Here is a 57,671-nt window from a genome sequence, read left to right on the forward strand (position 1 = left end):
AACCATATACTTAAAAAGTTTCCCGTTTCCAATTACTTCTTCCTTTACAGGTTTTAATCCTTCAAAGAATTTCTGATCTCTTCTGCTTGAGAATACTCCAACCTGCAAATAATAAATATATCCTTTGATGATATCAGCTGAGTTTTCAGGAAGCTCTTCTGATGTCATTACTAATTTTTCCTTTTTATCGGATTGTCCTACAACATTCGTTTCAATTGTTCCAACAATTTGTTTTCTCAAGTAATTTGATTCTAAATTTCTGGCCTGAATCATTTTTTGATCAGCCTGTTTCCCAAAATCGTACGACTTCTGCTCTAAAAGTGCAATTCGTTCACTCAAATTTGCTTTTGTAACACCACTTGCATCTTCCAGCTTACTCCTTATGTCTTCGGTCACAGCATACAAACTATCGGAATTGAACTTATCATTTTTCGATTCCACAAAAAAACTCTTTGCCTCATTTGATTTGAATTCGCTTAAATAATGGTAAGTGAGTTGATCATTTACAGCAAAGTTGAAATAGGGTAAGTCGGTACCAGTAAACTTAGATGTATATTTAATTTCAGAAGCTACTACATGAAAAGTTGTTTTATCGGACATACTGTTTGATCCTTTTTTAAGAACAGCTAATTCGGGTAATGCTTCCATATTCATTACCACTTTTTGTTCCGGATATTCCGCTATTTTAATTTTATAAATTGTAAAATCATCCTTGCCATTCTCTCTACTCGAAGCAAAGCATGCAAATTCATCATTTAAATCAGTAGCAAAAAAAAGGTCGTTTGAAGTTGAGTTAATTGGGAATCCTAAATTCACAGGCTCAGTCCAAGTATTGGTAATTTCATTATAAACTGATTTGAATATATCAAAACCACCCATACTCGCATGACCTTGAGAACAGAAATATAATGTTCTCCCATCACCAGACATGTAAGGGAATACCTCATCAAATTGCGTATTCAACTCTGTTAAAGCTTCCCAATCACTCCAACCACCATTTTTTAAACGTTTTGCACGATACAGATCTCTACCATTCTTCTTGTTCTTTCCGTAACTCGAGAAGTAGATATACTGCCCATTGTTCGATAAAATAGCAACCTCACGATCTCCATCATCATCAAATCGAGACTTAATGCTTTTTGTCTTTTTCGACAACCTATCATAGAATCCCTCGATATTGTAGTAACGGAAAAATTCGTATTTTTCAACTACTTTTTTATCATGAACATCTACAACATAGTATGAATTAACCAAGGGAAGTCCATTCTGACACATCACGATCAGCTGGTCGATTCCTGTAGACTTTTTCTTGTAATATTCTCTAAATTTTCTGTAGTATCGAATTGCGGAGTTAAACTGATAGTTCATATGGAAAGCACGACCTAAGTAATAAGGAACAGATGCATTTACATTTTTAGTTGAAGCAATTTTGAGATGCTTGATTGCATCAGCAATATTTTCATTCAATTCAACCTGGCAAACTCCCAGGTAATAGTTGTATTCAGGATCTTGCGGATAAACATTTATCAACTCTTGATACAATGGCAGAGCACTCTTATAGTTTTCTGCATCAAAAAATGTAAAGGCTTCTTCTTCAATTTGCTGTTCGGTTTTACCTCCGCTAAAGCTTTGGCTAAATGATATTTGTGCAATAAACAGAGCGATTAAAAGCAATGTGCTAGGTAATCTCATACTTTTATTCATAGAATTAATTTCTTGCTTAAGGTAATCTTAGCTATTAATCATTTTATTAAAATCTTCTTGGTATCTATACTTCTTAGAGTCCCTCAATTAAGGGCTTGTAATAATAAAATCTTAATATAGTAAATATTTATAACAAAGATAATATTTAAAGTGTAAGTACGAAATTACTCGAAGAGCACTTAATTAACAAAACATAAGAGAGGTGTACAAAAAAAGATGTCGATTTAAAACCGATGAGCACACATTTTTTTTTAACTTCATGGGTTGATAACTTTAATCGAATTAATTCGTTCTGCTGAGCGGATTAAAATATATTTGTAAATCAAATTTCTAAAGAATGACACATTTAAAAGAAGGAGATAAAGCACCCGATTTTAAGGGTTTAAATCAAGACGAAAAAGAATTAAAATTAGCTGATTTCAAAGGGAAAAAGTTGATTCTTTACTTCTATCCAAAAGATAACACACCAGGTTGTACTGCTGAATCGTGTAACCTGAATGAAAATTACGATGCTTTAACCAAGCTGGAGTTCGAGGTTGTTGGAGTAAGTCCCGACAAAATTTCTTCACATCAAAAATTTATTACCAAGTACAATTTGGCATTCAATTTAATTGCCGATACCGAAAAAGAAATTCTAGAAGCTTATGGTGTCTGGGGAATGAAAAAGATGTATGGTCGAGAATACATGGGTGTAATCAGAACCACTTTCGTGATTGCTGAAGATGGCACTATTGAAAAGATTTTTGATAAAGTAAAAACAAAAGATCATACCAATCAGATTTTAACTGAAATGGAATTGAAATAACAATCAGCTAATAGTATTCTGCTACAATGAAGTGGATTGCATTAATTCATGATTTCTGGCTATGAGCGGAAAGCAGAGTGCTGTAAACTTGAAAGAAAAATATTAAAAACACATATTATGAATAAAGACGTTGCAGAAATCAACAAAGAAAAGCTGAAAGCCCTTCAGCTGACAATGGAAAAGATTGATAAAACCTACGGGAAAGGTACCATCATGAAAATGGGCGATGAAGCCATTGAAGATATACCTGCAATTTCATCCGGTTCATTGTCATTGAACATGGCTTTGGGAGTTGGAGGATATCCAAAAGGTAGAATTATTGAAATATACGGACCAGAATCTTCAGGTAAAACTACTTTGGCAATACATGCAGTCGCAGAAGCCCAAAAGGCTGGAGGAATTTGTGCCATTATTGATGCAGAACATGCTTTCGATCGTTTCTATGCAGAAAAATTAGGTGTGGATACCGAAAACTTGCTGATCTCTCAGCCTGACAATGGTGAGCAAGCATTGGAAATTGCTGACCAATTAATTCGCTCTTCTGCGATTGAATTGGTGGTAATTGACTCGGTTGCTGCATTGACTCCAAAAGCTGAAATTGAAGGGGAAATGGGAGATTCGAAAATGGGTCTTCAGGCACGTTTGATGTCGCAGGCTTTACGTAAGCTTACTGCAAATATAAACAAAACGAATACTACTTGTATTTTCATTAACCAATTGCGTGAAAAGATTGGTGTAATGTTTGGTAATCCTGAAACCACAACTGGTGGTAACGCTTTGAAATTCTATGCTTCGGTTCGTTTGGATATCCGTAGAATTGGTCAGATTAAAGATGGTGATGAAGTAAACGGAAACCACACTCGCGTGAAAATTGTAAAGAACAAGGTTGCTCCTCCATTCCGTAAAGCTGAATTTGATATCATGTACGGAGAAGGGATTTCGAAAACTGGTGAAATTATTGACTTGGGCGTTGACTACAAGATCATCAAGAAATCGGGTTCGTGGTTCTCGTATGGTGAAACCAAATTAGGTCAAGGTCGAGAGGCTGTAAAGAATCTAATCAACGACAACCCTGAATTGGCAGAAGAGTTGGAAAACAAGATTATTGATGCCATAAACAATCCGGTAGAATAAATTCTGACAAATCGTTATCATAAGGAAAGACAAGACTCTTGCGTTGCGAGCGTCTTTTTTTTTATGCAGGAATGTTTTAGGGGTGAATTCTAAACCAAAATAATTGTTAGAACCTTAGGGATCTTATTCGAAATAAGACTCTCAATACTTAAGCATTGCCATAGCTGGTTGAAAGAATGAAAGGAATTTTGGCTGAGTGTTTTTTTTAATACCGAATATGAAACTCAGCTGAATGAGGACGACTATGCCACTCTGTGTTAGGGATTGAAGTGGATACCCCACAGCCAGGTACGAGCGAGGAGTAGGAACGGAAAGCCCGAATGACGTAGGAGGGAACGACCGAAAAAAAAGTAATCAGCTTGAGTAAAATTGAATAAGACAATGGATGTTTTTTGGGTTGAATTGTGCTTGTTTAATTCGTAATTATTCATTCGATATTCATTATTGATAATTGTTCATTCTTCCTTACATTTACGGTGCTGAAAATATCTAACAACACAAAATATCTACAATCATGACAAACAAGTACTTTTTGTTGGGATTGGCTTTTGTAGCGGGATTAACATCTTGCCAGCAAGAAGCTGAAGAATCGAAAAAGGGTTCGTCCTACAAACCCACTGAAAACAAGTTAACCTCGGATGTAATGACACCAGAAGTATTATGGTCGTTCGGACGATTGGGCGGTGAGAGCATTTCGCCTGATGAAAAAACAGTTCTTTACGGAGTAACCTACTTCAATAAAGAAGAAAATAAATCGTACCGCGATCTGTATACAGTTCCTGTGGCTGGTGGCAAAGCAGTTCAGATTACAAACACTGCTGCCAAGGAGTGGGGCGAGCGCTGGACCAAGGATGGCAAAATTGCTTTTCTTTCGGCCGAAAGCGGATCGGTTCAGGCATGGGAAATGAATGCCGACGGAACGAATCGCCAGCAGCTGACCGATGTTGAAGGTGGAATTAATGATTTTAAATTTTCGCCAGATGAGTCGAAAATGGTTTTCTCGAAAGAGGTAAAACTTAGAGAGGATGTGCACGACAAGCATCCTGATTTGAAGAAATCGGATGGTAGAGTGATTACCGACGAGTTTTATCGCCATTGGGATCATTGGGTTGAGACTTACACTCATCTTTTTGTTGCTGATTTTAATCGCGCAAGCATATTAAAAGTCGGCAAGGATATTATGGAAGGTGAAAAATGGGAAGCTCCGGTGCGCCCTTGGGGTGGAATGGAACAAGTTGACTGGACTGTTGATGGCAAAAACATTGCATACTCTTCGCGCAAGAAGTATGGCATTGAGTATGCACTTTCGACCAATACGGATATCTATTTTTATAATGTGGAGTCGAGCAAAACCAAGAACATGACCAAAGGAATGATGGGTTATGACAACAACCTTACTTTCTCGCCTGATGGCAAATATATGGCTTGGGAAAGCATGGAGCGTGATGGTTACGAGGCTGATAAATACCGCTTATACTTAATGAATTTGGCTACCGGGGAGAAAAAATATATGACCAAGGATTTCGATCAAAACGTGCATCATTTAACATGGACAAAGGATGGCAAATCGGTTTATTTTATTTCGAATTGGCATGCTACAGACGAAATTTATCGCATGGACATTGCTGATGGCAAAATTCACAAGATTACCGAAGGGGTTCACAACTACCAATCGGTTCATCCGCTTGGCAACAAGTTGATTGCAAAGCGAGTTTCGATGAGTAAGCCTGCCGAACTATACAATGTTGATGCAAAAACCGGCAAGGCTAAAGAAATTTCCTTTGTGAACAAGCAAATTCTTGATCAGCTTACTCTTGCTACTGTTGAAAAACGTTGGGTAAAAACCAGCGACAATAAGCAAATGTTGGTCTGGGTTATTAAGCCTCCACACTTCGACGAAAGCAAGAAATATCCCGCTCTTCTTTACTGCCAAGGTGGCCCGCAGGGAACGGTTTCACAGTTCTGGAGCTACCGTTGGAATTTTCAGATGATGGCAGCAAATGGTTATGTGGTGGTTGCACCAAACCGTAGAGGTTTACCAGGTTTTGGACAGGAATGGAACGAGCAAATTTCCGGCGATTACGGCGGACAGAACATGAAAGATTATCTTTCGGCAATCGACAATGTAAAGGGTGAAAAGTATGTTGACGAGGATCGTTTGGGGTGCGTAGGAGCATCGTACGGTGGATTCTCGACATTCTGGTTGGCAGGTCATCACAGCAAACGATTCAAAGCATTTATTGCTCATGATGGTATGTTCAATCTTGAAGCTCAATACCTGGAAACTGAAGAGATGTGGTTTGTAAACTGGGATCTTGGTGGTGCCTTCTGGGACAAAAAGAACAAGATTGCTCAACGTTCTTATGCCCATTCTCCACATCGATTTGTTGACAAGTGGGATACGCCAATTATGGTAATTCATGGCGAGAAAGATTACCGTATTGTGGCTTCGCAAGGCATGCAGGCATTTAATGCTGCTCGTTTAAGAGGCATTCCTGCCAAATATCTGTATTTTCCAGAAGAAAACCACTGGGTGCTTGGCGTTCAGAATGGAATTCTTTGGCAGCGCGAATTTGCCAACTGGCTTGACCAGTGGTTGAAAGAATAGTTAAAAGCTGCAAGGCGAAAGCCAAAACCAATAAATACAGAATCCTACCTGATGGTAGGAATTTTTTTGATACTGCTTGAAGGACAAACAAAGCTTGCTAGTCTTGATTTGCAATCAAGACTATATCAACAAATGTATTATTTCTATTGATAATACATTGCATACTTTATGTTTTCTTGGTGATATCTTTATTCTTATGGTGTATTATTGATATTTCCTTGTCGATTTTTTATGTATTACATTTGATTTAAGCACTTTAAATTATAAAAGCACACTTCTTCTTCTGAATCAGTTAAAAATCCCTAAGTTTGCAGAAAATTTTTAGCGAGCATGAAGAAATTCTTCCTATCGACAACTGTATTGGCAATATTTGCCTGCCTTTTATGGGCTACCCCTTTTACTGCCATTAAAATTGGATTGAAATACACCACTCCACTGCAATTTGCCGGAGTCCGGTTTTTCTTGTCGGGTTTACTGATATTGCCTTTCATTAAGGATTTAAAGCTTAAGATCCTGAAGTCGAAGCAAAGGTGGAAGTTTGTATTGTGGGTAGCGCTTTTACAAACCACTTTTCTTTACGGATTGTTCTACATTGGAATTAGCTTCCTTCCGGGATCATTGGGTGCCATGCTAATTGGGGCACAGCCACTTTTTGCCGCTATTATGGCTCATATCATGCTTAGCAACGATAAAATGAGCTGGAAAAAGATTATAGCCATTCTGTTGGGAATGACAGGGGTTTGCATCATCAGTCTGGGACGATCGGACTTTGTTTTGTCTACCACGATTCCACTTGGCGTGGGGATTTTAATTCTAAACAATATAGTTGGTAGTACGGGAAATGTAATTGTATCGCGAGATGCGAAAGACATGCCACCCCGTGTACTTGCCTCATTCTCGATGATCATTGGTGGGATAGGCTTGATGCTGGCATCCGTTCCTATCGAAAATCCATCGTGGCATTTCAATTTTCCTACCGAGTATTGGATTTCGCTTTGCTGGTTGGCCATGGTTTCAGCTTTTGCCATTACCATTTGGTTTGGGTTGCTGCAACGCCCAAACGTAAAAGTGTCGAACCTAAACACATGGAAATTTATCATCCCTATTTTTGGTGCATTCCTGAGTTGGATGATTTTGCCTGATGAACATCCTGACAGCATTTCGATTATTGGTATGATGGTGATTGCGTGCAGCTTGTTGGCGGTAAATTATTTGAATCGGATATCAATATAAACGTAGCGCAAGGTTGAGACTTAGCACTGCTACGTCTCTGCATGATTTAATATCCATTATCCGGTGTTTAATTCCTTTTCCGTTTCTTCTCTCTTCGCACCAGCCTGATGCTTTCGAAATAGTTCATCATTTTGCGCAACACATCGGCCCAAAGCGCAACGAACAATATCAGTGTGCCTAACCAAACCACAGCCAGATTAAACCAATAAGTATCGATATAAAAATTGCCAATTCGTTTTACATGTGAGTAGAAATGAGAACGTCCAAATTTAGAGTTGGGCGACATAAACACAGGATCTTTCTTTTGAATCAAGCGGTAATCTACCTCAATCATCTTGCTCACTTCGTTTCTGTTTAAAACCAAATCGGCTAAAGCCTGATTGTAATATTTCTGCTTGAACTCGTATACGCCATCACGCCCTAAGGAATCCACCAAGCCCGAGTATTCAAAGTCTTTTTTGTATCTCGATTCACTGCTCATTCCGAGGTAATGCAATTCAACCTGATCTAAAAAACTCTTGGTTCGCTCAACTACATTCAAATTAAAATTGGTCAGGTTTAGCTGATTTACTTCGGGAAAGACAGCCAACCCTGCCCCATCAGCCAGTCGTTTAATTTCGTTGCGTAACATTTTAAACTTGGCTTTTGTTTCAATTTTATCCTTTTCGAATTCTACACTTCTTTCACAATCTAAAAGAATCGATTCCAGTTTAGGAATTAGGAAGGAATTATTGAACGAAGCATCGCTAATGCCTTTCTCATAATTAAAAAAGTGCTTCTCAAATTCGTTATCCTTAAACTGGCTTACGGCAAGCGCCTCGTAGGTCCAACGGGTGGTCATCAAATTCCCAACCAAAGGAACATACACTTTATCGGTAACACCATAATGAAGATCATCAAACTTTATCATTGCACCTCCCAGCAAAAGCTGAGGAACCAATATCAAAGGAATTAAAATATAAATGGTAATTACGGAATTTAATCCTGCCGAGATATTTAATCCCACCATGTTCGAAAAACAGGCCGTGGTAAACAGCACAAACCAATAAGAAAATGTCATACCCTCAATTTCGAGAATGTAATTTCCGAGTAATACAAAGGAGATGGACTGAATGGCTGACAAAACAAACAAAAACATGATTTTTGATGCGAGATAACTACTTCGACACAGATTCAAAAATTTCTCACGTTGCAAAATTTTCTTGTCTCTGATAATTTCCTCGGCACTAACTGTAAGTCCTAGAAACATGGAAACCACAACAGCCATAAACAGAAATACAGGAAAGTTTTTATTCTCTCCAAACACATAAGCTCCGCTAGTTGTATACTTCGTAAAGTAGCTAAGAATTACCGCCAGCAAAGGAGCTTCAAACAAAGTAATAATCAGGTATTGCTTGTTGGTTAGTTTCGACAATACATTCCTGATCCAAAAAATAAAAAACTGCTTTACCCTTCCGGGGATTTTAAAATCGCTTTGCGGTAATTTTTTTTCGGTCTTTAGTGTTAGATGATTCGACTCGATATGATCCTTATATTTTTGATACCACTGCTTTGGCTTCACTCTTCTCTCTCGAGTTGGTTTTCCCTGATCATCAATCAATTTGGTTTCTACAATCTGCAATATTTGCTCAGCATTTACATTTCCACAGGTTACACATTCACTTTCCGATGCATTCACCTGCGAATTCTGAGTCTTAAAATATACAATGGCATCAATCGGATTTCCATTGTAAATGGGATATCCTCCCTTATCGAGGATCCAAAGCTTATTAAACATTTTAAAAATATCTGAGGATGGCTGGTGAATGTTCGCAATTACTAGCTTACCTTTTAATGTTTGCTGTTTTAGCAACTTCATCACCATCTCCGAATCGGTAGACGACAAGCCCGATGTTGGTTCATCAATAAGAAGAATAGCAGGTTCGCGCATTAACTCCAAGCCAATATTCAGTCGTTTGCGTTGACCTCCACTAATAAATTTATTTAAGGGATTCCCCACCTTTAAATCTCTGGCTTCATACAAATCCAAATCCTGTAGCATTTTCAGAACGGTTTTTAGAATCTGGATTTCAGTAAAATCCTTAAAGCACAATTTTGCATTGTAATACAGATTCTGAAACACCGTAAGTTCTTCCATCAAAAGGTCGTCCTGGGGTACAAAACCAATTAGCCCTTGTATGGCAAGCTTGTTTTTATGGATATCAAAATCATTAATTCTGATTTCGCCATTACTTAGGCTAAGGTTACCATTTAAAACATTGAGCAAGGTAGATTTTCCAACCCCACTACCTCCCATGATTCCAATTAACTGTCCGCTTTCTTCAGAGATATTAAACTTCTGAATTCCATTATTGGAATTTCGAAATTTAAACTCAATATCTTTTGCGGTAAATATAATTTTCTCTTGCGATTCTTCTTCTAAAAACTTGGTAGCAATATCGGAGTGGTAAATCGAATTGATATTGGGACCCTTAATGATTGAGCCATTTCGCAATTGGTATATTTTATTAGAAATAATCTTATTTCCTTCGAGATATAGGTTTAGTTCGCCTTCGTACTTAAAAACAAGAAGATTAACACTCTCGATATACATCACGATAATTCTGCCATACAAATTCTCGCAATACATGTGCTTTGTCTGGTCTTCGTTGCTCTTCGATTCCTTTTTCATGAACCAAGTCAAATTGTCCGACCATTCAGTAATCTTATTATCTATAATCAGGAACTTGGATTTGTCGAAATCATCAACAGTATCCCCCCAAACAAAAGCTAGGCAGTTGATAAACTCAGCTCGTGAAAACTTAAAGTTTTCGGCAACAATGCTGATAAACTCAAATTCTCCTTCGCTTACCATATTATCTTCGTAAACGAACTCCATCAAAGGAAGAAGAACAAGCAATCTTTCTTCCTGAATCAATTCTGCCTTTACCTTTTTACAAACTTTCGAAGCCTCAGTTAATGAGAGAATATCTGCTTGGCGTGCATGGGTAATAGACTGATACTCCATCTCTCTTCGGTAGAATTCGGAATAATTCTCGAATAAGCTCAAATATTCTTGCTGAATATCTGAATTTACATAGCGACTTAAAAACCTTTCAACAATTATTTTCCCTTTGCCGGAAACACCTTCTTCTTTGGTATTGGCAACAATAGCAAACAGATGCATTAGAGCATTTAGTATCGATTCCCCCATATACAATTACGAATTATGGTTATGATACCAGCATTAGCATGAAATCAGTCTCATTCTTTTGTCTTATATGTGTTGATATCTTCCTTAAAAAATATCGCTTTAGCAATAAGACTAATTTCATAATAAAACCGGTGTTAACAGAACTGCACTGCTGCTAAAATTACAATTATTTTCTATACAAAAGATTGATATTATCGCATAATTGACACAAAAAAACTGCCTCCCGAATCCGGAAGACAGTTTAAATATCTTGTAAGAATTCATTTACTCTACAACACTGTTTCTAAGTTTTGCAACGCTAGCAATAATTTCATTCAATTGCACCTTAGTCATCTTACCTTCACTAAGCTTATCGTAGCTTGCTTTTAAATCTTTAAATTCTTCAATCAACCATGCCATATTAGGATCTTTCTTTTCTGGATCAAGCACTTTCAAAAGCTTGTCTAGCGAAGCCTTCTGATCGAAAATAACTTTTACGATTTCCGGATTAGCATAAGTATTTTCCGAAATGTGAGTTGCAATATACAAACCTTCGATAAAACTGCCACTAACCACCAAAAGAGATAGGTTAGCTTTTCCATTTTTGTTTAAGTATTCGTAAGTATCATAGAAAGAGTTTGTAATTACTTTCACCAACTGATCCTTGTCATCCAAATTCTTTTCCACATCTTCAACAAGAGTTTTATTGTAAGCACTTGTAATCTCAAGGTTATCAATTAAAGTTTTAGATGCCTTTAGGAATAACATGGTTTCCTGTTTGCGATTATATGTACTTGCATAACTTAAATCGGCACTGTATACTCCAAGATTTAAAGCTCTGGCCTTTTCAGTAAAATACCTATCAGCATTGTCTGATGAATTTGACAAACCAAGAATATAATCTGCGCCAATGCGATTCAACATTGAAGTCAACTCAAAAGTAGTTGGTAGGGGATAAACTACATCTTTAACTTCGCTTTCAATTGCCTTTTTTAGTAATGGCTTAACTGTTTGCTCACCACTCTTTTTCTTATCAACTGGCTTACAAGCTACAACACTTAACGCCAAAGCCAAAAGAATAAAGGTATAACGAGAAATAGTACGTCTGTTCATAGTCTTTTAAATTTGATATTGATCGGTTTCAATTTATTAAAGCCTAAATTTAACAAATAGCATCTAATTACATACACAATTGGACATTATATTTGACTTCTTTTTTAGTTCCTGCACTAATAGTTTGAGTTGAAAACAAGTTGCCATTAGCTTAAATCAACACAAAAAAAGAACCTATTCAGAAAATCGGCTTTTCCCTCATCAGAACGGGCTTGATTATTTAAGACAAGTTCTATTAAAACTTAGGCTGGATGAATTCGTTGGAAAAATCCTTGCTTGTAATTATTCCCAATAGGTATCGTACCTTTATCCATATGCACCATATTACCTTCTATCGATTTAATCTTAGCCAATGCAACAATATACGATTTGTGAATTCGATAAAATTTTGCTGAAGGCAATAATCTTTCAATTCCTTTTAAGGATTGATAAGTAACCACATGGCCATCGTTGGTAAAGATCTTAACGTAATCGCCCAATGCTTCCACAAATTGAATAGAATCCAAGTTAATATTAATGGTTTTTTTATTGGCTTTCACAAAAATATACTCCAACTCATCTTTACTTGATTCCTGCGAATCGGCTACTACTTTTACTTTTTCTTCCGCTTTTTGAATGGACTGTAAAAAGCGCTCAAAAGAAAATGGCTTTTTCAGGTAATCCAATACATTAAGCTCATAACTTTCCAAAGCATATTCGGTATAAGCCGTAGTAATAATCACCATTGGTGGATTTTTGTATGATTTCAAGAAGTTAATCCCACTCAACCTTGGCATATTAATATCTAAGAAAATCAGATCAACGCTTTCTTTTTGCAAAACCTCCATAGCTTCAATAGCATCGCTGCATTTTCCTACAAGTTCAAGGCTCGAAAGCTCCGAAATATACTTCTCTAAAACTCTCTGTGCCAATGGCTCATCATCTATAATTAAACACTTTAACTTCATGCATATTATTTTTTCTCTAAGTTTGCAATTTGCGCCGACAAATCAATTTTCAGGTTTACTTTAAACAAATCATCTTGTTTTGAGATATTTAAATTGTGCCTTTGTGGGTACAACAACTCTAATCTACGAGTAACATTCTTAATCCCAATTCCTTTTTCCTTACGTTCCTCATCCTGCCATTTGTCATCAAATCTATTTTCTATTAACAACTCCATATGATCCTTTTCCTCAAAATTAAATAGAATATTCACAAATCCATTATTATTCTTCCCATAGGCTCCATGTTTAAATGCATTTTCTATTAATGGCTCGAACAGTAAAGGAGCAATTTTATGTTGAGATGCACTCCCTTTCACTTTTATACTCACAGGAATGTTATCGTCTAATCTGATTTTCTGCAAGTCAAGATAATTCTTAATAAAATCCAGCTCTTTATCTACAAACACATACCTATCGTTGCATTCATATAAAATATACCTCATCATATCAGATAATTTTAACACCAAATTGGGTGCCTTATCTGATTTATCAAGCGTTAACGAATATAGATTATTAAGCGTATTAAATAAAAAATGTGGATTGATCTGAGTTTTTAGAGCTTTCAATTCCGCCTCTAACTTCTCTCTTTCGATATCCTGAAATTTTGATGTTATCTTTTGCAATAAAATTAACTCCCTTGTCATCGATAACACAGATGTTATTCCAACATAAATCAAAGTAAAAACTGCAAAATTAACCCACACAACAAAAGTTAATTCTTCGAAATATTGTTCTCCTTGAACAAATTTGTTTAATGGGTAAACCAATAAAAAATCAATAATAAAAGCGGATATTGATATCACTATTAAAATGAAAACAACATACAGAAAAAAGCGTTGCTGTTTAAACAAATATGGGATAAGTATTAATAGGTTAGTATATACTGCTCCGGCGAAACAAAGATTAAAAACCAGCACCATTAAAACAGGTTCAATCTTTAAAATGTTTTTAAAATTTCCGGCAACAAACATAGTTAATAACCAAAACATGGCTGCCACCACCCAAAAAAGTATATGATAGATAAGTCGACTCCGGGATATAGTTCTTATGTTACTCATTCGTTGGATTTGTTACGCTTGATTCCAATTTCAAAATTGGAAATTAGAAAAGATGATTACCAGATTAAAATATATTCGTTATCGAATATAAAATCCATGACAAAAAGCCCTAATTTTCAGATATCTTTAGATGCGTTATTCTTCCAATTTTGAAGAGGTACAAATCTGTTGTATTTTTATAAAAACGAAACACTTACCTATATGTTTACAAAAGACATCCTATTTTGGAATGTAGATACTCAAATCGATTTCATGAGTCCTGAAGGCAAACTATATGCTCCGGGTGCTGAAGAAATACAAGCAAATTTGGAGGCAATTACCAAACTTGCACACTTTAACAACATTCAGGTTATCAACACTGCTGACCATCATTACAGCAACTCTGCTGAACTATCTTCAGATCCGGATTTTACAAATACTTTCCCTGAGCATTGCATGGCAAACTCGATAGGAGCTGAATTTATTGCTGAAACAAAGCCAAAAGAAAAATGCCCCGAGATTCACTGGAATAAAGTCTACAATGAAACAGAATTAAAAGATGCTGCAAGAAACAGAAACATTATCATCCGAAAAGATGCTTTTGATATATTTACAGGCAATCCTAATATCTACAGTTTGCTTAAACAAATTAATCCAACAACCGTTTTTGTTTATGGAGTAACCACAAATGTATGTGTTGATTGCGCAGCCGTCGGACTTGCGGAACGAGGACTAAAGGTTTATGTAATTGAAGATGCCATTAAGGAATTACCAAACATCCCTTTGCCATACGACAAATGGGACAATCTTGGCATTGCACGTATCACTTACGAAAAGGTAATTGAGTATTTGTCTTAGACATGAAACCACTCCTTTACCTGTTCAATTTTTTCATGCAGTGGCAGATATCCGTCTAACCAATGAATATTGCTGCCACCTCGTTCCATTTTTCTGAACCAAGTCATCTGACGCTTGGCAAACTGGTGGATTGCAATTTCCAAACCCTTATACATCTCATCATATGTGATTTGCCCGGTTACATACTGAGTTAAGAATTTATACTCCAATCCATAGTAGATCAAATCATCGGCTAAAACCCCAGACGTTAACAAGGCTTCTACCTCTTCTACCATTCCTGACTTTAATCGTTCCTTTAATCGAAGACTAATCCTATCTCTGCGACTTTCTCTATCAAATTTGATCCCCACCAACAAGGGATTCATCTCAGGATAATCCATATCGATTTGAGGATTTGCTGCACAATAACGTTCAATTTCTATGGCTCGGATGACTCTTTTTTTGGTTTCCAAGTCGCTGGTATTGTGTAAATCTTTGTAAGAACGAAGAATCATCTCAAGTTCCTGAATTGATTTTTCTTCCATTTCATCTCTAAAATCCTGATCTTTTGGTACTGCAATTAATTTATAGCCTTTAAGCACGGCCTCGAGATACATGCCTGTTCCACCACAAACCACCGGTAATCTTTTTCTTGCAATTATCTCTTCAAAAACCTTCACAAAATCCTGTTGGAATTCAAACACATTGTATTTGTATCCGGCATCAGCAATATCAATTAAATGGTATGGAATTTCAACACTGTCAATAAGGTACTCTTCTAAATCCTTTCCTGTACCCAGATCCATTCCCCTATAAATCTGACGCGAATCTGCACTAATAATTTCACCATTAAGAACCTTTGCCAAATTCACTGCCAAACTTGTTTTACCAGTTGCAGTAGCACCTAAAACCACCAATACATTGTATTGCATCTTCATTTTATTTTAATCGAAATAACAATAAGTTAGCTCAATATGATTTTACATTTTCAGGATAATGCCTATCTTAAATAGGTCGTTTTTTCTGATTTCGGCAACAAAATTACTTTAAGTTTTTTGATTTCACTAACCAGATAATCAATATGATTACACTTAGCATTTACAAACACATTTTTCGCTTACTCCTATCTCCTGAAAAAGAATGGCCTGCAATTCTTAACGACACCAATATTAGCAATGGCAAGCTTAACGTGCTATTGGTAATTACCTTACCCTTGCTAATGTCGGCTTGCAACTTTATGGGCTTTTTGCTCTTTGAAAACAATACAGCAGAGCATACCAATATGTTTTTCTTTTCGGCCACAGCAACATTTGTTCTTTCTATCTTATCAATCTACGTATCGGTATTTATTGTTCGCCCCTTTGCAGCAATACCAACAAAAAGGGAGCGCTTTTCAAGAGCTTTTCTATTAGTGGCCTTTTCTTGCACTCCAGGATTCGTTTTTAACTCAATTGCATTTCTTTTTCCTGTTATCAACTACCTCACCCTATTTGGATTGTACAGTTTTTATATCCTTTACAAAGGGATAACTCCCATTTTAAATGTTCCCGACAGTAGAAGATCAGGCTATTTCACATTCATATTAATCGGATTACTATCGGTTTATGCAATTTTCGGTGCAATTTTTATAGGCACAGCAAACTTTCTAGGCTACTAAGCCAAGTTCGAATGAAAATAGTCTATATCAATTCTAAAATAACACAGGCTTTTTCGCATTCTAAAAACTTGTTTAATTTTGAGAACATCAAATAAGACGAATCACAATGGAATACAATTCAAAAGGTGTTTTGAATTCTTTCTTTCGAACACTTAACCTGTTACTTACACCTAAAAGAGAATGGGAACGAATTGCTCTCGAAAGCAATACCACCAAAGAATTATTTAGAAGTTTTGCTTTCCCTCTTATCGCTTTCTGCGCCATAATAGCCGCTAGCGGAACCTACATTTACAGCAAAGAATTATGGGTAGCAGTTGTTAAATTATTTGTTGATTTTATGGCCTTAAATCTGGGTCTGTATTGTGCTGCAAAGTTAACAATACTGATATCACCCAATTTCCAGCTTGTAATTAAATCCGAACTTGTTTTCAAACTTGTAATTTACAGCGCATCCGCATTTTGTATCTTTCATGGTCTTGCACAATTATTCAGTCCTTTTTCTTTTCTAAACCAGATATGTTTACTTTTTGAGATGTATTTCATTCGGATTTTATGGTTGGGCACTTTATCAATTCTTTCCATTGCAAATAACAAGCGACCAGGTTTTGTTGTAATGGCTAGTTTATTAATTCTTGTGCTTCCATTACTATTTGAAAGATTGTTTTCGATTTTGTTCAGGTTTCCATTAACAATTTAAATACTAAATTTGCATGGAATTTAAGACTATAAGATGCAGAATATTAACATCAAAAATAAAAGAGCCAGCTTCGAGTACGAATTTATTGAAAAATTTATAGCAGGAATTCAACTGTTCGGAACCGAAATTAAATCGATACGTGCAGGAAAAGCAAGTTTAGTTGATTCTTACTGCTATTTCACACGCAACGAGCTATATGTTGTTGGAATGCACATTTCAGAATACAAATTTGGCTCCTATTACAACCACGAAGAGAAAAGAGAAAGAAAACTTCTTTTAAACCGTAAGGAACTGAATAAGCTGGACAGAAAAACCAAAGAGTCGGGTTTAACCATTGTTCCCACTCGCATTTTTATTAACGACAAAGGATTTGCAAAGATGGAAATAGCCCTTTGTAGAGGTAAAAAACACTACGACAAAAGAGAAAGTTTAAAGCAAAAAGATCACAAGAGAGAAATCGATCGTATGATGAAGAGATAATTCTAATTCTCTCATTTTTTCAAAAAAAATTCTTCCACAACTATCAAACCAAAGATATTTTCTTCTATATTTGCAGCCCGTTTCTCAGAATTCGGGTTTTTTAGAATTCTATGATTTACCAATATGAAATTAACAAGTTTTCAACAATGTTGATAATTTGTTAATAAACTCTATATATCCCACTTTTACAGACACGCAATTGTTAATAAACTCAAATTCCTGTTTCTGCCGAATGAGATATTAACAGCAAAAACAGGATGAATATTAACAGCACTAAAAAGTTATTAACAATCTAGACCCCGGACATCATTTCAATAATGAAAGGTACTCCCTCCTAAAAATTCTCTCATCAAAGAGGTAGGTGGTATCTCTTCAGCTGAAATTGGCAAGAAATAGCTGAAGAATTTAAGAAGGCGGTTTGCTTCAGAGTACTCGGGCTGATTTGGCTGCACTTCTTTCAGCATTGGCTCGGCAAATCTTTTCAATACACCCAATTCATAGGGCAATGCTGAATTAAACATTACATCAGCCTCTTCCTGATGTGGAAAAATATTTTTCAATTCTCCACGACGAACACTTGGCCATCGGCTAATGGTATCCGAAGCACTATAACTACGATATTTGTAATCACGAACAATCCTTCTGATTAGTCGATTATCAGTAGAAGGAATTCTGTTATGCCCATCAATGGATATTGAGGTAAGTGCAGAAATGTAGATTCTGTATTTTACCTCATCAGCAATCAATGGAGTAAGACCTGGATTTAAGGCATGAATACCTTCAACTACCAAGACTTGTTTGTCGGTGATTTTAAGTTTTTCCCCATCAAAGTATCTCTGACCCGTTTCGAAGGAGAATTTTGGCAGCTCCACCTCTTTTCCGTCCATTAAATCAATCAGATTTTGATTAAACAACTGAACATCCAAAGCCTCCAAAACCTCAAAATCGTAATCTCCATTCTCATCTCTTGGAGTAAGCTCCCTGTTCACAAAATAGTTGTCCATAGATAGGTTCACCGGGCTCAAACCTGCAACTTTCAACTGGATCGCCAATCGTTTGCCAAAAGTTGTTTTTCCAGATGATGACGGACCAGATATTAAGATCAACTTGATCCTTTTTCGATATTTTCGAATTCTATCAGCAATCTGAGAGATTTTCTTTTCATGAAGCGCCTCTGAAATCTTAATCAATTCCGAAATATTATCTTCTGCAACATGTCGATTTAAATCTCCCACGTTAGAAATATTTAAAACCTTGCCCCATCGCTTGTACTCACTAAATACTTTCAACATTTTTTCCTGCTCGATTCGTTTCTCCACAACAGAAGGCTCCTGTCGTTTGGGACTCATCAAAAGCATTCCACGATAGAAGTGTTGCAAATCGAAAACTTTTAAAACACCGGTAGATGGAACCAGAAATCCATAAAAATAGTCTGCACAGTTACTTAAATGATATACCGAAGTATACAAATTACCTCTCGTCCTAAACAAGCCCGTTTTCTCTTTCAGCCCTTGATTTTCAAAAATCTCAATAGCTTTCTCAGTTTCTAGTTCTTCACGGATAAAAGGCATATCGGCGGCAATAATTTCATTCATTCTCTCTTTTATCACCTCTATATCCCTTGGCGTAAGGATGATGTTTTTATCCGTTAACCTAAAATATAAGCCGTTGGATATGGAATGCTCCAATCTAAAACCTGTTCCAGGATATAAATCTTTTACCGCCTTGAACAACACAAAGCACAAAGAACGTATGTACATTCTTCGTCCTGCCGGATGAGTAAGGTCAACAAATCGAATATTTTTTGGCTTATATATTTCGTAGGTAAGTTCTTTTACCTTATTATTTACCATTGCACCCAACACGGGACCTTTCAATTTTATATCAACATCCGATAAGATAGTTTGCAAATCGGTACCAACGGCATATGATCTTTTTTCTTGAATATCTTCAAAGTAAATATCTATTAATTTCCCCATGAACTGTATTTTGTATAACTCTCCCATGAATTCGAAACAGCTAGATAAAGATAATAATTATGCTACATCAGGCATCTTTGGAAGTGCTAAATTTTATTATCTGGCAAATTAAATTTCAAGATTTTAGTTTGTACTGGCGTGCAAAAAAAATCTCCTTTCGGAGATTTGATATTCTATTTTAACTCTTCTTTTAAAAATCTGGCAGTAAAGGATTCTTTGCACTTAACCAAATCCTCAGGCGTTCCTTCAAACAAAATCTCACCTCCATTTCGTCCACCTTCTTTCCCAATATCGATTACATGATCGGCAACTTTAATCACATCCATATTGTGCTCTATTACAATCACCGTATTTCCCTTATCAACCAAACGGTTCAAAACATCAAGCAAGACCCTGATATCTTCGAAATGCAAACCTGTTGTCGGTTCATCCAGGATGTACATGGTTTTACCTGTGTCTCTTTTCGAGAGTTCGGTTGCTAATTTTACACGTTGCGATTCTCCTCCCGACAAGGTTGTGGAAGGTTGACCAAGCGTTACATAACCCAATCCTACATCCTGCAAGACCTTTAGCTTGTTGATAATAGCTGGTATGTTTTCAAAGAATTCAACTGCTTGATTAATGGTCATATCCAACACATCACCAATTGATTTTCCTTTATAACGCACCTCTAATGTTTCTCGATTGTAACGCTTGCCATTACATTCTTCGCAATGCACATAAACATCTGGTAAAAAATTCATTTCTATTGCACGAACACCTGCCCCTTGACATGTTTCGCAACGCCCCCCTTTAACATTAAACGAGAATCTACCTGCCTTATAACCTCTTATTTGAGATTCCGGCAATTTCTCATACAACTTTCGAATATCAGCAAAAACATTGGTGTAGGTTACCGGGTTCGATCGTGGTGTTTTACCCAAGGGCGCCTGATTTACCTCGACTACCTTATCAATATTATTAATCCCTTTTACATCTTCGTAAGAAAGAGGATCTTTAAGCGATCGGTAAAAGTGCTGCGACAGTATTGGCTGCAAAGTACCGTTGATCAGGCTTGATTTTCCACTTCCCGACACTCCCGTAACGCAAATTAACTTTCCCAATGGAAAACTTACATCAACATTCTTTAGGTTATTTCCTGTACAACCTTTTAAATCGATGCTTTTCCCCTTGCCTTTTCTTCGGTTCTGAGGCACTTCAATTTTTCGATCACCATTCAGATACTGGGCGGTTAAGCTATTTCCTTTTTCAATTACATCGGGATGACCTGCATCAACAATTTCGCCTCCATGTTTGCCTGCAAAGGGTCCCATATCCACAACATAGTCGGCCGATTTAATCATATCTTTATCATGCTCCACCACAATTACCGAATTACCCGAATCTCGCAATTGCTGCAATGAATGAATTAATCTTTCGTTATCACGCTGATGCAGACCAATACTTGGCTCATCAAGAATATACAGAACATTCACCAACTGAGATCCAATTTGGGTAGCCAATCGAATTCTTTGAGACTCTCCGCCCGAAAGACTTACTGAGCTTCTGTTCAGAGAAAGGTAATCCAATCCAACATCAAGTAGAAAGTCAAGACGAGAACGAATCTCTTTCAGGATTTCTGTTGCAATCTTCATTTGCCTCTCATTCAAATGCTGCTCTACATCTTTAAACCATTCTCCCAGCAATCCAAGATCCATTTCTGCCAATTCGGCTATATTTTTATCATGAATTCGAAAGTGAAGCACTTCTTTCTTAAGTCGCTTCCCCTCACAAGTCGAACAAACATCCGTTTTCACGAATTGATCTGCCCATTTTTTTGCTCTCTTTGAAGAGTTGTTACTTTCCTGATTGCTAATATATTTTAGAACTCCATCAAAACTCAAAAAATAATTGGATGAAACTCCCAAAGGAGTATTTTCCAGTTTAAAGGTTTCGCTGGAACCATCAAGAATGATACTTAATGCTTCCTCGGGAATATCTTTTATTGGCGTGTTCATATGGAAATCATACTTTCGGCCAATGGCCTCCAACTGCCAAAATATCAAGCTATTTTTATATTTCCCTAAAGGCACGATTCCACCTTCGCGAATATTTAATCTCTGATCCGGAATAATTTTGTCCAAATCAATGGTACTAACTCGTCCCAAGCCTTTACATTTCGGACAAGCTCCATGAGGTGAGTTAAACGAAAAACTATGCGGTGCAGGCGTATTATAGGAAATCCCTGTACTTGGACACATCAACAAACGGCTGTAGTACTTTACCTCATCGGTATCCTTATCTAAAATCATAGTAACTCCTTTACCATGTTTCATAGCGGTTTGCACCGATTCTTTCAACCTTTTGTCCCCAACCTCTTCAACAAGTAGCTTGTCAACTAGTATTTCAATATCGTGATTTTTATAACGATCTACTCTAAAACCATGAAACAACTCCACAATTTCCCCATCAACCCTTGCATAAAGAAAACCCTTTCGTCGAATCTGCTCAAACAGCTCTTTATAATGTCCCTTTCGACCTTTCACAATTGGTGCAAGAATGTAAATTCTTTTCTCACTGAATTTTTCATGAATCAAGTCGATGATTTGCTCATCGGTATACTTCACCATTTTCTCGCCTGTCTCGTACGAATAGGCAACACCAGCCCTGGCAAATAGCAAACGCAGAAAATCGTACAATTCGGTAATGGTCCCTACTGTTGATCGCGGATTTTTATTGGTGGTTTTCTGCTCAATGGAAATCACCGGACTCAATCCGGTAATCTTATCCACATCCGGGCGCTCCATGCCCCCAAGAAATTGTCGGGCATAAGCAGAAAAGGTTTCGATATACCTACGCTGTCCTTCGGCATAAATGGTATCAAAAGCCAAAGAAGACTTCCCACTGCCACTTAAACCAGTAATCACCGAAAGTTGGTTACGAGGTATACTTACATCAATATTTTTCAGGTTGTGAACCCTTGCTCCAAACACATTAACGCTACCCGTTTCGAGCCTTTCTTCAACATTTACTTCTTTCTTATTTTTGGAACTCAAATCTATATCTCCTTTTGCAAATCCAACAATCTATTTCACTGACACAGAATCGTCAGGGTTTTTATAATCAGAAAATGCAAAATTAATATATCCTTTGGCAGGAAGTGTAATTTCGTACTCTTTTTTATTTTTATTTGTTAGATATGCTTTTCGCAACCAAGGGTTAAAATACTTTAGAATCTTGTAGTTTACTTCATTTTCTTTAGCAAAGACAGCAAAATCCTTTACGGAAGATTTTAAGGTAATTTTTCTGGTAGGGATTTTAGGATACAAATCAGATTTTCGAAACTTAAATCCATATTCTGCCGGATCCTCCATGATCATTTTAATGGCTAAAATTCTAAAAACATACCTTCCGGTTTCTTCACCTAAAAGAAGGTCGTAGTAATTTCCTGCATCCTGACGTTTCAGTTGTTTATCAACAAAGCGGCGCCCTGCATTATAAGATGCAGCCACCAAGGTCCAGCTGCCATACTTTTTGTACGAATCTTTGAGGTATTCGCAAGCAGCCATTGTGGCCTTTTCAATATTGTATCTTTCATCAACTTCGGAAGACACTTCCAAACCATAATCCTTTGCTGTTCCACTCATAAATTGCCAAACACCAACAGCACCTGCCGGCGATTTAATGGTTGGTACAAATCCACTTTCAATTAAAGCCAAATATTTGAAATCATCAGGTACATCCTGCTTTTTTAGTATGGGTTCAATAATTGGAAAATATCGATTCGATCGTTTTAAAAACAACAATGTTTGAGATTGCCAATATGTATTTACCAACAATTCTCTATCCAGAGATTCTTTCACATCCCATCGGTTTAAAGGAACTGCTTCATCTCCAAAAAACAATTGTTCAGGTGTTTTTAATGCATAAACATTATAGCGACTCATGTACTCACTATTTTCAGGCTCCTTATTTTGATCGGTAACTTTTGAATAATTAAACAACTGGGCAGTAAAATATACTGCAAGTACAACAACAATTAATGCAATTAAATTTTTAAACGGTCGATATATATTCACGGTTATTGATTTTTAAGAATGTAAAATATTCTACTCTTTCTTTTGATAAAAAGTTCTCTTTTAACAAATCTTTATACCAATACAAATCAACTGTTCGTCAAGTAGGATCTAGAAAACTCTTATTTTTTTAAAATTAAGCCTTTACATACTCAGCAGAAGGTTGTAAATTGAGACAACAAAATGGAAGATATTACGTTGATTAAAGTAATTTTGGGCTCTTAATCAACACCCAGTTGAATATCACCATTTATGACCTAACCAGTCGCATAATTTTTAATCGCATGAAAAACCACACACTGTTGATATTACTATTGGGTGTATACCTGATCTACGCCTGCGACCGTGAGACTAATGCGATTTTTCCTACAGAAATTACTCAACACTCCCAAGTTTCCGATTCTATTTTCGAAATCTTGTTAAACGATGCAAAATTGATTTGCTTGGACTATTATACCAACGAAGAAATGGAAGAGATCGAAGAAATTGAGTTTGAGGAATACCATTACGCCCAAATTTTAGCTGCTCTTCAGTTTGTCTATATCGATTCCTTATCCTCTGCGGCTTTAAGTATCAAAAAATATGATGTTCATGCACTCTGCCATGAGCAATTGCACAAATCATACATTACCATTGATACTACCAACCAGAACATTCAATCGTGGAAGCAATATGGTTTTTCAGATAATTTAAACCTTGATTTATTAATTGACGAATATGATTTGCAACTTGATTCTCTCGAAAAAGATTTGTATGAAGTATATTCTCCCGTTGGCATCAACCAAGAAGTACTGTCACTGAAACTAAAACAATTCCCATTTATTTATGAAGCTCAATCTGCAAATTGCATTGGCGATGGTTCGCATATCGAACTGGCATATTTGAGTCCTGAATTCATTCATTTGATTTACAGCTATGGTTGGGGCGATTGCTTATCGGGATGCATCAACAGGCATTATTGGGAGTTTGGTATTTATGGCTCCGGTGAAATTGAATTGCTTTCAGAATCGGGAAAACAGCTACCGCACAAAAAGGAATCTTCCCAAAAGTAACTTTCATCTGTTTATAATTTTTCCTTTTTCAGATAGATCCCCAAAACCAAAATTCTAAAACAAGTTAAAACCAGACTTACCACAAATTTGGAATGCTGCTTTAAAGAATCTTCAAAATTTTATACTTTCATCTGTTTATAATTTTCTTCCATTGGCAAGAAGCAAACCGCAAGATCAAAATAATCATCTTCGTATGTGCAATAACTATTTTAATCCTGCTCGTTTCATAAGCTTAAAAATCAATAAAAATGAAATACAATTTTGATAAAGTAATAGATCGAAAAAATACCAACTCGGTAAAATACGATCAACTTAAAGAATATTTTGGCAAAGATGAGCTGCTTCCTTTTTGGGTAGCCGACACTGATTTTTGTGTTCCCAAATGCATTTCTGACGCTGTTATCGAAAGAGCGAATCATGCCATTTATGGCTATTCGTTTAGGGGTAAAAGTTGCATTTTGAGTATTAAAAATTGGCTAAGCAGACGCCACAATTGGGAAGTAAAAGAGGAATGGATTTCCTCCAGTCCGGGAGTCGTTACTGCTCTATCGCTACTACTAATGAGCTTAACCGAAAAAGGAGATAAAATTGCGGTTCAACCACCAGTATATCATCCATTCTTTCAGGTAATAAATGATACTGAACGCAGTTTGGTTCGCAATCCATTAATCAGAATTCAAGATTCTTACAAAATGGATTTTAAACACTTGGAACAACTGGCCAAAGAAGGTTTAAAAGCCATTATCATTAGCAATCCTCACAATCCAGTAGGTAGGGTATGGACAAAAGATGAGCTTATTGAACTGGGAGAAATTGCGAAAAAATATGATCTCCTAATTATATCAGACGAAATTCATCAGGATTTAATTTATAAAGATCACAAACACATTGCACTTGCTTCGTTATCGGAGGATTTGGCGCAAAGAAGCATTACCTGCATTGCTCCTTCAAAAACTTTTAATGTAGCTGGTTTAGCTAGTTCGGTAATTATTATCCCCAATCAGGAATTGAAAAAAACATACGAAAAACTACTTTGCGCCATGCATTTGAATTCCGGAAATTTGTTTGGGCACATTGCCATGCAAGCAGGATATGAGCATGGAGCCGACTGGTTGAGTCAACTTATGGATTACCTGCAATCCAATGTTGACTATGTTAGAGATTTCTTTGAGAGTAATATTCCGGAAATTAAATTGGTGGAGCCCGAAGCAACCTACCTTTTATGGCTTGACTGCCGAGAACTAAAAATCAGTTCGGAAAAACTGAATCAGATTTTAGTAGACCAAGCCGGATTGGCACTAAACAAAGGAACAACCTTTGGCGAGGAAGGAGATGGATACATGAGGCTTAACATTGGCTGTACAAAATCCATGTTAACAAAAGGACTAAAGATGTTGTACAACACAATAAATCAAATCAAAAAAAACTGATTCTTAGGGTTACCTTTTCTGTTTTCCCGGAATTAAGGTTTAGAAGATTTAACAGAACCCGAAATCACCCTATCCGAATATCAATCTAAATTGATTTTCTGTAAACAATCAACAAAAGTCTGTTATACACTAAAAGCCCCGGTTAACTACTTACCGGGGTTTTTAAATATCATACAATTGTATTTCAAAAGATCTGGTAAATCAGGTTAATAAAACTGGCATTACTCCTTATTGCCAATCAGGAGTAGCGATTGCAAACCCCGGATACACAAAATTTAAGACACTACGTGCATTACAAACTTTAATTTCGGTGAATTGCTGCAAATTAACCGAACAAACTAGATTGAATTGGGGTATTTACTGCAAAATTGGCCCTGCCAGACTTTTAATGGGGCTTTTTGCAACAAAAAGAAGCGTTTCACAACCTAAAACGGTCTGTTTAAAGCAAAAACCGGCATTGCAACACTTTTAAAGGACATATTCGCGCAAATGCGCCAATTTCTTCTCTTTTTACACCTATTTTTTGTGTCATTATGGTTCATTAAAAGTCTTGCAATGCCGGTTGTGATGACTTTAAAGTGCATTAAATCATTTTTAATGCTGTTTTGCGTACTCATCTTCCATTAAAAAAATAATAGCAGCATTTGTGATAACTTCAACTCAAAATCAGTGCAAACAGAAATGCCGAAGAATACCAACTACAAACCGGGTTTAAATAAAATCACCGGAGTTTCCCCCGGTGATCCATCAGTTTTTCCAGATTTTTACTAACCTAAGCTTCTCCAAGGAACTGCTAGATTTTTAGAAATGGAAAGTAACACTCGCATTCCAAGTTGTTCCGAAACCAAAGTAAACTTTGTTGTCAACATCAATCCCTTCCCAGGTTTCATCTCCGCTTTCAGCATGAATATTTGTATCCGACTCAGAAATATATTCTTCATCTAACAAGTTATTCACATTTACACGGAAGCTTAATCTTTTACCATTTTTAAATGCATGATTGTATGATGCACCCAAATCAACCAAACTATAAGAAGGCAATTCCAGAGCACCCTTGTTGTTCGAATCAGCAAAATCCAAAACATTCAATTCAGCATATAATTTATCTGCATAATTATAACGAGCATCAATTTTTAAACCTTTTGTAAGTTCGTATTGAGCACCTATACTTGCAGTAAGTTGAGCAGCATCACCAACCTTTACATCATCCAAGAATAGAGTTGATCCTCCCGAGATCTCAACTTGGTTTTGATCGTCATCATAAAGATCTGCTTCAACATTTCCATCATAATACCAATCTCCGATTGATAACTGACCATCGATACGCAACTTATACAAGGGGCGAGCTACGAAATCAATCTCAATACCATTGTGAACTTCCTTTACATCTTTAAAGTTTGCGGTATAATCCATTTCATTGATTGTTACACCTTTTGAAATCCAACGGTTATCCCAAGTTGTAGAATACAAGTTTACATTTGCATCGAACCAACGAGAACGGTAACCATATCCCAATTCGAATCCTACAATTTGTTCATTTTCTGCAATATCGTTAAATGTATTGCCATAATTAATGTAAGTAGCATCGAAATTAGGTTGACGAGAATAGAAACCTGCATTCGCAAAAATGTTATGATTTTCGTTGAAATTATAGTTTGCACCAGCTTTCAAGTTTCCACCCCAGAAATCGTTCCAGTCAGTCTTGTAATCATCACCACCAACCAATTCATTCATGAACTCAATTCTGCGAGCAGATTGATTGGAAACTGCACCCTGGAAGAATGATGAAAAGCTATCGCTTTTGTACTCAATTTGGGCAAAAGTACCAACGTAACGTACCAAACCATCGTTGTGATAATTTAATTTCCTGTCATCGCTCATTTTGTTATCCCAGAAGTATGGACTCGCTTCATTTTCCTGAGAAATGAATTCACCAATGGTGTTAGCGTTACGAGAAGTAAAGTAAGCATCAGCACCAAAAAGATCAACAACGGTTCTGTAGTGCATCCCTCTGTAGTTTCTTAAGTCGATACCAAAATCCAAATCAACTTTATCACTAAACTTGTGGTTAAAGTTAGAAAGTAAACCAATCCAGTTGTGAGAGTTCATCGAAGCTCTTTTGATCATACCATCTCTTCTGGTTACAACAGCTCTACCATCAAAATATCCATTGGTTGCAGATCCATCCCAACTTCTGGAAGAGTTGTAAGATCTGATTGCATCAAAATCCCACTGCTCGCCATTAGAAGAACTTGGAGCCAAATCATAGTTACCACGAGGACCTGTTCCTCCACCGCGACCAAAGGAAACGTAAGCAACAGTGTTCAATGCAGACTTTTCAGAAATATTCCAGTCCCAGTTAAAGTTCATTACCGGTTTGTGGTAGAAGTTTCTTCTCATGGTTTCGTAGCCACCTTGATAATACCCCCACTCATCGTTGTACTTTTTACCATGCTCAAGTAAAACAGATAGTTTGTTGGTATAGTTTTGATCGTGCCATTGCGGAGCACCAAACACCATAAAGTTGAATTCGTGCTTTTCGCTTGGTTTATAACCTACTGAAAGAAAGTAGGATTGTCCTTGACCACGAGTTCCGTCATTATATCCGTCACCTTCCCAATGAGAAAGTAACATCGACATTCCCCATCCTTTCTCGTTAACTCCGGTAGAATACGTAGCTGTATATTTTTGGTATCCATCGTTACCAAAAGATGATTTTACAAATCCACCTTCCTCTTTTTGGGTTGCTTTGGTTACAATATTAATAGTACCACCAACCGATGAAATCGCCAATTTAGAAGAACCTAAACCACGTTGAACCTGAACTCCGGAAGCTACATCTTGCATACCAGCCCAGTTCGACCAGTACACCCAACCATTTTCCATGTCGTTAATGGGTTGACCATTGATCATTACTGCTGTGTTTCTTTGGTCGAAACCACGCACATTGATACGTGAATCGCCATAACCACCACCTTGTTTGGTTACATAGATTGAAGGTGTTGAGCGTAAAATTTCAGGAAATTCCTGATTACCCAATTTTTCTTGAATTAGTTTAGATGAAATTGTTGAAACGGCAACCGGAGTTTGACGATCTTTAGCAAAATCGATAAGTCCACTTCCAATAACCACTACATCTTGTAAATGTTTAGAATCAGACTTCAGGCTAATCTCTCCTAAATCATTGGTATTTGAATTAAAAGAAATAACTACCGGTTCAAACCCGATAAATGAAATAACCAATTGACCTGTTGCCGACTCCACAGAAATTTCGAACTTTCCATCAATATCGGTTGTAGTTCCAACTGTTGTTCCCTTAATTACAACATTCGCACCAGGTAAAACTGCATTAGTTTCAGCATCTACAACTGTACCTGTGATTGAACTTTGTGCATAAGCTACATTCGTTAAAAGTGCCAATGCCAATACAAAAAACAATCTTTGTAAATTTTTCATTGAATTTAAATTTTAGAGTAATAATTTAAAGTGATATACAAATTGCACTTTTAGGGCTATAAATTTGGTATCTCATGAAATAGCCTTCTAAAAATGTAAGGCAAGCTTAACATTCTTATATGATGTAATATCTACCTAAAGATTAAGCGAAGTTTATTTTGCGTACGCCAATTTAAACTATGGATTAAATAAAGATTGCTGATTTGTTACGCTGTGGAGAGACATTAGAATTTGCAGTATTTCAGTGATTTACATTAATTTAATGTCGATAACATACTACCTGTAAACCCAAGCTCAAATTTTTGTAACACAGCGCGGAGAAACGAACATGTAGTCACTTTTTAACTACTCGAAATCGCAACTTATCATTTGGTTGAAGCTTGCTTGTACCGCTTTTATTATAAAACGAGTCTTAAGTTTTTAAGAACTTTACCAACTGCATAGCCACATTACTAAAACAAAAAAAGAGGCGCTGTTTCCAACGCCTCTTTAGTATTGTTTTTAAGAGTTATCCTAATTTACTGATTCTATCAAGGCGTACCTTGTCTAGTATTTTAATTTTTCTTCCGTCGATACCAATTACTCCTTCGCTTGCAAATGTTGATAGTGTACGAATGGCATTCGAAGTGGTCATGTTCGATAGATTGGCTATATCTTCTCTCGACAGATACACTTTAATCGTTGCTTTGTCTTCCTCAAATCCATATGTGTCTCGCAGAAATAAGAGAGACTCAGCCAATCTGCCTCGTATGTGTTTTTGCGTTAATGTAATGGTTCTGTTATTCGAAAATCCCAACTCGGTTGATAAGGAACGAATAATACTTAAAGCCAAATCTGCATTCGAACGAAGCAGCTTTAATATTAAATCGTAGCTTACGGTACAGGTAATCGAATCTTCTATTGCAACAGCCGAAGCAATGTTATTTTCTTCGGCAAATAAAGCACGGTATCCTATAAAACCAATTGGCTTTGCCATACGAACAATTTGTTCGCGCCCACCAACACCTTCTTTAAAAATCTTAACTTTCCCTTCCGATAAGCAAATTAACCCAATAGGTTTTTCTCCTTCTTTGTAAATGTATTCTCCTTTCTTAAAATAAGAACATGTCATGTGTGACTTAAGTTCCTCTTTCTCGTTCGGATTAAGAACATTAAATACAGAGCTTGGGTTATTTATAACTTCTCCGCAAATCGCCTCTCTCGACTTTCTTTCATTCTCAATCATTACTATAATCGGATATGGTTTAAAAAAATACTTGCATGTTTTAAAACAGCTCAAAAGTATATAAATGAATTCAAACGCGAAAACGAATAAAGAAAAATATCCTTATTTGGGCGATGTTGAACAGCATGCTTTTTTATTGGTATTTCTCCTCAACTAGCAATGCTTAGCTACCAATGGAATTTTACGACCAAACCCGAAAGCCTTTGATGAAACACGCAATATAGGAGGTGTTTGAAATCTTTTATATTCATTCATATTTACCAAACGAATTGCTTTTTCAACTGTTTTCTTCTCGAAACCGTCTGCAATAATTTCTTCAGAAGACATATTTTTTTCTATATATCGATACAAAATTGCATCTAATACATCATAATCAGGTAATGAATCCGAATCTTTCTGATCGGGGCGCAATTCTGCCGAAGGCGGTTTAACAATTGTATTTTTAGGAATCAGTTCAGCATCTTTGTTCATGAACCAAGCCATCTTAAATACATCGGTTTTGTATACATCACCCAACACCGATAATCCACCATTCATATCGCCATATAAGGTGCCATAACCCACAGCAGCCTCACTTTTGTTTGAGGTATTTAGGAGTATGTGTCCATATTTATTTGATAATCCCATCACCAGTGTCCCGCGAATACGGGCTTGTATATTCTCCTCGGCTACATTAAAAGGCAAATCGCCAAAAATGGGTCGAAGAGCATTTTGAAATTCCGAAAATACCTCCTGAATATTTACGATTTCATATTCAATACCTAAATTTTTGGCCAAATCAACCGCATCTTTAATCGAATGATCCGACGAAAATTCGGATGGCATTAGCAGTACGCGAACATTTTCTTTTCCTAAAGCTCGCACCGCCAAAACAACGGTAACTGCCGAATCGATACCTCCCGAAAGCCCAAGAGTTGCTTGTTTAAAGCCCATTTTGCCAAAATAGTCTTTCAAGCCAAGTACCAATGCATCATGAATTTTCTCGATATAGTCAACCTCAACATTTTCTATGGCCTTGTTTTCTATCTCATTCAGATCAATCACTTGGTAATCTTCCTCGAAATATTTTAAACGACATGCAACATCACCTTTTGCGTTCAAAACCATTGAATCTCCATCAAAAATCAATTCGGTATGAGCTCCAATTTGGTTTACATATACAATAGGTAGTCCGTATCGTTCGCATGTCGATTTTAAGATATTGGTTCTGTAATCTTGCTGGTTGTACGAAAATGGCGAAGCAGCTATATTTACAACAAAATCAGGATTCAACCGATTTAGTTTTTCCATCGGAGAGATGGTATACAGCTCCGATTTGGCAAAATTGTTATCGGTAGGATGCTTTTCCCATAAATCTTCGCAAACCGTAATGGCAATTTTTTTCCCTTTATATTCTACCAACGAAAATTCGGTGTTGGGCTCAAAATAGCGGTACTCATCAAATATGTCGTAATTAGGCAAAAGTGTTTTATTGTGAATGCTTTCTACTTTTCCATTTACAATAAAGAATGCCGAGTTGTATAAATTTTTCCCTTTTGTGTTTGGATTAATTAAAGGACCGCCCACAACGACTGCCATACCAGTACACGATTCAGCCACCTTTTGCAAAGCAAATTGAGTTCTTTCAATAAAATCTTTTCTTTCTAATAAGTCTTTGGGAGGATATCCACAGATTGCTAACTCTGAAAATACTACCAAATCCACATTTTCTTTTTTTGATTTTTCTATCGCAGAAATAATCTTCTCGGTGTTGCTATCGAAATTACCAATATGATAGTTTAACTGGGCTAATGCTATTTTCATTCTTTTTTAATAAAGGAGATATCAGAATCCTGATTTTAGATCTATACTGAAATCTATGTTATTTATTCGAACTAAAAATGAAATGTAGATCACGAAATTAACAGGTTTCCTTTAGTTTTTTTATACGAAAAACTCAAATTGTTTCTAAGTTCGAATCTCACATCTCAAAATGCTATTATGTACCGGGCAAATTTAGTTATAAAAAGGGAATGATTCTCTGCAAAACTAAGATATCAATATCTTAAAATTGAAGAAATCTTTTCCTTTAAATTATGCTTTCTTTATTTTTGGGCATCATATCAAGAAATTGCTCACTAAATCCCTTAACTTGCTAAATAATATGAAGTATATACACAGAATATCCACAATAATCATTTGTGTAATTGTTTTCTTCTCCTGTAATTCAAGAAAATCACCAGATGTATCTCATATTTCTGTTGATCTAAGCATTAAAAGGTTTGATAAAGACTTGTTTCTGCTAAAAGAAACACAGAGTTTTAGTCAGTTTAAACAGAAATACTCAGATTTTCTGCCACTTTTTAGCTACAAAGTGGTGGGGTTGGGAAATCCGGATGACCCAAATTATATGGAATATCTGAATCAATTTTTGAATGACTCGACCATGAACAAGCTAGCCAATAAAGTTGCAGAAGTCTTCCCTAACTTATCGGATGAGGAAGAAGAGCTGAAGCTGTCTTTCAAATATTTAAAATACTATTTCCCGGAACGAAAAGTGCCTGATGTTTATGCGCAGATTTCAGGATTCAACCAATCCGTGGTGGTTGCCCAGGATTTAATCGGAATCAGTTTAGATAAATATTTAGGAAAAGATTGTGAGTTTTATTCACTTTTGGCAACTCCCATATATGCACGAAAGAATATGATTCCGGAGCGTGTATCGCAAGATGTTATTTTGGCTTATGGATTAACCGAGTTTCCATTCACACCAAAAACCGATGATTTAATCAGTAATATGATTTACCAGGGGAAAATTAGATATTTCCTGATGCAGCTAATGCCTAAGAAATCGGAAGCTGATGCCATGAAATATACCAATGAACAGGATGAATGGTGCAGAGATAATGAAGAATTAATATGGGGATATATTATTGAGCAAAAGCACTTATTCAGTACGCAATACCGAACAATTATAAAGTATATCAACGATGGGCCTTTTACTCCCGGAATGCCTCAGGAATCTCCTTCCAGAACCGGAATTTGGATTGGATTACAAATTGTAAAAGAGTTTATGGATAAAAATGAGAAGTATACCTTAAATGATTTAATGAAGGAAAATGATTACCAGATGATTTTGCGTTCATCTTTATATCAGCCGGAATAATAATCTTTTGAGATGAACCAGGATGATTAAAATAATTACTAATAGATGAAATTAGCAGTTGTTCAGTTCGCACCAGTATTTGGTGATCTTCAATCAATCATTAAAAAATTGGAAACTCTGCTTGATGAAGCAAAACATGCCGATATATTAGTTTTACCAGAGTTGGCAAATACGGGTTATAAGTTCGACTCAAAAACAGAAGCCTTCGATTTAACCGAAAACATCGAAAGTAGCGTATTCATAGAGTTTTTGAAAAATAAGTGTGTAAAATACGATTTTGCGGTGGCAACAGGTTTTGCCGAGAAAGAAGGCGATAAATTATATAATTCTTCCATATTTCTTGATAAAACTGGTGTTAAAGCGGTGTATCGAAAACTGCACTTGTTTATGAATGAGAAGAGCATTTTTGAGCCAGGAAATCTTGATTTATCCGTATTTGAGTACCAAGAAACGAAATTGGGAATGTTGGTTTGTTTCGACTGGATGTTTCCGGAAGCATGGAGAAAGCTGGCCTTGCAGGGAGCTGAATTAATATTACATCCTTCAAACTTGGTTTTGCCCTATGCTCAATCGGTGATCCCATCCTATTCTCTTGTTAACAGAGTCTTTATCGCTACAGCAAATCGAATAGGAACAGAGAAGGAATTGAGTTTTACAGGACAATCAATTATTACAAACACCAAAGGGGAAGTATTGGCTAAGGCAGGAAAAAAAGAAGAAATATTAATGGTGGAATTTGATCCTAAATTGGCACAAAACAAAATGATAACGCCTCTAAACAATGCATTTGAGGACAGGAGAACAGATATTTACGAATAATACAAAACTATGAACACAACAAAGATTGACGATCAGAAAAGAAAAATCCGGAAAGAAATGAAACTGCTTAAGCTGGATTACTCTTTGCAACAGCGCAAGGAGATGTCTGTTCCAATACTCAAAAAACTGGAAGAATTGCCTGAATTTAAAGAAGCCAAAACGGTAATGCTATATTGGTCGATGAATGATGAGGTGTTCTCGCATGATTTTGTTTGTAAATGGGCAATGAAAAAGAAGGTTATCCTTCCATGTGTTAAAGGCAAAACTTTGGATCTTAAAGTTTTTAAAGGAGTTGAACACTTGGTGGAAGGCGAAAATTATGGGATTCCAGAACCTGAAGGACCCGTTTTTATGGCTGAAGATGAGATTGATTTGATTTTAATACCAGGAGTGGCTTTCGACAGAGAAAACAACCGCATGGGCAGAGGAAAAGCATATTACGACGGGCTATTAAAATCCTTAAGTGCTTTTAAAGTGGGTATTTGCTTTGATTTTCAGGTAATGAACCGTGTTCCAATTGATGAGCATGATATTAAAATGAATCATGTGATTTATTGAGACAAAAAAAAGCCAATGATCTGATCACTGGCTTTTTTAAATATTGGTTGTTTGCGATTATTCAGCGTGAATAGCTTCTACTGGACAAGCGTCAACACAAGTACCACAATCAGTACAAAGATCTGCGTCGATTACATAGCGCTCATCACCCATAGAGATAGCTTCAACAGGACATTCTCCTTCACAAGAACCGCATGAAATACAATCGTCGTTAATTACGTAAGCCATTTTATTTAATTTTTAGTGTTAATACTAATGCAAATGTAATATCATATTTTAAATGGAGAAACAATTTTTTTAGGAAATATTTTATTTTGAAAGAGATTAAATAATGAACAATAACAAAATAAGAATTTTAAATATCAGGAATAAAGATAATTGAATCTTTTATTTGTACAGCAAAATCAAAATAATACGCTATTTGGTCTCTGCAAGAAGTTATCCCTACTCATTAGTACTTGATAAAGTTGTTTGAAGAACAAGGCACTTGCAGAAGATTACTTGCAAACACTACTTATTTAAATACGAGATTGCCATCCAAGCCATTACACTCATCGCAGTTTTTAAGGCTTTTTCGTTTGCTTCAAAGTTTGATGTATGCAAGGAACCTGTTTTTTCAGATTGCACTCCAAATCGATAAAAGGTGACTGGATATTTTTGCGAGTAAAAACCAAAGTCTTCAGTTGTCATTCTAAGATCCATGTTCACAACACGATCTTCTCCTAACAATTCAACCGCATCAGTCTTTGCCTGATCGGTATATTTTTCATGGTTTACCAAAAAAGGATAACCATGGCGAATATCAACTTCACATTCGGCTCCCATTCCTTTTGCTGTAGATTGGGCAATATCTGTAATAAGTTGCTTGGCTTTGTTTCGCCACTCTTCATTCATAGTTCTGAAGGTTCCGGCTATTTTTACTTCTTCGGGAATGATATTGGTTGCTCCATTGGCTTCGATCTTACCAAAAGATAAAACCGTTGGAATTCTGGCATCACAATGTCTGCTAACAATCTGCTGCAAAGCCACAATAATGTGAGAGGCAATTAATACATTGTCGGAGCAACGATGAGGCATGGCTGCATGTCCACCTTTGCCTTTAATGGTTAAATAAATTTCATCGCCAGATGCCATATACATGCCAGGTCTGAAACCAACTGTTCCGACTGGCATGTCAGGCAAAACGTGAGCCCCAAGAATCCATTCCGGCTCAGGCATTAAAGCTCCTTCTTCCATCATTAACCTGGCTCCTCCGGGTAATAATTCTTCGCCTGGTTGGAAGATCAGGAGAATGGTTCCTTCCCATTCTGATTTAAACTGGTTTAATATTTTAGCGGCACCCAATAAACTCGCCATGTGCATGTCGTGACCACAGGCATGCATTACTCCTTTGCGGGTGGAACAGTGCTTGTTTTCGAGATTTTCAGTAATTGGTAATGCATCCATATCAGCACGCAAAGCAATTGCCTTTTTCGAAGGGTTTTTCCCTTCAATCTTTCCTACAATACCTGTTTTTACATGTCCGCTTGTAAATTTAATTCCGTACTCATTTAGCTTTGATTGAATGAATTTTGAAGTTTCAAATTCTTCAAATGATAATTCCGGATTTTGATGCAAGTGGGCACGAATTTCAATAATTTCGCATTCTATTGAATGGGCAAAGTCTCTGATTTGGTTTCTTAAATTGGTCATAGTTAAGATTCGTAATTTTGGTTTATACCAAGAATAAATCATATTTCATTCCTACAAAGCTAATAATACTTGAAGGATTTGGCCTATTATCCACAAAAACAGATATGCCTCTATAATATACAAGCTGGTATAAAAGGATTAACAAGTGTTTAACTAAATTGAGCACCCTAATCCTGAAAAAATGCTTATTTTTGTTTGTTATTTGATTTTTTCAGAATTAAAATAAACTCTTTAAATACTTTTTCGTAATAAACAAAGGTTAATATTTAAATATTAGTAAGTTATGAATAGAAAATTAATTCTATTGTTGGCAGTTGTATTCTGTGGAAGTGTTTTTGTTGCTAATGCCCAAAATACTAAGCCAGTTATGAAATACGATACCAAGATCCATGATTTTGGTACGTTTAAAGAAGAATTAGGAAAGCAAGTTTACTCTTTTGAATTTGTAAATGAAGGGAAACAGCCTATCATTATTAAACAGGTTCGTTCTTCATGTGGTTGTACGGCACCTACTTGGAGCAAGAAGCCTATTGCGCCAGGTGAGAATGGATTTATTAAGGCAACTTTTGATCCTAAAAATAGGCCGGGACCGTTTAATAAATCAATTACAGTAATTTCAAATGCAACTCCTTCCATAACTATTCTTAGAATAAAAGGAAAAGTAATAGCAAGAGAAAAAACCATTGCCGAAATCTATCCTAGAATGATAAATGGTTTACGCTTAAAAAACAATCATTTGTCGCTTACAAAAGTAAAAAATACGGAGACAAAAGAAGGTGCTGTTGAAGTATATAATGATAGCGATGAGGATGTAAGTATAGCATTCAAGAGAATGCCCGCTCATTTGCAAATAAAAATGGTTCCTGAAAAGTTAGCACCAAAACAAAAAGGAAAGATTGTTGCTTTATATGATGGAACTAAGAAAAATGATTGGGGTTTTGTTGTGGACTACTTGGATATTTTGGTGAATCAAAAACACAAACCGGGTCAGCGATTAACTGTAAGTGCAAATATTATTGAAGATTTTTCTTCGATGTCACAAACGGAATTAGCCGTTTGTCCAAAAGTTGAATTTACAAATAAAGTATTTGATTTTGGAGAATTGACTCAAGGTCAGAATGCCGAGTATGTTTTTAAAATGAAGAATGAAGGAAAATCAGATTTGATTATTCGTAAGACAAAAGCTTCTTGTGGATGTACAGCAATTGTTCCAAGTACAAAAATTGTTAAAGCCGGAGAGCAAACCGAAATTAAAGTAGTTTTCAAATCAAGAGGGAAAAGAGGTCGTCAGAACAAATTGATTACCGTTATAACAAATGATCCTGTACATTCAGCAGTTCAACTTCGAGTGCGTGGCAATGTGATCATGCCGAAAAGTTAATCAGAGATTATTCCAGCAGTAGAGACGCCCAAATTGGGCGTCTTTAGAATATCCTCATCAAATTGGGCGTCTTAACAATATCCCCATCTAAATTCGGCGTTCTTGAAAGACACCTATCCTGCAATACCAATAATAAAAGTCTTCATAGTGTTCTCAAACTTGCTAAAGATGCGTTCGGCTGTTGTTTAAAAAGTATCGCCGTAGCTAGAGCTATGCCACTAATTTCCGTTTCGATTCAACTCAAAATTCTCAAAACAATTTATAAGTCATTTCAGCATAAAACTGGTATTAAATGAATCTGTAAATTAAGTCTTCAGAATGCAGGAAAGCTTTTTTTGTGATATTATTAATCAGTATCCGATTGTTTATCGAGTTGTTACTAAGCATATCCACTTTTCTCGATGTTTAGATGTAGCTTCGTTTCTAAATTTATAACTTCGCATTTAGAATAATAAGAGATTAGATCATGACAGATACAAATAATAAGAATAGAAATCACATAGAGAATGATCCATTATATAAAGGTTTGCAGGTGAATTCAGGGATATCCCAACCTCCCTCAATCAATCCTAAAATAGCTGATCGTCTGAAAAAGAACAAGCGTAAAAAATATTCGATTGATGATTACGTAAAGGGAATTTTGGATGGAGATAGAGGAATTTTAAGTCAGGCAATTACTTTAATAGAAAGTTCAAAATTCGAGCATCAAAAAATTGCACAGAAGATTATTGAGAAATGTTTGCCTTATTCAGGAAAATCGGTTCGTATTGGTATTACCGGTGTGCCTGGTGCTGGAAAAAGTACATTTATCGAAGCATTCGGAAAACATGTTACCAGTAAGGGAAGTAAACTTGCTGTTTTGGCTATCGACCCAAGTAGCGAGAGGAGTAAGGGAAGTATTTTAGGAGACAAAACCCGAATGGAAGAGCTATCGGTAGATCAGAATGCTTACATTCGACCTTCTCCTTCGGCAGGATCATTAGGAGGTGTTGCCCGTAAAACTCGAGAAAGCTTGATTCTTTGTGAAGCTGCCGGTTTTGATACCATTTTAATTGAAACCGTTGGGGTTGGACAATCGGAAACTGCAGTGCACTCTATGGTTGATTTTTTTCTGCTAATAAAAATTGCAGGTGCCGGTGATGAGTTGCAAGGAATCAAAAGAGGAATCATGGAAATGGCCGATTTGATTTCCATTAACAAAGCAGATGGTAATAATATTCACAAGGCACAGTTGGCAAGAGTTCAGTTCGAAAATGCTTTGCATCTGTTCCCTCAGTCGCCTTCAGGATGGTCGCCTAAGGTTCTTACTTGTTCGGCAATCAAAAAGACAGGCATAGATGATATTTGGGATACTATTTTAGATTATTGCAGCCATACCCAACAAAATGGTTATTTCGACCAAAGAAGAAGTGAACAATCGAAATATTGGATGTATGAAACCATTAACGAGCAATTGAAAGATGGCTTTTATCAGAAACAATTCATAAAAGAACAGATTCCTGATTTTGAAAATAAAGTTTTAAATGATGAAATGAGTTCTTTTGTTGCGGCTTTTAAATTACTAGACGCTTATTTTCAGGATATAAAAAATAAGTTGTAACATCTCGGTCATTGTTTCGAATACATCTTTTATTTTGGTAGATTTAGGAATTCTTATTTATTAACGTACAAAATACCAAAAGACATGAAAAAGTTATTTGTCGCCTTAGCAGCGATTGGTTTGTTTTTTGCTTCTTGCGAGCAGGAACCAAAATACAAACTAACAGGTAAGATCACCGGACAAGCAGAAGGCAAAGTTTATCTTTCAAAAGTTCAGGACAATGATTTAGTAAAAGTTGATTCTGCTCAATTGCAAGAAGGAGCTTTTGAATTTGCAGGAAGTGTTACATCGCCAGAGTTATTCTTTATTCAACTTGATGGAAAGAAAGAAACAATTCAATTCTTTATTGAAAATTCTAATATTGATATAAAAGCTGATGTTGAAAAATTGCAAGAAGCTGTAATTACGGGTTCTGCCGAGCAAGCCGTATACGATGGCTATGTAAAATCGCAAAAACCTTTTGCCGAGAAGAATAATACATTACGCAGGGAGTTTATGGCTGCCAGAGGTGCTAATGATAAGGCAAAAATGGATTCTATTCGCAGTGCTGCATCAGAGATGCAGGCCGAAGCAGAAGCGGCAATAGATGAATTCTTAACAAGCAATGCAAATTCTATAGCATCAGGATACGTGAAGTATAGAATGACAGGAAATATGAAGCTTGAGAAAATGGAAGAAATGTACAATGCATTACCTGAAAATGTAAAAGCTTCTGTTTATGGCAATTTGATTAAGGATAAGATCGATTTGCAAAAAAGTGTTGCCATTGGTAAACCAGCACCTGACTTTACATTGAATACTCCTGAAGAAACCCCATTTAGTCTTTCATCTTTAAAGGGTAAAGTGGTTGTTATCGATTTTTGGGCTTCATGGTGTGGTCCTTGCAGAGCAGAAAACCCACATATGGTAGAGTTGTATAAAGAAGTGAACGAAAAAGGAGTGGAATTCCTTGGAGTTTCTTTGGATGATAACAAAGACAATTGGCTTAAGGCTATTGAGGCTGATGGTTTGATTTGGAAGCATGTTTCAGATTTGAAAGGCTGGAATTCCAAAGCAAGTAGAATGTACGGGGTTACCGGAATTCCTGCTACAGTTCTTCTTGATCAGAATGGAGTAATTGTAGCCAAAAATTTAAGAAGTGCTGACTTAAAAGTTGAAATTGAGAAGCTATTGCAATAGCAAGCTGAGTTCGATATAAAATTTTGGATAAAGGCTCGATAGTAGATACTGTCGGGCTTTTTGTTTGAACTAAACCGACATTCCTTTTAAAATTTCTAATCAAAATCAGTTCAAAAAATAGCTTTCGGATACAGTTGTTACTTCAGTCTTATTACTTTTTTGCCCAGAGTAACTTCTATTTACATTTTGTTTATTTAAGCAATTTCAGTCCGTATTAATTCTTCTATAAACAGAGAATTCTTAAGCGCAGAATTGCGACAAAAGCCAAAACCATTAGCTACTTTCACAGCTTAATGTTCCATTGAAATCAGCTTTAATAATCATTGTTTCAAACTCAACTTTTAAGCTTATCAATTCAAGTTTTAATATCATCAACTGACTTATCAATGTTATTACTTGTGCTTTTTACGTTAAAAACTGTGCTTTGAACGTAAAATCCTGAGCTTTGGACGTTTTGACCTAAGCTTTTTACATTTAAACCTAAGCTTTGAACGTAAAAACCTGAGCTCTGAACGTTAAAAGCTCACCTTTTAACGAAATACCATGCTTTTCTTAGCTAAAAGGACAGCAAAAAACATCAAAAATTAAGCTTGTAGCATTAAAACCTCAGCTTTTTACGTTCCAGGTTCACGTTTTAATGTTAAAAGCTCATGCATTAACGTGGAAAGCTCAGGTTTTAGCACACAGAGTTCAGGTTTTAACATTAAAAGCTCAGGTTTTTACGTTAAAAGTTGAACTTTTAATGCAAATCAATTCGCATTCACCCTATATTTTCCTCTTCTTCAAATGCTATTTTCTTAATTCATAATAATGTCTCAAATTTTGTGTATCGATTATTTTAACGTGAGTTCGACGTAAAATTCTATGCACAGAAAGTTATATTTGGGATAGATTTGCATTAAAAATTTGGAAAGAATAGCGGGCTATTGAGAAAATTTCTACTCAAAATCAGATCAAACTGTGAACGAATTTTACGTCGAACTCACGTTATTTTAAGGTAAGCTGCTTACACCTGCCGGGAAATGCCATATGAAAATCATTTAATATGCTTCCCCATGCAAGAATAAGCTTATCCCATGTTTTTGATGTCGTGGTACATGCCAAATCTATTAATTTGACCTGCTTATTATTTTCTTCCTTTTGTCTGATGCAAGCCAAAAGATCAAAATAACCATGCTCGTTTCATGCTAATACTGGTGCCAGTCATTTTTGATATCAATTTCAATGAGCAATCCGAAAAAAACCTTACTTTTGTTATTTAAACAAGATCTAAATAAGTTGTTCAACTAATTAAATAAGCATGATCCGAACCATTAACTTTCTCATTATAACTGTAGTGATTGTATCACTGTTTGCTTGCCAGGCAAAGCAAGCTAAAAAGATTGAAAATCAAATTTCGGTAAGTATTCTTCCGCAAAAATATTTTGTAGAAAGAATTGCCGGAAGTGATTTTAAAGTGAATATCTTAATTCCTCCCGGAGGAAGCCCTGCTACATATGAACCCACACCAATGCAGATGGAACAAGTGTCAAAATCGGTTGCCTACTTTAAAATTGGTCATGTTCCTTTTGAAAATACCTGGATGAACAATATGATTGAGGCTGCCGGAGATATAAAAGTATACAACTTATCGAAAGGGATTGAATTGGTTCGGGGTCCGGAAGTTGATCATGGCGATCATGTTCATGAAGGAGGAATCGATCCTCATACCTGGTCGTCGCCAAAGGCAGTTATGCAAATTGCAAATAATCTATACAATGGCTTGGTAGAATTGGCTCCTGAAAAGAAAGAAGAATACAAAAAAAATCTTAATGGATTTTTAAGCGAACTGGAATTGTTAGATAAAAAGTCTATCGAAATATTTGCCAATGCCGAGCATAAAACCTTTATGATATTCCACCCGGCATTAACTTATTTGGCACGTGATTATGGATTGAATCAAATTCCGATAGAATTGCATGGCAAAGAACCATCGCCGGCACATATGCAACATTTAATTAGAGAAGCCAAGGCACACGACATTAAGATTGTATTTATTCAGAAGCAATTTAATCAGGATAATGCAGAGGCAATTGCAAAGGAAATTAAAGCAAAGCTGATTCAAATTGATCCTTTAAATGAAGATTGGATGGCTGAAATGAAAAGCATTATCAATCATTTAAAGGGAGACGCTTAATTCTAATAAAAATGCACAAACTTCTTGAATTGAAATCCATTAATGCTGCTTATGATGATAAATTGGTGTTGAAAGATGTCGATTTAATCATCAATCAGAATGATTTTCTTGGAATTATAGGTCCGAATGGAGGAGGAAAAACTACTCTGCTAAAAGTAATTCTCGGGATTCTAAAGCCAGTTAGTGGACAAATCAAAATCACTGACTGTACCATTGGTTATTTACCTCAAATCAACCAGATTGATAAAAAATTTCCGATCTCAGTTTATGATGTGGTTTTATCTGGCTTAATGGGAGCAAAAAAACTCTTTGGAAGATACAATGCCGGGAATAGAAAGCGTGCCTGTGAGTTGATGGAGAAAACAGGAATTCTTCACTTGAAGAATAAGAATATTGGTGAACTTTCGGGAGGACAGTTGCAAAGAGTATTTTTGTGTAGAGCCATTATTTCTGATCCACAACTGCTCATGTTGGATGAACCAGACACTTATGTAGACAGTAATTTTGAAGGAGAGTTATATGACATATTGGATGAACTAAATGATCGCATGGCCATTGTTGTTGTTTCGCATGATGTGGGAACCATTTGTTCGCATGTAAAAACCATAGCCTGTGTAAATCAGGCGCTTTGTTATCACGATTCCAATATCATTTCTCAGGAACAGTTGGCAGCATATAATTGCCCAATTGATTTAATTACGCACGGAGAAGTTCCCCATCGTGTATTAAAAAAGCATCATCATTAATATGAACTCTATATTTGAATTGTTTCAATATCAATTTTTCACCAATGCTGTTTTTGCAGCCATTATGGCTAGTGTTACCTGTGGCATTATAGGATCTTATATTGTTGCCCGCCGCATTGTTTTTATAAGCGGAGGCATTACCCATGCTTCATTCGGAGGAATTGGAATTGCCTGGTATTTGGGTTTGAATCCAATTTTTGGTGCCGCAATTTTTGGAGTTTTATCGGCTTTGGGCATTGAGTGGATCGAAAAGAAAACAGATGTTCGCCAGGATTCGGTAATCGGAATTTTATGGGCTCTTGGTATGGCTTTGGGAATTATTTTTATTTATATGACTCCGGGCTATGCACCTAACCTGATGAGTTTTTTGTTTGGAAATATCCTAACGGTAGGTAGTTTGGATTTGTATTTACTGATAGGAATGAGCACCCTTACAATTGCCATTTTTGCCTTGTTTTTAAAACCAATATTATATGTAGCCTTTGATGAGAATTTTGCAAAAACACAAAAAATTCCAGTACAATTTATTAACTACCTAATGATTGCATTGGTGGCTTTGGCAATTGTACTGAATATTCGGGTAGTGGGAATCATACTTGTCATTTCATTCCTCACCATTCCACAAACCATTGCCAACATGTTTACCAAGGATTTTAAAAAAATGATTTTAGGCGCAGTTGGATTTGGCCTGTTGGGTTCCTTAATTGGATTGATGGTTTCGTATAAAATAAATGCTCCCTCGGGTGCAACCATTATTTTCTCATTTGTTTTGCTTTTTGTGATCGCCAAATTGGTGCACTTATCATTAATCGCATTCAAACGAAGAGAAAGAATGAAGGAAGCAAGATAGAATGGTATAATATTTCTAACATTGAATTAATATATCAAGTATCTGTAGTAAATTAGCAAAACGAAATTTGTACAAACATAAACACAAAATAAAAATGAGTTACGATTTAATAGTAGTAGGAAGTGGTCCTGGTGGATACGTAGCTGCCATTCGTGCTTCGCAATTGGGAATGAAAGTAGCAGTTGTAGAACGTGCAGAATTGGGTGGTATTTGTTTAAACTGGGGTTGTATCCCTACAAAATCTTTGTTAAAATCTGCACAAGTTTTTGAATACATGAAACATGCAGGCGACTATGGTTTGTCGTTTGATGGTGATGTAAAAGCAAACTTTGAAAAGGTTGTTGCTCGCAGTCGCGGTGTGGCTGAAAAGATGAGCGGAGGTATTCAATATCTTTTCAAAAAGAATAAAATTGAAGTTTTAAATGGTTTTGGTAAGCTTGTTGGTAACAAGCAAGTTGAAGTTTCAGCAGAGGACGGTACCAAAACTACTTACGAAGCAAATCATATTATTTTGGCAACAGGAGCTCGTTCTCGCGAATTGCCAAACCTTCCACAAGATGGAAAAAAAATCATTGGATACAGAAAAGCAATGACTCTTGAAAAATTGCCCAAGTCGATGATTGTAGTTGGATCTGGTGCTATTGGATCTGAGTTTGCCTACTTCTATTCAACTATGGGAACCAATGTGACTTTGGTGGAGTTTATGCCAAACATACTTCCGGTTGAAGATGAAGAAGTATCGAAACAAATGGGGCGTTCTTTCAAAAAGAACAAGATTAAGGTGATGACTCACTCTACTGTTGAATCGGTTGAAGGCGAGGAAGGAAACCTTAAAGTGAATATCAAAAACAAGAAAGGCGAAATGGAAGTTCACGAGTGCGAAATTGTTCTTTCTGCTGTAGGGATTTCTCCGAATACCGAAGGAATTGGCCTTGAAGAAGTAGGTGTTGCAAGTGACAACGGGCGTGTACTTGTTGATGAATATTACCGAACCAATGTGGAAGGTGTTTATGCCATTGGTGATATCTTAAAAGGTCCTGCTTTGGCACACGTTGCTTCGGCTGAAGGGATCTGTTGTGTAGAGAAAATTGCAGGCATGAAGGTTGAACCTATCGATTACTCTACCATTCCGGGATGTACTTATACAGTTCCTGAAGTAGCTTCAATGGGTATGACCGAGAAGGCTGCCAAAGAAGCTGGTCATGAAGTCAAGATTGGTAAATTCCCATTCTCAGCTTCGGGTAAGGCCAGCGCCGCTGGTGCTAACGAAGGCTTTGTGAAGTTGATATTCGATGCTAAATACGGAGAGTTACTGGGTGCTCATATGATTGGTGCTAATGTTACCGAAATGATTGCTGAGCTAATTGTTGCCCGTAAATTAGAGACCACTGGTCATGAATTGATCAAGGCAATTCACCCCCACCCAACCATGTCGGAAGCAGTAATGGAAGCTGCAGCCGCAGCTTACGATGAGGTGATACATATATAGATTCTATTGGATTTTTAAAATAATATCCCTGAAAAGGGACAAGATAGCCCGAGGTTTTGCTTCGGGTTTTTTTGTTGGTAATTTTAATTCAGGAAGCTGCTCTATATTTTTCTTCTTTCCTATTTTAATTTATAAGTTTGTGTTGACAATATAACGCCTGATACCAGTATTATCATGAAATAATTCTCATTCTTTTGTCCTTTTGAGTTTATTCTTTGTAAAAAAATATCGCCTCAGCTAAGGCTATGCCACTATTTTTGATTTAGGTAAACTCAAAAAACTAAATTAAGAAGTATTTTATAATAAAACTGGTATTCCTAAAAACAAACAGTACATATGAGAAAGTTATTATTAATGCCTGTTGTGCTATTGGCATTAACAGGAATTACCAATGCACAAAACTCCGGTTCTATCGATGCAAAAACTTTAAGCGAAATTCGTACCAGTTTTAAAAAAGATGCATCTACACAAGCCATCCAAAATGCGATTACAAACTCTGAAAGTATCAGGGAACTATCGTTAAATCGATCGAAAATTGGTAAAACCGATCACTATTTTAAATACCGGGTAGATGTAAAAGGAATTACCGATCAGCATAGCTCAGGCAGATGCTGGATGTTTACATCAATGAACACCATTCGTCCGAATGTAATGAAAAAGTTCAATTTGAATGCGTTCGATTTTTCGCACAACTACAATTATTTTTGGGATATGTTCGAGAAATCGAACTTGTTTCTTGAGAATATTATTGCAACAGCCGATCGTAACATGGATGATCGTGAAGTTGTAAGCTACTTTAAATCTCCGGTGAACGATGGTGGTGTTTGGAATTCATTCTACAACCTTGCTAAAAAATATGGTGTGGTTCCGGCCAAAGTTATGCCTGAAACCAAAGCGAGCAACAAAACCCGAGAAATTGGAAGCCTATTGAACGAAAAGTTGAGAGGAGAAGGATATAAGCTTAGAATCTTGGCTGCCGAAAAAGCATCAGCAAAGAAAATGAAAGCTGCCAAGGTAGAAGCACTAAAATCAATATATAGAATGTTGGCTTTGAGTTTAGGCGAGCCTCCCGTTAAGTTCGAATGGAGATTTAAGGATTCAAAAGGAAATATCAGCGAAAGCAAAACTTATACGCCACTACAATTTTTAGAAGAGATCGCTCCTGCTTATGCTGATCTTGAGATGGTAATGATTATGAACGATCCTACTCGTGAGTACTACAAAGTGTATGAAATTAAGAATTACAGAAATGTTTCGGAAGGAATCAACTGGACTTACCTAAACTTACCTAACGAGGATATCAAGAAATTTGCGCTGGCTTCTATCAAGAATAACGAAGCAATGTATGCCTCGTGTGATGTGGGGAAGCAACACAATCGCAAAGCAGGTGTTATGGATATGAATACTTACGATTACGCTTCATTGTTGGGAGTTGAGTTTGATATGGATAAAAAAGCAAGAATCTTAACTCGCCAGTCAGGTTCTTCGCACGCAATGGCGTTAATAGGGGTAGATGTTGATGAGAATGAAAAACCTGTGAAATGGGAATTCGAGAACTCCTGGGGATCAGGTTCAGGAAACAAGGGTTACCTTACTTTTACCGATGAGTGGTTCGATGCTTACATGTTTCGTGTGGTAATCAACAAGAAATATTTAGATGAAAAAGCGAAGATTGCATCAGAAAGTAAACCAGTACAATTGCCAGTTTGGGATTATATGTTCTAAACAGTAGTTCTGCCAATTACCAATCAATCTCTATGGATTTTACATGAGATGGATTAGAAATCAGTCTGTGATACAGTATCGGTATTGACTCCCGAAATAAATTCGGGACAAGGTATTGCAATAATCAAATGATCTTATCAATTGTTTTCCATACAATTGGGATTAGAAGTTAAAGAATAAGGTGTTCTCGTTTTTGGGAACACTTTTTTTGTGCCAGCCTTTCGTGTTCACGCTGGGAACAACTGTGAGCCTCATTTTATAAAGACTATCAATAACAGCAGTACTTTGAAAGGTTTTTAAATTTTTGGAGGATCTGATCTAAGAAAGAAAAGCCTCGAACAATGTTCGAGGCTCAATTAATATGTTGTTCTGATTATATTACTTCAATCTTTTGAATACGTAACGAGTAATAAAGATTCCTTTTCCATCACCTTTACCGCTATCACTTTCAACACCACTGGTTACGAAAGCCAATTCGAATCCTTGCTCTACCAAATGGTTGATTTTTGAAGAAATTAATGCATCATTAGAAGCAATGTTTTGGAAGTTAATACCGGCAACACTGTAAAAGTTTAAAAGCTTTGTTTCTGCAAACAGGCTTACTTTAGCATCTTTTCTTTTAACGAGCTTTTGTTTGCTTTTTTTACCATCAGTTCTTTCAGTTGTGAATTCTTGGGCATCAATAGGCGATTTTTCTTCAACAATTCTTGAACGACCAATTCCCATAGGAACAATAGATTCTACTGTTGTAATCACTTTATACTCTACTGACTGTGCATTTGCATCGATAAAAAGGCCAATTGCAATGATAAAAAGTAGTACTAATTTTTTCATGTTCGTAATTATTTTTAATGGTTTATAATTATTAGTAGGTTTTTAAAAGCTTCTAAACTATTAATTTTTTTTGTGATTCGCGTTAAGTAAACAAAATTTTTCCTCGGCTAAAAGTATGCTTTAGTGAGTGCTCAAAAAACAAGAATGATGCCATAATTTAAAGGATCTAAATTTGAGTGAATGCAGCTCGATAAGAAATTATTATAGACTCATAAAATATTCTTATCTGAAGTTATTGATATTTGTATCAAAGCAAAACGATAAATCAATAATTAAAAAATAAGAATCATGAAAAATTTAAAAGAGAATCAAGCGACAGTTGAGTTAACAGCCAATGAAAGAGAAATAGAGCAATTGCAGATCTTGCTGGCTAATTATCAGTTGTATTACCAGAACTTAAGAAATTTTCACTGGAATGTAAGAGGGCGAGCTTTTTTTGAATTGCATACAAAATTTGAAGAATTCTACACCGATGCAAGTGATAAAGTAGATGAAATAGCAGAGAGAATTTTGACTCTTGATGGACACCCACTTGGTAATTATTCAGATTATGTGGCCATTTCAAGTATTCGGGAAGCAAACTCGAATACATCAGGTGATGAAATGGTACAGCAAGTTGTGAATGCTCACAATATTATAATAGAAAAAGTAAAAAATGTAATTGCTGAGGCCAACAGGAATGATGACGAGGGAACACTGGATATTTTGCCAGCTTACATCTCATACCTTGAGAAAATTAACTGGATGTTAAAAGCGTACTTGAAGTAATTATACCAGGTTTATTTTGCAATGAGTCATAAATTGTTTTTCGATTTTTGAGTTAAAAAAAGCAAAAAAACAGAGGCATAGCCTTTCGAGGTCACTGAAAAAGTCATAGATAATAAGAGGCAGTAAAAAGGTTGATTCATTCTTCTTTTCTACTGCTTTCTTATATAGGTATTTAGCCTATATGTTACCCTCTTAATTTTTAAAACTATCCTAAAACAGTTAGTTTTTCAGTGGCCTCAGCCTTTCGGCGATATTTTTTTTACACAAGGCTGGGAACACTGTGAAGGCCTTTATTAATGGTATTGCAGGATGGGTGTCTTTCGAGAATGTCGAATTAAGATGGGAACATTGCAGAGACGCCCAAATTGATGGAATATTGCAGAGACGCCCAAATTGGGCGTCTCTACCAACAAAAATTTCATGCTAAATCGATATCCAAGATAATAGGAAAGTTCATGTTTTCGTCGATGAACTTATCCATTTGAACCGTGAACCTTTCGCAGAAAACAATTCGTTGCGATTTTGGAATGTATGGAGCAAGCCTGTTGATTTCAGATAAAATCTGATCTCTCATGATTCGCTCGCCATCATCAATAATAAACATTTTAAGGTTATTCAAATTGATTCCGCTAAAAGAATACAACTCGTTTATTTTTTTAGCTGTTGCGATTACAACATCCGACCCTGCATAAATCTTATCTCTTAAATCATGAAGGTTTCCGGCATCGCCTTCGCAGAACACCCTTAGGTTTGTATTTTGTCCAAGTTCAAGGAATAGTTCTTTCATTTCGATTGATTTTTCTCTACTCGAAACGATTATCAAAGCTCTTGGCACATCTTCGAATTCACTTTTCAGTTGTTGAATAACTCCGATTACGATGGCAGAGGATTTGCCACTTTTTTCATCCGCACGAATCATTAAATCAACACCACTTTTTATTTTAGGTATGCTCTGTTTTTGAAGCTTGCTTGGTTTTTCAAATCCATACTCCTCCAAGGCTTCCAATAAATGTTGATCTAATTTTTTTAAGAACATCTTTTCTGCTTTTTTGTTTGATGTCGCAAATTTACAAATGTTTTGCCAATTTCATTAAGCGAATCAGTTCTCCTCTATATCCTTCTTCATCATCTCCTTTCGCATCTTGAGCCAAATCGATTAGCATTTTATAATTGCAGTTTCCTTTGTGTTCCGAATTGCGAAGGAGTAAGCCAAAACCAGCAACGGCAGCCGAAAAACGATAATTTTCGGAAAGGGATTCTTCCGGTTTTATATTCATAGGAATTACCTCAGTCATTAAAACACTCTTTTTGGCATCAGGCTTTTTATATCTGAACTTTACCGTAGCAATTTCATCTTTCGATAAAGCTTTGGCATTCAATTCTGTTTTTTGATACTTCAGATCCTGATCTTTCTTTTTCTTTTTGGCCAGTTTAATTTCGTACAGCGCAGTTACATTGTGTCCGGAGCCTAGTTCTCCGGCATCCTTTCTATCGTCATCAAAATCTTCTCTTTTTAACATTCGATTTTCATATCCTACTAATCGGTATTCGGCAACAATTGCCGGGTTGAACTCGATTTGAATTTTAACATCTTTGGCAATGGTATGAAGCGTTCCACCAAACTCGTTTACCAATACTTTTTTGGCTTCAAGAATATTGTCGATATAGGAATAATTGCCATTCCCTTTATCGGCTATAATTTCCATTTTATCGTCCTTGTAGTTGCCCATTCCAAATCCTAACACCGAAATAAAAACGCCATTGGCTCTCTCTTTTTCAACTAAACGTTCCATTTCGGCATTGCTCGAAATACCCACATTAAAATCGCCATCGGTAGCCAATATAATTCTGTTGTTTCCACCATCAATAAAGTTTTTGCGAGCAGTTTTGTAAGCCAATCTAAGTCCGGCAGCTCCAGCTGTTGATCCTCCGGCATTTAGTCGGTTCAGGGCATTCAATATCTTTTCTTTCTGATTTCCATCTGTTGATGGAAGAACCAAACCCGAACTGCCTGCATATACCACAATGGCAATTTTATCTTGGGGACGAAGCTGATTTACCAAAAGTTTAAAAGCTTTTTTCAATAATGGGAGTTTATTTACAGAACTCATAGAACCCGAAACATCCAATAAAAACACCAGATTGGAAGCAGGAAGATTTTCTGTTTTCAGTTTTTTCCCTTGCAGTCCGATGTGAAGCAAAAGCTTATCCTTGTCCCAAGGACATGCTGCTATTTCGTGATGAATGGCAAATGGATGTTCTCCGCTTGGCTGTTCGTAATTGTAATTGAAGTAATTGATCATCTCCTCAATTCGAACAGCATCAACAGGAGGTTTTTGCCCCTTGCTTAAAAAGCGGCGAACATTGCTGTAAGAAGCTGCATCCACATCAATTGAAAAGGTTGAAACCGGACTTTTAACCGCATTACGAAATCTGTTTTCGCTAATGGTAGAATATGATTCGGTATTGCGATGGTTCATTGGAGGCATTTCATAATCGCAAATCTCTATTACTTTATTTCTCCTGACTTTTCCGGAACTACTGCCTCTAATATTAATTCCTGCTACACTTCCCGAGAAGGATTTATTTTCAACATTTCCGTAACCAACCACCACTACTTCATCCATCTTAATTTGCTCTGCTTTCATTTGAACATTTATCACCAATTGATCTTTAACTTTAATTTTCTGAGTAATCATCCCAACGAAGCTAAAAATCAAAACATCTCCTTTTGAGGCTTCTATTGAATATTTGCCTTCGTAATTGCTAACAACACCCGTTGATTTTCCTTTAATCGTAACGCAGACTCCCGGCAATGCTTGATTGGCCTCATCGATGATAGTACCTTTTATTGTTTTTGCCGACAATGAAAATGAAATAAGAATTGCAATGAGACTGAATAATAATGCTTTTGTTTTCATGTATTTTAATTTTAAATGATACAAATTGATTCTTTGTTATCAACAGGATGCAAGGCAAGAATAAATTCCATAAAAAATTTTTATCTTTTTTTTGAAATGTTTAACTAGCAAATAGATTAAAACCTGTAAAACCGAATGTTTCGGACTGATAAAAATCCTAAAAAACTTTCTGATCAAGACTTGTTGGAATTGTATATTGGTTCGAACAATTTGGAAGATTTGGGTGCGCTTTATTCGCGATATATGCATTTGGTTTATGGGGTGTGTTTAAAATACCTGCACGACAGAACGAAAGCAAAAGATGCAGTAAATGACATTTTTGAACACTTGGTTTCGGAAATCCCTAAATTTGAGATTAAGAATTTTAAAGCGTGGTTGTATGTGCTTTGTAAAAACTATTGCTTGATGGAGCTGCGAAAGCAAAAATCTAAGAAGAACCAAGCAGATAAATATTTACAGACCCAATTTATGGAATCTACCATTAATTTGCATCCTATTGATGAAGCTCCGGATTTAAATCTGCAACAAAATTTGAAAGACTGTGTTGAGCGCTTAAAGCAAGAACAGCAAAAATGTATTTTGTTATTTTATTACGAAGAGAAATGTTACAATGAAATATCGGATGAATTATCTTTTCCGGTAAATAAAGTGAAAAGCTATATCCAAAACGGAAAAAGGAATTTGAAGATTTGCATGGAAGAATTTGCCAAACAAAATGAAGCCTAAACTGAGATGGACATATGAATATTTTTTAAGCTATTTCGCCAATAAAATGAGCGGAAAGGAAAAGCATGCTTTTGAAAAATCTGTTATGCAGGATGATTTCGAAAATGATGCTTTTGATGGGATATCAAAGCTAAGTTCTTTGGAGTTTCAGCAAGATGTAAAGGAACTAAAGCTGAGTTTGGAAAGCATAACCAAACAAAAACTAAAGAAGCGATTGCAGTGGATGTATTATGCTGCCAGTATTGTGCTTATTCTGGGATTAAGTTTTGTTTTGTATTACATCAATCAAACGCAAAATGCAAATGAGTTTGTTAGCCAGGATATCGAAAGTCATAAACCGGAAAGCGAGTTGACGGCAGCCGATACAATTGTGATGATTCCGAAAACAAAACAGCTGAAAAAAGAAGAGTCTTCGGATAGGCAGATGCTAAAAAATGATGTAGAATTTGAGATTACCGATATTGAATTGAATGAGGAAATGGAAAAAGACTTTCTTGTTGTGCTTGACATGGAAGAAGTGGAAGGTGTTGAGAAAATCCAAGCCATGGAAACTGCAAAAAATGAGCGATTAATGGTTCCGGTTGAAATGAAAGATCAGAAAAAGGAAGCTCTTGCCAAATCGAAGAAAGTTTTGGAAGTACTTGAAGGTAAAGCGGCCGGCGTTATGATGAGTAATACGGCTAGTAACATTCATACCAGAGGCGTTTCAAATATTCGGAGCGATGAAAATGACAGAAAAATTACAGGTCTTGTTGTTGACGAGAATAAAACGCCAATACCAGGAGTTGCTATACATTTAAAAGGAACCACACAGGGAACAATAAGCGATTTTGATGGGAAATTTGTGATGAAGCTTACGGATACCGATATCAGTTCCGATTATAAGCTAAGGGCATCTTTTGTTGGTTTTGAGACAAAGGAAATGGATCTGGCTGACTCTTTATTGGTAGTTTTAGAGCAAGATCATCCTTCTTTATCAGAGGTGGTTGTTACGGGCTATGGATCCTCTCAGGATCAACAAGGAAAGAGTTCCTGGCAGAAAGCAAAACCTTTGACTTCTAAAAATTTAAGAGAATACAAAAGAAAGCTGATAGCAGAACTAAAAAGTGCAAAGGGTATAGAAGGAAAACACAAAATTAGAGTTGAATTTGATTTGAGCAAAAATGCTGTAATTAAAAACATTGTAATTAAGGGAAGTAACAATTCTATTTTAATCAATCAAATTAAATCATCAATCCTTAAAAGCACGTGGATTCCTGCTAAAAGAAATGATCTTGCTATTGATTCAAAGCTGCAATTTACTGTGCGGATAAATTTTAATTGATCAACGTAATTTCCTGACTTTTTTGAAGCCTTTCAACAGTTTAGGAATTGATTTTTGCTAACAAGATGCCGCATCTACAAGTTATATAAGGACTATAAAAATCGGTAAAGTGCTTTCCTGGCATGTTGACGCAGCTAAAGAAGTTCAGGAAATTGCATTTGCTTCATTGGTATTCGAAGAACCTGAGAAGCCCTTTCACGCTTTGTTGATGACTCAAAAAAAAGTAGGGATAAGCTCAAGTTAAGTTTGCAAGCACCCTTGAGGTTTGAAACCGCAAGGGGCTTTCGCTGGAATTGATATTACACAAGCAGGCAGCGGGATGCTCTTGGGCTTGTGTTAGGGATAGGAACGGAAAGCCCACAGCGGAGCGAGGACTTGCAGTGGATAGCCCGACCCGAAGGGGAACACCCAAAAAAACAAAAATATTACTCCTGCAAATAAATGCGTTTTACACGGCGCGAAACGGTGGTTAGTATCTCGTAAGGTATGGTATCAAGCTGTTCGGCCATTTTGCTAAGCGGATGATCGTTGCCAAAAATGATGACGGTGTCGCCTTCACTGGCTTTCACATCGCTAAGATCTATCATGCTCATGTCCATGCACACATTGCCAACAACCGGGCAGAGTTTGCCGTTTACCATCACTTTGCCTTGGCCATTGCTTAATTTGCGGTTAAATCCATCGGCATAGCCAATGGGTATAATTCCTATTCGGGTATCTTTATCGATTATGCCTTTTCGCCCGTAACCAATGGTGTTTTGTTTAGTGATATGCTTGATTTGTGATATGCTGGTTTTAAGGGTGCTTACATTCATGAGTTTATCTTGATGAACTGCACTAAGGCCATACAAACCAATTCCCAGGCGAACCATTTCGAACTGAGCTTGGGGAAATCGCTCTATCCCGGCTGAGTTTAGCACATGCCTGTCGATAGGATAAATGAATTGCTTGCGCAGTTTATCGCTCCACAGCTTAAATTGATTGATTTGTTGTAGGGTATAATCATCGTGCCGGGCTTCGTCGGCAGCGGCCAAATGAGTGAATATGGAACGGATGTAAATGTTATTGTAATTTTTTATCTGATCGATTAAATCGTCGAGTTCCTCCTCCATAAAACCCATACGATGCATTCCTGTGTCGAGCTTGATGTGCACGGGATAGTTTGCCACCATGTTTTTTGCTAAAGCTTTCCCGAATTCTTGCAATATTTTAAGGTTATAGATTTCGGGTTCCAGATGGTACTCAATCATGGTATCGAAGCTGTGCCACTCGGGATTCATTACAATAATTGGGATGCTAATGCCTGCATTACGCAGTTCAACTCCCTCGTCGGCAATGGCTACTGCAAGAAAATCGACCCTATGGTATTGCAAAAGATTGGCAATTTCGGCCGATCCGCTTCCATAGGAAAAGGCTTTTACCATAACCGTAATCTTGGTTTGTGCCTGAAGCAAAGATCTGAAATAATTGAGGTTGTGCACCATGGCATTTAAATCGACTTCGAGAATGGTTCGGTGCGCCTTAAACTGAAGTGCATTTGATATTCTTTCGAAATGAAAATCACGGGCTCCTTTTATCAAGATCAGTTCGTTTTTAAAGCTGTTTCGTTTAAATTTCGACAAAAAGGAATCGGTATCTTTGTAAAACTCGGCATGATCGTCGAACCAATCTTTTTGCCTGGATATGTGTTCGCCGATGCCAATTATGCGATCTATTTTTTTCTTGGCAAGCAAATGTGCTACCGAGCTATATAACCTTTTATCGGTTTGCCCGGATTGATAAATATCCGACAGAATAACGCATTTTTTCTTATCGGTTTGCTGCTGGCTCATTAAATCAATAGCGATTTCGAGCGATCCCAAATCAGAGTTATAGTAGTCGTTAATTAGGGTACAATTGCCGAACCCTTCTTTTATTTGCAAACGCATGGCAACCGGTTCCAGTTTTTTCATTTCCTGTGCCAAGACATTGTTATCGACTCCCAGCACCAGAGCGACAACATAGGTGGATATGGCATTATCAATGGAAGCACGATCGGTAAATGGAATTACAAATTCGTTGCTATACTCTCCCACTCCAACTGTTATGATGCTTCGATTTTCTTCAACTTTTTCGTGAAGGATTCGGAATAGTGCACGTCTTTTTCTGGCCCATGTAAATTGTTTTTGCCAAGCTTCAAGATTTAAAAGAAAAGTGTTTACTATCTCGGGATCGTCGGCACAGTAGACAATTTTTTCGCAGGTAGAAAACAATTTTACTTTCTCGGACAGCAAATGCTGCCTGTCTTCAAAGTTCTCGCGGTGAGCTTCGCCAAGATGCGTAAACACCCCGATAGTTGGTTGAATGATATTGGCAAGTTTACTCATTTCCCCCGGTTGAGAAATTCCTGCTTCGAAAATGCCCAGATTAGCTTCCGAATTTAAATTCCATACCGACAAAGGCACGCCAACTTGCGAGTTATAACTTTTGGGACTTCGCACCACATGAAATGTATTGCGCAGCAGCTGATTCAGCCACTCTTTTACAATGGTTTTTCCGTTACTTCCGGTAATTCCAACAATCGGATAATTGAATTGCTTGCGGTGCTCCTGCGTTAACTTTTGCAGAGCATCCAGGGTATTTTCGACAAGAATAAAGCTTGCATCTGCATGCTCTTGTTTTGCCACAGCCTGACTTACCACAAACGCACGAACCCCTTTCTGATATAGATATTCGATGTATTTGTGACCATTGTGTCGTTCTCCAACAATGGCAAAGAAAATGCTTTCTTCGGGTAAATATAAAGATCTGCTATCGATAGAAATGGATTGAATTTCTATATCAGGATTACCACTAATTTGTCCCTCCAGAATTTGGGATATCCATCCGGTTGTATAATATTTTTCCGATCTCATTTGCAGGTTATTTTTCTTTTGTATTGTTATAGATTTTTGAGTAGCAAGCACGACACAGAGGCTCATAAACATCCTTTTCGCCCAATACCACCAACTTGTCAGCTTCGGAAAGTCGGTGTGAGTAATTGGCAAGACTGCCACAGCGCATACAAACGGCATGTACTTTGGTTACATATTCTGCGCG

43 protein-coding genes (2 of these 43 only partly in view) are annotated in these 57,671 nt (G+C 36.5%); 24 read left to right on the top strand and 19 right to left on the bottom strand.

Annotated features, from left to right (window positions below; translation table 11 throughout):
- Window positions 1–1,704 carry the 5' portion of a hypothetical protein gene (locus tag ACO05S_RS05450; RefSeq protein WP_421920515.1) on the bottom strand. Its footprint begins 483 nt before the window's first position, so the window shows 1,704 of its 2,187 coding nt (coding positions 1–1,704); the start codon lies at window positions 1,702–1,704; its stop codon lies off the left edge, out of view.
- A 337-nt stretch (window positions 1,705–2,041) separates the two neighbouring features.
- Here ACO05S_RS05450 and bcp point away from each other — a divergent pair, with 337 nt between their 5' ends.
- The 4 genes from bcp (at window position 2,042) to ACO05S_RS05470 (ending at window position 7,484) form a co-directional block, all read left to right on the top strand.
- Window positions 2,042–2,509, top strand: a complete 468-nt coding sequence (gene bcp, locus ACO05S_RS05455) for a thioredoxin-dependent thiol peroxidase (protein ID WP_421920516.1) — start codon at window positions 2,042–2,044, stop codon at window positions 2,507–2,509.
- Between the two features lie 117 nt (window positions 2,510–2,626).
- On the top strand, window positions 2,627–3,643 hold the full coding sequence (gene recA, locus ACO05S_RS05460) for a recombinase RecA (protein WP_421920517.1): 1,017 nt from the start codon (window positions 2,627–2,629) through the stop codon (window positions 3,641–3,643).
- Between the two features lie 514 nt (window positions 3,644–4,157).
- Window positions 4,158–6,251 (top strand): alpha/beta fold hydrolase, encoded by a 2,094-nt coding sequence (locus ACO05S_RS05465; protein WP_421920518.1) that lies wholly within the window; start codon window positions 4,158–4,160, stop codon window positions 6,249–6,251.
- Between the two features lie 330 nt (window positions 6,252–6,581).
- Window positions 6,582–7,484, top strand: coding sequence for a DMT family transporter (locus ACO05S_RS05470; protein WP_421920519.1), 903 nt, complete (start codon window positions 6,582–6,584; stop codon window positions 7,482–7,484).
- A 67-nt stretch (window positions 7,485–7,551) separates the two neighbouring features.
- Here ACO05S_RS05470 and ACO05S_RS05475 read toward each other — a convergent pair whose 3' ends face one another.
- From ACO05S_RS05475 to ACO05S_RS05490, 4 genes are all read right to left on the bottom strand, one after another.
- Window positions 7,552–10,677, bottom strand: a complete 3,126-nt coding sequence (locus ACO05S_RS05475) for an ATP-binding cassette domain-containing protein (protein WP_421920520.1) — start codon at window positions 10,675–10,677, stop codon at window positions 7,552–7,554.
- Between the two features lie 264 nt (window positions 10,678–10,941).
- Window positions 10,942–11,769, bottom strand: coding sequence for a hypothetical protein (locus ACO05S_RS05480; protein ID WP_421920521.1), 828 nt, complete (start codon window positions 11,767–11,769; stop codon window positions 10,942–10,944).
- A 242-nt stretch (window positions 11,770–12,011) separates the two neighbouring features.
- Window positions 12,012–12,716, bottom strand: coding sequence for a LytR/AlgR family response regulator transcription factor (locus ACO05S_RS05485; protein ID WP_421920522.1), 705 nt, complete (start codon window positions 12,714–12,716; stop codon window positions 12,012–12,014).
- 5 nt (window positions 12,717–12,721) lie between these two features.
- Complete coding sequence (locus tag ACO05S_RS05490) at window positions 12,722–13,813, bottom strand: sensor histidine kinase (protein WP_421920523.1); 1,092 nt, start codon at window positions 13,811–13,813, stop codon at window positions 12,722–12,724.
- 201 nt (window positions 13,814–14,014) lie between these two features.
- On the opposite strand from ACO05S_RS05490, the gene ACO05S_RS05495 reads away from it, so the two are divergent.
- A complete protein-coding gene (locus ACO05S_RS05495; protein ID WP_421920524.1) occupies window positions 14,015–14,650 on the top strand; it encodes a cysteine hydrolase family protein in 636 nt (211 codons plus the stop codon).
- Here the strand turns inward: ACO05S_RS05495 and miaA are convergent.
- Window positions 14,647–15,561, bottom strand: a complete 915-nt coding sequence (miaA, locus tag ACO05S_RS05500) for a tRNA (adenosine(37)-N6)-dimethylallyltransferase MiaA (protein ID WP_421920525.1) — start codon at window positions 15,559–15,561, stop codon at window positions 14,647–14,649. The genes ACO05S_RS05495 and miaA overlap by 4 nt on opposite strands.
- Window positions 15,562–15,710: 149 nt before the next feature.
- Between miaA and ACO05S_RS05505 the strand changes: the two genes are divergently transcribed.
- The 3 genes from ACO05S_RS05505 to smpB all read left to right on the top strand — a co-directional run bounded on the left by ACO05S_RS05505 (window position 15,711) and on the right by smpB (window position 17,463).
- Window positions 15,711–16,286: a Yip1 family protein gene (locus ACO05S_RS05505; RefSeq protein WP_421920526.1), complete on the top strand. Its 576-nt coding sequence runs from the start codon at window positions 15,711–15,713 to the stop codon at window positions 16,284–16,286.
- Between the two features lie 106 nt (window positions 16,287–16,392).
- Window positions 16,393–16,983 (top strand): hypothetical protein, encoded by a 591-nt coding sequence (locus tag ACO05S_RS05510; protein ID WP_421920527.1) that lies wholly within the window; start codon window positions 16,393–16,395, stop codon window positions 16,981–16,983.
- Window positions 16,984–17,016: 33 nt separating this feature from the next.
- Window positions 17,017–17,463, top strand: a complete 447-nt coding sequence (smpB, locus tag ACO05S_RS05515) for an SsrA-binding protein (protein ID WP_421920528.1) — start codon at window positions 17,017–17,019, stop codon at window positions 17,461–17,463.
- A gap of 311 nt (window positions 17,464–17,774) precedes the next feature.
- Here the strand turns inward: smpB and ACO05S_RS05520 are convergent, their stop codons facing one another.
- The 3 genes from ACO05S_RS05520 to ACO05S_RS05530 form a co-directional block, all read right to left on the bottom strand.
- Entirely contained in the window at window positions 17,775–19,442 is a 1,668-nt protein-coding gene (locus ACO05S_RS05520) for a nucleoside kinase (RefSeq protein ID WP_421920529.1), read from the bottom strand.
- A 173-nt stretch (window positions 19,443–19,615) separates the two neighbouring features.
- On the bottom strand, window positions 19,616–22,477 hold the full coding sequence (gene uvrA, locus ACO05S_RS05525) for an excinuclease ABC subunit UvrA (protein WP_421920530.1): 2,862 nt from the start codon (window positions 22,475–22,477) through the stop codon (window positions 19,616–19,618).
- 30 nt (window positions 22,478–22,507) lie between these two features.
- A complete protein-coding gene (locus ACO05S_RS05530; protein WP_421920531.1) occupies window positions 22,508–23,500 on the bottom strand; it encodes a lytic transglycosylase domain-containing protein in 993 nt (330 codons plus the stop codon).
- Between the two features lie 281 nt (window positions 23,501–23,781).
- On the opposite strand from ACO05S_RS05530, the gene ACO05S_RS05535 reads away from it, so the two are divergent.
- The gene (locus tag ACO05S_RS05535) at window positions 23,782–24,549 is read left to right on the top strand and encodes a hypothetical protein (protein WP_421920532.1); all 768 of its coding nucleotides are present in this window, start codon (window positions 23,782–23,784) and stop codon (window positions 24,547–24,549) included.
- A gap of 248 nt (window positions 24,550–24,797) precedes the next feature.
- Window positions 24,798–25,979, top strand: a complete 1,182-nt coding sequence (locus tag ACO05S_RS05540; RefSeq protein WP_421920533.1) for a MalY/PatB family protein — start codon at window positions 24,798–24,800, stop codon at window positions 25,977–25,979.
- Between the two features lie 801 nt (window positions 25,980–26,780).
- Here the strand turns inward: ACO05S_RS05540 and ACO05S_RS05545 are convergent.
- The 3 genes from ACO05S_RS05545 to ACO05S_RS05555 form a co-directional block, all read right to left on the bottom strand.
- A complete protein-coding gene (locus ACO05S_RS05545; RefSeq protein WP_421920534.1) occupies window positions 26,781–29,435 on the bottom strand; it encodes a TonB-dependent receptor in 2,655 nt (884 codons plus the stop codon).
- 508 nt (window positions 29,436–29,943) lie between these two features.
- Window positions 29,944–30,660, bottom strand: coding sequence for a Crp/Fnr family transcriptional regulator (locus ACO05S_RS05550; protein ID WP_421920535.1), 717 nt, complete (start codon window positions 30,658–30,660; stop codon window positions 29,944–29,946).
- A gap of 153 nt (window positions 30,661–30,813) precedes the next feature.
- Entirely contained in the window at window positions 30,814–32,463 is a 1,650-nt protein-coding gene (locus tag ACO05S_RS05555) for an NAD+ synthase (protein WP_421920536.1), read from the bottom strand.
- A 340-nt stretch (window positions 32,464–32,803) separates the two neighbouring features.
- Here ACO05S_RS05555 and gldB point away from each other — a divergent pair, with 340 nt between their 5' ends.
- From gldB to ACO05S_RS05570, 3 genes are read left to right on the top strand one after another with little or no spacing between them, the layout of a single operon-like run.
- The gene (gene gldB / locus ACO05S_RS05560) at window positions 32,804–33,805 is read left to right on the top strand and encodes a gliding motility lipoprotein GldB (RefSeq protein ID WP_421920537.1); all 1,002 of its coding nucleotides are present in this window, start codon (window positions 32,804–32,806) and stop codon (window positions 33,803–33,805) included.
- A 45-nt stretch (window positions 33,806–33,850) separates the two neighbouring features.
- Window positions 33,851–34,624, top strand: a complete 774-nt coding sequence (locus tag ACO05S_RS05565) for a nitrilase-related carbon-nitrogen hydrolase (protein ID WP_421920538.1) — start codon at window positions 33,851–33,853, stop codon at window positions 34,622–34,624.
- Window positions 34,625–34,633: 9 nt separating this feature from the next.
- Window positions 34,634–35,182 carry a 5-formyltetrahydrofolate cyclo-ligase gene (locus ACO05S_RS05570; RefSeq protein WP_421920539.1) on the top strand — a complete coding sequence of 183 codons (549 nt, stop codon included), beginning with the start codon at window positions 34,634–34,636 and terminating at the stop codon, window positions 35,180–35,182.
- 57 nt (window positions 35,183–35,239) lie between these two features.
- Here ACO05S_RS05570 and ACO05S_RS05575 read toward each other — a convergent pair whose 3' ends face one another.
- Window positions 35,240–35,410 carry a DUF362 domain-containing protein gene (locus tag ACO05S_RS05575; RefSeq protein ID WP_083464674.1) on the bottom strand — a complete coding sequence of 57 codons (171 nt, stop codon included), beginning with the start codon at window positions 35,408–35,410 and terminating at the stop codon, window positions 35,240–35,242.
- Between the two features lie 282 nt (window positions 35,411–35,692).
- Window positions 35,693–36,874 carry a M20 metallopeptidase family protein gene (locus ACO05S_RS05580; RefSeq protein WP_421920540.1) on the bottom strand — a complete coding sequence of 394 codons (1,182 nt, stop codon included), beginning with the start codon at window positions 36,872–36,874 and terminating at the stop codon, window positions 35,693–35,695.
- Window positions 36,875–37,157: 283 nt separating this feature from the next.
- Here ACO05S_RS05580 and ACO05S_RS05585 point away from each other — a divergent pair, with 283 nt between their 5' ends.
- The 8 genes from ACO05S_RS05585 (at window position 37,158) to ACO05S_RS05620 (ending at window position 48,020) form a co-directional block, all read left to right on the top strand.
- Window positions 37,158–38,255, top strand: coding sequence for a DUF1573 domain-containing protein (locus ACO05S_RS05585; RefSeq protein WP_421920541.1), 1,098 nt, complete (start codon window positions 37,158–37,160; stop codon window positions 38,253–38,255).
- 466 nt (window positions 38,256–38,721) lie between these two features.
- Complete coding sequence (gene meaB, locus ACO05S_RS05590; RefSeq protein WP_421920542.1) at window positions 38,722–39,855, top strand: methylmalonyl Co-A mutase-associated GTPase MeaB; 1,134 nt, start codon at window positions 38,722–38,724, stop codon at window positions 39,853–39,855.
- Window positions 39,856–39,939: 84 nt separating this feature from the next.
- Window positions 39,940–41,034 (top strand): redoxin domain-containing protein, encoded by a 1,095-nt coding sequence (locus ACO05S_RS05595; protein ID WP_421920543.1) that lies wholly within the window; start codon window positions 39,940–39,942, stop codon window positions 41,032–41,034.
- A 1,300-nt stretch (window positions 41,035–42,334) separates the two neighbouring features.
- A complete protein-coding gene (locus tag ACO05S_RS05600; protein ID WP_421920544.1) occupies window positions 42,335–43,210 on the top strand; it encodes a metal ABC transporter solute-binding protein, Zn/Mn family in 876 nt (291 codons plus the stop codon).
- Between the two features lie 11 nt (window positions 43,211–43,221).
- Window positions 43,222–43,956 carry a metal ABC transporter ATP-binding protein gene (locus tag ACO05S_RS05605; RefSeq protein WP_421920545.1) on the top strand — a complete coding sequence of 245 codons (735 nt, stop codon included), beginning with the start codon at window positions 43,222–43,224 and terminating at the stop codon, window positions 43,954–43,956.
- Between the two features lies 1 nt (window position 43,957).
- Window positions 43,958–44,806: a metal ABC transporter permease gene (locus ACO05S_RS05610; protein ID WP_421920546.1), complete on the top strand. Its 849-nt coding sequence runs from the start codon at window positions 43,958–43,960 to the stop codon at window positions 44,804–44,806.
- Between the two features lie 94 nt (window positions 44,807–44,900).
- Entirely contained in the window at window positions 44,901–46,295 is a 1,395-nt protein-coding gene (lpdA, locus tag ACO05S_RS05615; RefSeq protein WP_421920547.1) for a dihydrolipoyl dehydrogenase, read from the top strand.
- 336 nt (window positions 46,296–46,631) lie between these two features.
- Window positions 46,632–48,020, top strand: coding sequence for an aminopeptidase C (locus ACO05S_RS05620; protein ID WP_421920548.1), 1,389 nt, complete (start codon window positions 46,632–46,634; stop codon window positions 48,018–48,020).
- Window positions 48,021–48,398: 378 nt separating this feature from the next.
- Here ACO05S_RS05620 and ACO05S_RS05625 read toward each other — a convergent pair whose 3' ends face one another.
- Window positions 48,399–48,854, bottom strand: a complete 456-nt coding sequence (locus tag ACO05S_RS05625) for a hypothetical protein (protein WP_421920549.1) — start codon at window positions 48,852–48,854, stop codon at window positions 48,399–48,401.
- 288 nt (window positions 48,855–49,142) lie between these two features.
- Here ACO05S_RS05625 and ACO05S_RS05630 point away from each other — a divergent pair, with 288 nt between their 5' ends.
- Window positions 49,143–49,622 carry a Dps family protein gene (locus ACO05S_RS05630; protein ID WP_421920550.1) on the top strand — a complete coding sequence of 160 codons (480 nt, stop codon included), beginning with the start codon at window positions 49,143–49,145 and terminating at the stop codon, window positions 49,620–49,622.
- Between the two features lie 418 nt (window positions 49,623–50,040).
- On the opposite strand, the gene ACO05S_RS05635 is transcribed toward ACO05S_RS05630, so the two are convergent.
- Window positions 50,041–50,658, bottom strand: coding sequence for a DEAD/DEAH box helicase (locus ACO05S_RS05635; protein WP_421920551.1), 618 nt, complete (start codon window positions 50,656–50,658; stop codon window positions 50,041–50,043).
- A gap of 31 nt (window positions 50,659–50,689) precedes the next feature.
- Complete coding sequence (locus ACO05S_RS05640) at window positions 50,690–52,543, bottom strand: YfbK domain-containing protein (RefSeq protein ID WP_421920552.1); 1,854 nt, start codon at window positions 52,541–52,543, stop codon at window positions 50,690–50,692.
- A 135-nt stretch (window positions 52,544–52,678) separates the two neighbouring features.
- Between ACO05S_RS05640 and ACO05S_RS05645 the strand changes: the two genes are divergently transcribed.
- Window positions 52,679–53,269: an RNA polymerase sigma factor gene (locus ACO05S_RS05645; protein ID WP_421920553.1), complete on the top strand. Its 591-nt coding sequence runs from the start codon at window positions 52,679–52,681 to the stop codon at window positions 53,267–53,269.
- The gene (locus tag ACO05S_RS05650) at window positions 53,259–54,593 is read left to right on the top strand and encodes a carboxypeptidase-like regulatory domain-containing protein (RefSeq protein WP_421920554.1); all 1,335 of its coding nucleotides are present in this window, start codon (window positions 53,259–53,261) and stop codon (window positions 54,591–54,593) included. The genes ACO05S_RS05645 and ACO05S_RS05650 overlap by 11 nt, the downstream gene beginning before the upstream one ends.
- A 425-nt stretch (window positions 54,594–55,018) precedes the next feature.
- Here ACO05S_RS05650 and ACO05S_RS05655 read toward each other — a convergent pair whose 3' ends face one another.
- Both ACO05S_RS05655 and ACO05S_RS05660 read right to left on the bottom strand, forming a co-directional pair.
- Window positions 55,019–57,487, bottom strand: coding sequence for a bifunctional UDP-N-acetylmuramoyl-tripeptide:D-alanyl-D-alanine ligase/alanine racemase (locus ACO05S_RS05655; RefSeq protein ID WP_421920555.1), 2,469 nt, complete (start codon window positions 57,485–57,487; stop codon window positions 55,019–55,021).
- Window positions 57,488–57,494: 7 nt separating this feature from the next.
- Window positions 57,495–57,671, bottom strand: the 3' portion of a protein-coding gene (locus ACO05S_RS05660; protein WP_421920556.1) for a thymidine kinase. The gene runs 414 nt beyond the window's last position; 177 of the gene's 591 nt are visible here — the last part of the coding sequence; the start codon falls outside the window, past its right edge; the stop codon is at window positions 57,495–57,497.

The sequence above is a fragment of the Marinifilum sp. genome (genome assembly GCF_965230805.1).
Lineage (GTDB): Bacteria > Bacteroidota > Bacteroidia > Bacteroidales > Marinifilaceae > Marinifilum.

Coding starts and splice junctions, on each gene's coding strand:
- ACO05S_RS05465 (WP_421920518.1), top strand. CDS start 4,158: ATGACAAACAAGTACTTTTTGTTGGGATTGGCTTTTGTAGCGGGATTA.
- ACO05S_RS05580 (WP_421920540.1), bottom strand. CDS start 36,874: ATGACCAATTTAAGAAACCAAATCAGAGACTTTGCCCATTCAATAGAA.
- ACO05S_RS05570 (WP_421920539.1), top strand. CDS start 34,634: ATGAACACAACAAAGATTGACGATCAGAAAAGAAAAATCCGGAAAGAA.
- ACO05S_RS05485 (WP_421920522.1), bottom strand. CDS start 12,716: ATGAAGTTAAAGTGTTTAATTATAGATGATGAGCCATTGGCACAGAGA.
- ACO05S_RS05655 (WP_421920555.1), bottom strand. CDS start 57,487: ATGAGATCGGAAAAATATTATACAACCGGATGGATATCCCAAATTCTG.
- ACO05S_RS05635 (WP_421920551.1), bottom strand. CDS start 50,658: ATGTTCTTAAAAAAATTAGATCAACATTTATTGGAAGCCTTGGAGGAG.
- meaB (WP_421920542.1), top strand. CDS start 38,722: ATGACAGATACAAATAATAAGAATAGAAATCACATAGAGAATGATCCA.
- ACO05S_RS05550 (WP_421920535.1), bottom strand. CDS start 30,660: ATGATTGAGAATGAAAGAAAGTCGAGAGAGGCGATTTGCGGAGAAGTT.
- recA (WP_421920517.1), top strand. CDS start 2,627: ATGAATAAAGACGTTGCAGAAATCAACAAAGAAAAGCTGAAAGCCCTT.
- ACO05S_RS05470 (WP_421920519.1), top strand. CDS start 6,582: ATGAAGAAATTCTTCCTATCGACAACTGTATTGGCAATATTTGCCTGC.
- ACO05S_RS05610 (WP_421920546.1), top strand. CDS start 43,958: ATGAACTCTATATTTGAATTGTTTCAATATCAATTTTTCACCAATGCT.
- ACO05S_RS05480 (WP_421920521.1), bottom strand. CDS start 11,769: ATGAACAGACGTACTATTTCTCGTTATACCTTTATTCTTTTGGCTTTG.
- ACO05S_RS05535 (WP_421920532.1), top strand. CDS start 23,782: ATGAAAAACCACACACTGTTGATATTACTATTGGGTGTATACCTGATC.
- ACO05S_RS05605 (WP_421920545.1), top strand. CDS start 43,222: ATGCACAAACTTCTTGAATTGAAATCCATTAATGCTGCTTATGATGAT.
- lpdA (WP_421920547.1), top strand. CDS start 44,901: ATGAGTTACGATTTAATAGTAGTAGGAAGTGGTCCTGGTGGATACGTA.
- ACO05S_RS05625 (WP_421920549.1), bottom strand. CDS start 48,854: ATGAAAAAATTAGTACTACTTTTTATCATTGCAATTGGCCTTTTTATC.
- ACO05S_RS05555 (WP_421920536.1), bottom strand. CDS start 32,463: ATGAAAATAGCATTAGCCCAGTTAAACTATCATATTGGTAATTTCGAT.
- gldB (WP_421920537.1), top strand. CDS start 32,804: ATGAAGTATATACACAGAATATCCACAATAATCATTTGTGTAATTGTT.
- ACO05S_RS05545 (WP_421920534.1), bottom strand. CDS start 29,435: ATGAAAAATTTACAAAGATTGTTTTTTGTATTGGCATTGGCACTTTTA.
- ACO05S_RS05575 (WP_083464674.1), bottom strand. CDS start 35,410: ATGGCTTACGTAATTAACGACGATTGTATTTCATGCGGTTCTTGTGAA.
- ACO05S_RS05650 (WP_421920554.1), top strand. CDS start 53,259: ATGAAGCCTAAACTGAGATGGACATATGAATATTTTTTAAGCTATTTC.
- ACO05S_RS05585 (WP_421920541.1), top strand. CDS start 37,158: ATGAATAGAAAATTAATTCTATTGTTGGCAGTTGTATTCTGTGGAAGT.
- ACO05S_RS05505 (WP_421920526.1), top strand. CDS start 15,711: ATGATTACACTTAGCATTTACAAACACATTTTTCGCTTACTCCTATCT.
- ACO05S_RS05510 (WP_421920527.1), top strand. CDS start 16,393: ATGGAATACAATTCAAAAGGTGTTTTGAATTCTTTCTTTCGAACACTT.
- ACO05S_RS05600 (WP_421920544.1), top strand. CDS start 42,335: ATGATCCGAACCATTAACTTTCTCATTATAACTGTAGTGATTGTATCA.
- ACO05S_RS05495 (WP_421920524.1), top strand. CDS start 14,015: ATGTTTACAAAAGACATCCTATTTTGGAATGTAGATACTCAAATCGAT.
- ACO05S_RS05645 (WP_421920553.1), top strand. CDS start 52,679: ATGTTTCGGACTGATAAAAATCCTAAAAAACTTTCTGATCAAGACTTG.
- miaA (WP_421920525.1), bottom strand. CDS start 15,561: ATGCAATACAATGTATTGGTGGTTTTAGGTGCTACTGCAACTGGTAAA.
- ACO05S_RS05475 (WP_421920520.1), bottom strand. CDS start 10,677: ATGGGGGAATCGATACTAAATGCTCTAATGCATCTGTTTGCTATTGTT.
- bcp (WP_421920516.1), top strand. CDS start 2,042: ATGACACATTTAAAAGAAGGAGATAAAGCACCCGATTTTAAGGGTTTA.
- ACO05S_RS05520 (WP_421920529.1), bottom strand. CDS start 19,442: ATGGGGAAATTAATAGATATTTACTTTGAAGATATTCAAGAAAAAAGA.
- ACO05S_RS05620 (WP_421920548.1), top strand. CDS start 46,632: ATGAGAAAGTTATTATTAATGCCTGTTGTGCTATTGGCATTAACAGGA.
- ACO05S_RS05540 (WP_421920533.1), top strand. CDS start 24,798: ATGAAATACAATTTTGATAAAGTAATAGATCGAAAAAATACCAACTCG.
- ACO05S_RS05640 (WP_421920552.1), bottom strand. CDS start 52,543: ATGAAAACAAAAGCATTATTATTCAGTCTCATTGCAATTCTTATTTCA.
- smpB (WP_421920528.1), top strand. CDS start 17,017: ATGCAGAATATTAACATCAAAAATAAAAGAGCCAGCTTCGAGTACGAA.
- ACO05S_RS05630 (WP_421920550.1), top strand. CDS start 49,143: ATGAAAAATTTAAAAGAGAATCAAGCGACAGTTGAGTTAACAGCCAAT.
- ACO05S_RS05565 (WP_421920538.1), top strand. CDS start 33,851: ATGAAATTAGCAGTTGTTCAGTTCGCACCAGTATTTGGTGATCTTCAA.
- ACO05S_RS05595 (WP_421920543.1), top strand. CDS start 39,940: ATGAAAAAGTTATTTGTCGCCTTAGCAGCGATTGGTTTGTTTTTTGCT.
- ACO05S_RS05490 (WP_421920523.1), bottom strand. CDS start 13,813: ATGAGTAACATAAGAACTATATCCCGGAGTCGACTTATCTATCATATA.